The 57,671-nt window shown below is 32.9% G+C and carries 48 protein-coding genes and 1 tRNA gene (2 of these 49 cut by a window edge); 20 read left to right on the top strand and 29 right to left on the bottom strand.

Annotation, left to right across the window (positions count from 1 at the left end; all coding sequences use genetic code 11):
* The 7 genes from O5639_RS04725 to O5639_RS04755 all read right to left on the bottom strand — a co-directional run.
* Positions 1–581 carry the 5' portion of a hypothetical protein gene (locus O5639_RS04725; protein ID WP_269625323.1) on the bottom strand. It extends 448 nt beyond the left edge of the window, so only the first 581 of its 1,029 coding nucleotides appear in the window; its start codon is at positions 579–581; its stop codon lies beyond the left edge, outside the window.
* Between the two features lie 4 nt (positions 582–585).
* Positions 586–1,104: a hypothetical protein gene (locus O5639_RS04730; RefSeq protein WP_269625324.1), complete on the bottom strand. Its 519-nt coding sequence runs from the start codon at positions 1,102–1,104 to the stop codon at positions 586–588.
* Between the two features lie 283 nt (positions 1,105–1,387).
* Complete coding sequence (locus O5639_RS04735) at positions 1,388–2,026, bottom strand: class I SAM-dependent methyltransferase (RefSeq protein WP_269625325.1); 639 nt, start codon at positions 2,024–2,026, stop codon at positions 1,388–1,390.
* A gap of 218 nt (positions 2,027–2,244) precedes the next feature.
* Positions 2,245–3,135, bottom strand: a complete 891-nt coding sequence (locus tag O5639_RS04740; RefSeq protein WP_269625326.1) for a 3-deoxy-7-phosphoheptulonate synthase — start codon at positions 3,133–3,135, stop codon at positions 2,245–2,247.
* On the bottom strand, positions 3,132–4,178 hold the full coding sequence (locus O5639_RS04745; protein WP_269625327.1) for a Gfo/Idh/MocA family protein: 1,047 nt from the start codon (positions 4,176–4,178) through the stop codon (positions 3,132–3,134). Before O5639_RS04745 ends, O5639_RS04740 begins: the two co-directional genes overlap by 4 nt.
* A 20-nt stretch (positions 4,179–4,198) precedes the next feature.
* On the bottom strand, positions 4,199–5,551 hold the full coding sequence (locus O5639_RS04750) for a glycosyltransferase (RefSeq protein ID WP_269625328.1): 1,353 nt from the start codon (positions 5,549–5,551) through the stop codon (positions 4,199–4,201).
* Between the two features lie 138 nt (positions 5,552–5,689).
* Positions 5,690–6,472, bottom strand: a complete 783-nt coding sequence (locus tag O5639_RS04755; RefSeq protein ID WP_269625329.1) for an acylneuraminate cytidylyltransferase family protein — start codon at positions 6,470–6,472, stop codon at positions 5,690–5,692.
* A 389-nt stretch (positions 6,473–6,861) separates the two neighbouring features.
* Between O5639_RS04755 and O5639_RS04760 the strand changes: the two genes are divergently transcribed.
* The 3 genes from O5639_RS04760 (at position 6,862) to O5639_RS04770 (ending at position 10,638) form a co-directional block, all read left to right on the top strand.
* Positions 6,862–7,704, top strand: a complete 843-nt coding sequence (locus tag O5639_RS04760; RefSeq protein WP_269625330.1) for a shikimate dehydrogenase family protein — start codon at positions 6,862–6,864, stop codon at positions 7,702–7,704.
* A gap of 923 nt (positions 7,705–8,627) precedes the next feature.
* Positions 8,628–10,376: a carbamoyltransferase C-terminal domain-containing protein gene (locus O5639_RS04765; RefSeq protein ID WP_269625331.1), complete on the top strand. Its 1,749-nt coding sequence runs from the start codon at positions 8,628–8,630 to the stop codon at positions 10,374–10,376.
* A gap of 100 nt (positions 10,377–10,476) precedes the next feature.
* Complete coding sequence (locus O5639_RS04770) at positions 10,477–10,638, top strand: hypothetical protein (RefSeq protein ID WP_269625332.1); 162 nt, start codon at positions 10,477–10,479, stop codon at positions 10,636–10,638.
* A 214-nt stretch (positions 10,639–10,852) separates the two neighbouring features.
* On the opposite strand, the gene O5639_RS04775 is transcribed toward O5639_RS04770, so the two are convergent.
* Positions 10,853–10,925, bottom strand: a tRNA-Ala gene (locus O5639_RS04775).
* 838 nt (positions 10,926–11,763) lie between these two features.
* Here O5639_RS04775 and O5639_RS04780 point away from each other — a divergent pair.
* Positions 11,764–13,551, top strand: a complete 1,788-nt coding sequence (locus O5639_RS04780) for a tetratricopeptide repeat protein (RefSeq protein WP_269625333.1) — start codon at positions 11,764–11,766, stop codon at positions 13,549–13,551.
* On the opposite strand, the gene O5639_RS04785 is transcribed toward O5639_RS04780, so the two are convergent.
* From O5639_RS04785 to O5639_RS04795, 3 genes are read right to left on the bottom strand one after another with little or no spacing between them, the layout of a single operon-like run.
* On the bottom strand, positions 13,548–14,210 hold the full coding sequence (locus O5639_RS04785) for an HAD family hydrolase (protein ID WP_269625334.1): 663 nt from the start codon (positions 14,208–14,210) through the stop codon (positions 13,548–13,550). The two genes, O5639_RS04780 and O5639_RS04785, sit on opposite strands and share 4 nt — an antisense overlap.
* Positions 14,210–14,944, bottom strand: coding sequence for a 3-deoxy-manno-octulosonate cytidylyltransferase (locus tag O5639_RS04790; RefSeq protein ID WP_269625335.1), 735 nt, complete (start codon positions 14,942–14,944; stop codon positions 14,210–14,212). The genes O5639_RS04785 and O5639_RS04790 overlap by 1 nt, the downstream gene beginning before the upstream one ends.
* A 3-nt stretch (positions 14,945–14,947) precedes the next feature.
* On the bottom strand, positions 14,948–16,564 hold the full coding sequence (locus O5639_RS04795) for an aldolase catalytic domain-containing protein (protein ID WP_269625336.1): 1,617 nt from the start codon (positions 16,562–16,564) through the stop codon (positions 14,948–14,950).
* Between the two features lie 848 nt (positions 16,565–17,412).
* On the opposite strand from O5639_RS04795, the gene O5639_RS04800 reads away from it, so the two are divergent.
* The 5 genes from O5639_RS04800 (at position 17,413) to O5639_RS04820 (ending at position 29,234) form a co-directional block, all read left to right on the top strand.
* Complete coding sequence (locus tag O5639_RS04800) at positions 17,413–19,467, top strand: tetratricopeptide repeat protein (RefSeq protein ID WP_269625337.1); 2,055 nt, start codon at positions 17,413–17,415, stop codon at positions 19,465–19,467.
* Between the two features lie 356 nt (positions 19,468–19,823).
* On the top strand, positions 19,824–21,545 hold the full coding sequence (locus tag O5639_RS04805) for a tetratricopeptide repeat protein (protein ID WP_269625338.1): 1,722 nt from the start codon (positions 19,824–19,826) through the stop codon (positions 21,543–21,545).
* A 304-nt stretch (positions 21,546–21,849) separates the two neighbouring features.
* Positions 21,850–24,864, top strand: coding sequence for a tetratricopeptide repeat protein (locus O5639_RS04810; protein WP_420063669.1), 3,015 nt, complete (start codon positions 21,850–21,852; stop codon positions 24,862–24,864).
* A 694-nt stretch (positions 24,865–25,558) separates the two neighbouring features.
* On the top strand, positions 25,559–28,036 hold the full coding sequence (locus tag O5639_RS04815; RefSeq protein ID WP_269625339.1) for a tetratricopeptide repeat protein: 2,478 nt from the start codon (positions 25,559–25,561) through the stop codon (positions 28,034–28,036).
* Between the two features lie 298 nt (positions 28,037–28,334).
* Positions 28,335–29,234 (top strand): tetratricopeptide repeat protein, encoded by a 900-nt coding sequence (locus O5639_RS04820; RefSeq protein WP_269625340.1) that lies wholly within the window; start codon positions 28,335–28,337, stop codon positions 29,232–29,234.
* Here the strand turns inward: O5639_RS04820 and O5639_RS04825 are convergent.
* Positions 29,204–30,196: a hypothetical protein gene (locus O5639_RS04825; protein ID WP_269625341.1), complete on the bottom strand. Its 993-nt coding sequence runs from the start codon at positions 30,194–30,196 to the stop codon at positions 29,204–29,206. The two genes, O5639_RS04820 and O5639_RS04825, sit on opposite strands and share 31 nt — an antisense overlap.
* A 302-nt stretch (positions 30,197–30,498) precedes the next feature.
* Here O5639_RS04825 and O5639_RS04830 point away from each other — a divergent pair, with 302 nt between their 5' ends.
* Positions 30,499–31,764 (top strand): hypothetical protein, encoded by a 1,266-nt coding sequence (locus tag O5639_RS04830; RefSeq protein ID WP_269625342.1) that lies wholly within the window; start codon positions 30,499–30,501, stop codon positions 31,762–31,764.
* A 197-nt stretch (positions 31,765–31,961) separates the two neighbouring features.
* On the opposite strand, the gene O5639_RS04835 is transcribed toward O5639_RS04830, so the two are convergent.
* Positions 31,962–33,944, bottom strand: a complete 1,983-nt coding sequence (locus O5639_RS04835) for a tetratricopeptide repeat protein (protein WP_269625343.1) — start codon at positions 33,942–33,944, stop codon at positions 31,962–31,964.
* Between the two features lie 967 nt (positions 33,945–34,911).
* The gene (locus O5639_RS04840) at positions 34,912–36,150 is read right to left on the bottom strand and encodes a DegT/DnrJ/EryC1/StrS family aminotransferase (protein WP_269625344.1); all 1,239 of its coding nucleotides are present in this window, start codon (positions 36,148–36,150) and stop codon (positions 34,912–34,914) included.
* Positions 36,151–36,706: 556 nt separating this feature from the next.
* On the opposite strand from O5639_RS04840, the gene O5639_RS04845 reads away from it, so the two are divergent.
* Positions 36,707–38,872: a tetratricopeptide repeat protein gene (locus tag O5639_RS04845; RefSeq protein ID WP_269625345.1), complete on the top strand. Its 2,166-nt coding sequence runs from the start codon at positions 36,707–36,709 to the stop codon at positions 38,870–38,872.
* Positions 38,873–38,891: 19 nt separating this feature from the next.
* Here O5639_RS04845 and rfbB read toward each other — a convergent pair whose 3' ends face one another.
* The 3 genes from rfbB to O5639_RS04860 all read right to left on the bottom strand — a co-directional run bounded on the left by rfbB (position 38,892) and on the right by O5639_RS04860 (position 41,216).
* Positions 38,892–39,926, bottom strand: a complete 1,035-nt coding sequence (rfbB, locus tag O5639_RS04850; RefSeq protein WP_269625346.1) for a dTDP-glucose 4,6-dehydratase — start codon at positions 39,924–39,926, stop codon at positions 38,892–38,894.
* 59 nt (positions 39,927–39,985) lie between these two features.
* Positions 39,986–40,894: a glucose-1-phosphate thymidylyltransferase RfbA gene (rfbA, locus tag O5639_RS04855; protein WP_269625347.1), complete on the bottom strand. Its 909-nt coding sequence runs from the start codon at positions 40,892–40,894 to the stop codon at positions 39,986–39,988.
* Between the two features lie 148 nt (positions 40,895–41,042).
* On the bottom strand, positions 41,043–41,216 hold the full coding sequence (locus O5639_RS04860) for a hypothetical protein (protein WP_269625348.1): 174 nt from the start codon (positions 41,214–41,216) through the stop codon (positions 41,043–41,045).
* Between the two features lie 826 nt (positions 41,217–42,042).
* Here O5639_RS04860 and O5639_RS04865 point away from each other — a divergent pair.
* Entirely contained in the window at positions 42,043–42,276 is a 234-nt protein-coding gene (locus tag O5639_RS04865; protein WP_269625349.1) for a copper-binding protein, read from the top strand.
* A gap of 14 nt (positions 42,277–42,290) precedes the next feature.
* Here the strand turns inward: O5639_RS04865 and lexA are convergent, their stop codons facing one another.
* The 6 genes from lexA to O5639_RS04895 form a co-directional block, all read right to left on the bottom strand.
* Complete coding sequence (gene lexA / locus O5639_RS04870; protein WP_269625350.1) at positions 42,291–42,899, bottom strand: transcriptional repressor LexA; 609 nt, start codon at positions 42,897–42,899, stop codon at positions 42,291–42,293.
* Between the two features lie 65 nt (positions 42,900–42,964).
* Entirely contained in the window at positions 42,965–43,921 is a 957-nt protein-coding gene (gene argF, locus O5639_RS04875) for an ornithine carbamoyltransferase (RefSeq protein WP_269625351.1), read from the bottom strand.
* Positions 43,922–43,975: 54 nt separating this feature from the next.
* Positions 43,976–45,850 (bottom strand): ATP-dependent zinc metalloprotease FtsH, encoded by a 1,875-nt coding sequence (ftsH, locus tag O5639_RS04880; protein ID WP_269625352.1) that lies wholly within the window; start codon positions 45,848–45,850, stop codon positions 43,976–43,978.
* 107 nt (positions 45,851–45,957) lie between these two features.
* Entirely contained in the window at positions 45,958–47,052 is a 1,095-nt protein-coding gene (ribD, locus tag O5639_RS04885) for a bifunctional diaminohydroxyphosphoribosylaminopyrimidine deaminase/5-amino-6-(5-phosphoribosylamino)uracil reductase RibD (RefSeq protein ID WP_269625353.1), read from the bottom strand.
* Between the two features lie 2 nt (positions 47,053–47,054).
* Positions 47,055–47,549: a DUF3122 domain-containing protein gene (locus O5639_RS04890; RefSeq protein WP_269625354.1), complete on the bottom strand. Its 495-nt coding sequence runs from the start codon at positions 47,547–47,549 to the stop codon at positions 47,055–47,057.
* Entirely contained in the window at positions 47,533–47,820 is a 288-nt protein-coding gene (locus tag O5639_RS04895) for a hypothetical protein (RefSeq protein WP_269625355.1), read from the bottom strand. The genes O5639_RS04890 and O5639_RS04895 overlap by 17 nt, the downstream gene beginning before the upstream one ends.
* A gap of 98 nt (positions 47,821–47,918) precedes the next feature.
* Here O5639_RS04895 and cbiE point away from each other — a divergent pair, with 98 nt between their 5' ends.
* Positions 47,919–49,205: a precorrin-6y C5,15-methyltransferase (decarboxylating) subunit CbiE gene (cbiE, locus tag O5639_RS04900; protein ID WP_269625356.1), complete on the top strand. Its 1,287-nt coding sequence runs from the start codon at positions 47,919–47,921 to the stop codon at positions 49,203–49,205.
* Positions 49,206–49,208: 3 nt separating this feature from the next.
* Here the strand turns inward: cbiE and O5639_RS04905 are convergent, their stop codons facing one another.
* Positions 49,209–50,117 (bottom strand): NAD(+) kinase, encoded by a 909-nt coding sequence (locus O5639_RS04905; RefSeq protein ID WP_269625357.1) that lies wholly within the window; start codon positions 50,115–50,117, stop codon positions 49,209–49,211.
* A 95-nt stretch (positions 50,118–50,212) separates the two neighbouring features.
* On the bottom strand, positions 50,213–51,220 hold the full coding sequence (pheS, locus tag O5639_RS04910; RefSeq protein ID WP_269625358.1) for a phenylalanine--tRNA ligase subunit alpha: 1,008 nt from the start codon (positions 51,218–51,220) through the stop codon (positions 50,213–50,215).
* A 68-nt stretch (positions 51,221–51,288) separates the two neighbouring features.
* Here pheS and surE point away from each other — a divergent pair, with 68 nt between their 5' ends.
* Entirely contained in the window at positions 51,289–52,077 is a 789-nt protein-coding gene (surE, locus tag O5639_RS04915) for a 5'/3'-nucleotidase SurE (RefSeq protein ID WP_269625359.1), read from the top strand.
* Positions 52,078–52,079: 2 nt separating this feature from the next.
* Here surE and O5639_RS04920 read toward each other — a convergent pair whose 3' ends face one another.
* Positions 52,080–52,637: a DUF3611 family protein gene (locus O5639_RS04920; RefSeq protein ID WP_269625360.1), complete on the bottom strand. Its 558-nt coding sequence runs from the start codon at positions 52,635–52,637 to the stop codon at positions 52,080–52,082.
* 27 nt (positions 52,638–52,664) lie between these two features.
* Between O5639_RS04920 and O5639_RS04925 the strand changes: the two genes are divergently transcribed.
* The 6 genes from O5639_RS04925 to O5639_RS04950 all read left to right on the top strand — a co-directional run bounded on the left by O5639_RS04925 (position 52,665) and on the right by O5639_RS04950 (position 56,520).
* Positions 52,665–53,627, top strand: coding sequence for a bifunctional riboflavin kinase/FAD synthetase (locus O5639_RS04925; RefSeq protein ID WP_269625361.1), 963 nt, complete (start codon positions 52,665–52,667; stop codon positions 53,625–53,627).
* 147 nt (positions 53,628–53,774) lie between these two features.
* Positions 53,775–54,821 (top strand): thiamine phosphate synthase, encoded by a 1,047-nt coding sequence (locus tag O5639_RS04930; protein WP_269625362.1) that lies wholly within the window; start codon positions 53,775–53,777, stop codon positions 54,819–54,821.
* Positions 54,818–55,036, top strand: a complete 219-nt coding sequence (gene thiS / locus O5639_RS04935) for a sulfur carrier protein ThiS (protein WP_269625363.1) — start codon at positions 54,818–54,820, stop codon at positions 55,034–55,036. The genes O5639_RS04930 and thiS overlap by 4 nt, the downstream gene beginning before the upstream one ends.
* A 19-nt stretch (positions 55,037–55,055) precedes the next feature.
* Entirely contained in the window at positions 55,056–56,021 is a 966-nt protein-coding gene (locus tag O5639_RS04940; protein WP_269625364.1) for a DUF1517 domain-containing protein, read from the top strand.
* A 128-nt stretch (positions 56,022–56,149) separates the two neighbouring features.
* Positions 56,150–56,317 (top strand): hypothetical protein, encoded by a 168-nt coding sequence (locus O5639_RS04945; protein WP_269625365.1) that lies wholly within the window; start codon positions 56,150–56,152, stop codon positions 56,315–56,317.
* A 65-nt stretch (positions 56,318–56,382) separates the two neighbouring features.
* On the top strand, positions 56,383–56,520 hold the full coding sequence (locus tag O5639_RS04950; RefSeq protein WP_269625366.1) for a hypothetical protein: 138 nt from the start codon (positions 56,383–56,385) through the stop codon (positions 56,518–56,520).
* Here the strand turns inward: O5639_RS04950 and larB are convergent.
* The 3 genes in view from larB to trmD are tightly spaced (at most 2 nt apart) and all read right to left on the bottom strand, a layout consistent with a single transcriptional unit that may run on beyond the window.
* Positions 56,517–57,164: a nickel pincer cofactor biosynthesis protein LarB gene (gene larB, locus O5639_RS04955; protein ID WP_269625367.1), complete on the bottom strand. Its 648-nt coding sequence runs from the start codon at positions 57,162–57,164 to the stop codon at positions 56,517–56,519. The two genes, O5639_RS04950 and larB, sit on opposite strands and share 4 nt — an antisense overlap.
* A gap of 2 nt (positions 57,165–57,166) precedes the next feature.
* Entirely contained in the window at positions 57,167–57,622 is a 456-nt protein-coding gene (locus tag O5639_RS04960; protein WP_269625368.1) for a TIGR03792 family protein, read from the bottom strand.
* Positions 57,609–57,671: the final stretch of a tRNA (guanosine(37)-N1)-methyltransferase TrmD gene (gene trmD, locus O5639_RS04965; RefSeq protein ID WP_269625369.1), read on the bottom strand. Its footprint extends 1,164 nt past the window's final position; only the last 63 of its 1,227 coding nucleotides appear in the window; its start codon lies beyond the right edge, outside the window; it ends in the stop codon at positions 57,609–57,611. Before trmD ends, O5639_RS04960 begins: the two co-directional genes overlap by 14 nt.

The raw sequence follows: 57,671 nt of genomic DNA on the forward strand, positions 1-57,671 counted from the left end.
CTATTAATTTTATCATCTTTTAAATTCAAATTAAAATCTATAATAATTTCCTCTATATTCTTATGATTAAATCCAGCATATTTACTGCCCGGTATTAATATACTTTCTAGATCAGCCTTTAGTACTTTGTCATTGAATTTATTTATTATTTCTTTAACTTGATTTTCTGCTAATAATACGTCTTCTACTAATTCTAAACCTATGCTATTTAATATAGAATTAACTTCTCTTCTAGATTTCCCTTTAATTTCTTCACTTATATTATCTCTAGAAAGATTAATCAATCTTGAAATTAAATATTCAGACTTAAAGTGATATTTTTTATTTAATATAGCCTCACAACTTGGATGAGTAGAGACTAATTCTTCATAAAGAATCGAGTTATCATAACCAGAAATCCAATTATTAAAGAAGCTTAAAGAACAAGATTCACATAGCATTGGTTGAGAATCTTTTATAAGTTCTTTCTCTGTACATTCCTTATATTTAGAAAGTATAAAAGAATATGAATTATATTGATATTTATCCTCATAGATGCTTTTTAGATTTCTAGATTTACAAAAAGGACAATTCAAATTCATTTAGTTAATGTCTCACCTCCAAGCAACCTTTCATTTGCCGCTTGGCTACGGCTGATAGAACAGGCATAAGATCTTCCATATCACCAAATGATAATAGCTGCGAACGGTCTACAGCCGAATTAGAGGGCTCAGGATAAAGTTCAAGCATTAGTCCATCGGTATTTGTTGCTATGAATGCTTTATCGAGTGCTGGGACCGCTTGCAAATCAAAAAGAAATCTAGAGCTTGGTCTGTAAGCATGAGGAGCTATAATTCCTATTTCACAAAGAATTAGTTGTGAATAGCCTTCAAGAAGAATATATTCAGTTGCTCCAATTAAATCACGTATGGAGGTTCCAAACCCCCACTTAAATAATATTGATTTGCCACTTCTTGCAAAGTGCAATAAGAAGGGAACGTTTGGCATATTTCTTGTTCCAATTTGTAAAATATCTCTATTATTTTTCATCTCATCTAATTGATCTTCATGAACAATTTCACTTACTGCTAACAACTTGGTTTTCTCTTTGCCATTACTAACCATTCACTTAACCTAGTACGAGTTTTAAAATATTGATCGCTCCTAGAAGTAAACGTAATTAGCTTATATACACCTTTTCTTAATATATCAATATTACATTTCTTTGTATAAAGCGCACATTTATGATCATAACTTTGTAAAACTTAGCTCTAATCCAAGCTATACCAATCCTTTACAAGATAGTCTCGGCTGACTTCTAATCAGTGGGGTGTAAATTCGAATCTTGCAGGTAGCATTCCAGAAAACTTTCATATCAAGCAATTAGAGATACCAAAAAAATACTCTTTTATTCACTAATTTTTTTCATCAGAATCATTAAATTATTCCTATTTCTTACAGTTTTTTTTACTGTATCCACTTGCTTTTGAAAACCATAAGATTCAAAGTATTTCGTTAAAAATTCTGAAGAGAAATACCAAAGATGAGAAGGTTCACTAAACCTTGAGTGATCGAGAGGTAGCTCATTAAAGTCACTTATATCTGGAACTTCGATATAAACATATCCACCAATAGCAAGTGAATTGCTTATATCTAATAAAAATTCTTGAAGATCTTCTACGTGCTCAAGAACTTGACAACAAGTTATTAATTCAAAAACTTTATTCTTAAAAGGTTTCCCTTTGAAATAATCATTCTTAATTTCTGCTCTAGTTCTTCTTGATGCAAGATCAGCAAAGTTTGGAGTAGGTTCTACTCCAAACAATGAAGCGTTTTTGTATATCTCCCCTAAAGTATGCAGGAGAACGCCGCCTCCAGAACCAATATCAAGTATGTTATTTGGTTCCCATTCTTCTTTTAATTTTTCTCTTATCCAATTAGTTTTGTGATAGTTTTCACTATGTTTAGAATCATAATTTATTATGCGGTCAAAATATTCATCAGGCGTCTCTTTTCTAAAATCTTCTGAACGATAATTTTCATACATATACTTAATTTGCTTTTTATTAAGTCTTGGAACTGAAAAATAGATTTTGCAATCATTGCAAACACACCATTTTCGCTCAATACTATTAAGTTCAGGAACTAGAAAATTATTATTATTTATTGGAACAAAAATTTGTCAGTTGTTTTAAAATTATTGCAATAGGGACATTGATTATTTATCATATAAGTATATAATTTATTTCTTATTTAATTTAATATTCAAGTTCCTACTTTTGTCTTACAAACCTCACCAATTAATTTTAAATCTTTCATTAAATCATGAAATTCTAAATAATTTATAGCTTGCAAAGGATCAACGGCGGCATTTGGTGGATCCGGATGAACTTCAAGCATTAATCCATTAGATCCAACAGCAACACAAGCTTTTGCTAACTGGCTTACCCAAGGCCTCCAAAAACAAGCATGTGATGGATCTGTGATAATTGGTAGGTGTGTAAATTCTTGAGCTGCTGGAACAACTTGTAGATCTAATAAAAATCTTGAAGATGAGCGATGCGTGTGTGGTGCAACAATACCTCTTTCACAAAGAATTATTCTTTTGTTGCCCTCAATTAACAAATATTCAGCGGCACCAAGCCAATCTCTTAATGAACAACCAAATCCACGTTTAAGCATTATTGGCTTTTGAGTTTTTGCACAAGCAGTTAATAATGGGTAATTTTGCATATTCCTAGTACCTATTTGAAGTATATCTGCAACTTCCGAAATCAAAGGAATAAATTTTTCTTCCATTACCTCTGTTATTACTGGGATTTTAGCAAATGATTTAGCTTTATCTAACCATTCGATTCCTTTCTCTCTTGATTCATTATATTTTGTGGATCTATATGGAAAGGTTAAAGGCTTAAATGCACCTCCTCTCAAAAATGAGGCACCACTATTTTTTACATTTATTGCTATATCCTTTATCAATTTCTCAGACTCAACCATATTTGGTCCAGCAAAAACTGGGCAAAAACCTCTACCAAATTGCACTCCTGCGATTAAGAATGATGAAAAATGATCATGGTTTTTTTTAGAAGCTAATGGAAATTTTGATTGAATATCTGATAAGGATATATCCTTCCCAGGAGTTGAATTATCAATCATTTCCCTAACCTAGATGATGAAATATTCTTCTCTAAATTTATCCAGCTATTGGTCTCAGCGCTTTTGTATAACGAGTGGACTGATCGCACCGTTTCAATAACAGATGATGCAGGAATAATAGGCGCTCGATCTAATTGAATTGACTTTATGAAATCGTAGATAACTTCTTTATGAGATGTTCCATAACCTGAATCAACATTAATAGAGGCTTTTGATAAAAGAGTTTCTGTTGATTTGTCTAAACCTCGTAAATTAAAATCATTTATTTTGTTCAAAGCAATACCTCCAACTTTAATAAATCCATATGTACCAGAAATAAATATAGAGGCTTCTTTGTCAACTGGGCGAATTGCGGTGGAAGCCTCAATAGTTCCAACAGAACCAGATCTAAATTTAACTAAAGCCATCATTGTATCTTCAGCTTCTAGTTTATTTATTTGATTAGAAGCAGAGGCTACAACTGAATAGAATGGGCCATTAATCCACTGCATTGCATCTAAGTGATGTATCGCTTGTTGATTAATAACTCCTCCATCCATTTTCCAGGTTCCATGCCAATCATCATCATAGTAATTTTGAAACCGGCACCAATGAAGTTTAATAGAGCAGATTTTTACATCACCTAGGTGGTTATTATCAACAAGTCTTTTAACAATTTTGATCGCAGGGTTCAATCGATTTTGAAAAATCACTCCATATTTAAGAGATGCTTTTTCAGCAAGACTTATAAGTTCGCTTAGCTCATACTCAGTCATTGTAGCCGGCTTTTCAGTTAATACATTAATGCCATTACTTAGGAGTCTTTTTGTAATTTCATAATGCGATCCTGATGGGGTTGCTATAATTGCAAAGTCAACTTTATTAGCAATAATCTCATTAATTGATAGAAGTTTCTTGCAATTATAAGTTATTTTTAAAGAATCCATCTTTCCTATATTTGAGTCAAAAAGATATAGTGAATGGTCGTCTTTTAATAAACTCGGGATAAAGTTTTTTTCATAATGCTTATATACCCTACCAAGACCAATAATACCAATTTTCATTGTTTATAAATTACATATAATTATTCTATACTATCTTTAACTATATCAATTAGCTCATTAAGTTCTCTATCATTCCTGCAAACGAGAGTAGAGTTTCTCTTGGTGATTGAGTGAGTACTAATATTCCCCTTAAAAATAGTATGATCACGAACATGCATAGGCTTTGTAATTGTAAAATAGCCAATCAACGACGTTACTATTTCTCCATGTCTTTGACCTAAAGGTATTACCCAAGAAGTGCCCCCAAGCATACTTAAATTTTCATTTTCTCCAAACCAAGTTGCTCTAGACTCTTTCCAACTGGCAAAAATTGTGTCTAATGATTGATCAATCATTGTTTTAACAATTGCATCAATAATTCCACTTTCCCTAAATGGATATATTATTTCAGCGACTGCTATAGAGTCACAAAAATCTCCTTCTAACTCGATACTTTTCAAAGTGAATGACAAAACATCTTCTAAAGATGCCTTAGGATCTGATAGCTCTTTTGGTCTTATTATTATATTTATATTTAATCTATTGGCTAGTTCTCTATGACTGATATTATCAGTTGATAATATTATTTTATTTATTAACTTACATTCCTTCAAAATAGAAATAGTTTTTTCTAATAGTTTAAGATTCAGACTATTAAGATTTTCGCATCTTACTGGGACGATACAATAACATGAGTGTTTCACATAGTTAACAATATTTTTTGTTTTTAATCGAGGAATGTTATCTAAGATTCTTACTATATTTTGTGCACGCTCTGGATTTAATTGGTGATGTATACCATGCCAATGATAAACACTTGCTTCTGCCACATAAGCAATTTTATAGCCACTTTGTATTACTTTTTCACCCCACAGCCTATCCTCAATATTGGTAGAATTAATACAGAAAGGAAATTTCTCCCAAATTTCCTTTCTAAAAGCACTATTTGCATTATGAAAGAACGAGTCTTTAGATTGAAGATAACTATCTAATCCAAAAACTAAAAGTAAATCCCTCTTATCAATATCTTTACTGTTTTTTGTAGGTTCTTGTCTCCCATAGGCACCTGCAACTGATCTATTATCAAGTGGCTCTAAAAGTTTTTGTAGCCAATTCTCATTTGTTGGTACACAATGTGCGCTCAAGCAACTTATAAATTTTCCTTTTGAATATTTTATTCCTAGATTAAGAGCCTTTCCTGGGAAAAACTTGTCAATATTGATAATCTTGACAGGATATTCCTTGCAACGAGCTATTGTCGAATCGTTTGAAGAGTTATCGACTATTATTACTTCAATATTTTTGTAAGACTGACTATAAACAGCTTCTAAACATTTGGTAATCCATTCCTCTTCATTTCTCGTCCTTATAATAATGGAGCATAATTCATTCATATTTTAAAACAAAGGACCATCTATCAATATACTATATTAATAGAAAAAAGCGGATATTATAGTTTATCATTTTACAACAATGAACATCAATAATTATTCAAATATTTTTTAGTAGTTGAGATAATTATTTCGGATAATTCAAATATGATTAAAGAAGTCCTTTTCTCTTGAAATCATATCTGAATTTACAATCATTTTAATCATTTCTAAATCATCATTTGTATCAATATCATATGCTTCTAGTTTGTTTATCAAGTAACCTAAAGCACTTTTATAGTTAAAGGTAGGACCAGAGCATTTCTCTATATCAATTTGTTTTTCAATGTAGTTTTTGATGAAATAATCTGTTTCTGTTATTTTACATGCGGGTGAATTTGCATATGATCTTGGTTGATCCTGACTTCGTTCATTATCATACAATCTAGTACCATTTATATCATATATTTGGGTCTTTATTCTTTTACTTGATTCCGAAAAATAAAGATGATTAAGTGCACTAACTCTTGGCACTTGTATACTCATAACTGAATCAATATTACGATTATTCCTTTTTAAGTTGAGCATATCTTTTATTGAAGTTGATGAAAGTAGTGGATTAGTTGGAGGCTTAAATATAATTACCTCAGGTATTTCTAAATTATTTTTCATGAGTTCAGTTAATGTATGTATTATTACAGATATTGAGGTACTTGTTGAATTGGATAGTTTTTCTGGTCTCAAGAAGGGGACTTTTGCTCCTAATGATACAGAATAATTTGCAATTTCGGGTGAATTTGTACTGACTATTGTAGTTGTACTTTCAATTTGAAGAGATGATTTAATTGAGTAATAAATTAGTGGTTTCCCTTTGATCATTGCCATATTTTTATTTTTTACCCTACTTGAACCGCTCCTAGCTGGAATAATTATTAGTGATTTCATTAAATTTTGCCAGATGTTTACGACTAGATTAATTTTAATATTAGATTGTGACTACGTTAAAAAAAGTGTTATTCAAAAAAACAAAACAAAAACACATATATTTTTAACTCAAAATGAATCAATTTACTCTAAAAGATGATATTCATAACAATCTTTAAAGTAGCTAAAGTTAATCTTGTCTACAAGAATATATCAATAGATTTCTTTCATTAAGTCTTAAACAAACTTCAGAAGCTATTTATTTTTATTTTTTTAAAATCACTTTACCTATATTTGATACTATAAATATGAATTCTCTTGGCTCAGTAGATTATAATAAATTAAAATGAATTTGAAAGAAATGAATCAGATAGAGAGATTTTTCAAAAGAATAAGACTAGGTGACAATAATGTCTAAAAAATATGCCGCGATTATCGGATTAAATCCGAGCGAAGGGGCGAGATCTCCAAAGCTATGGAATCAAGTATATAGAGAAATAAATGCTGATATAGAAATGATATGTGTTGATATTAAAGACCCATCATTATTCAACAAAAGCTTAAACAAGTTAAAGGATGATAAAGATTTCTTAGGTGGATGCATTGCCTTTCCTTACAAAGAAAAAACTGCTGAATATCTTGGATTTGCAAATATTGATAAAGTTTCTAGACCAATAGGTTCTGTTAACTGCCTTTATCGCTCAAAAAATGGTGATTTAATAGGGGCAAATACTGACGGAGATGCTGCTCTTTCATCATTCTTATCACTAACATCAAACAATCAACTACAAAAAATACTTATAGCTGGATTAGGAGGAGCAGGAAAAGCAGTAGCAACATATATTTCTCAAGAATTCATTCCAAAAGGAACTAAGGTAATTAGCACCTCCAGGTCAAATCAAAAAAGTTTTTGCCAAAGTATTGATGTTGATTGGATATCTTGGAATACATCAAAATCATTTATCTCTGACTTTGATGCATTTATAAACTGTACAACAATTGGGACTGGAGAACAAAAAAATATCTCACCAATTGATAATAAAGTTGTAATGAATTCAAAGCTAAGATTTGTATTCGATATAATTTATGATCCTTCGCCAACCCTTCTTCTTAAACAATCATCTGCTCAAAACATTAATACGAAAGGAGGTTTGGAAATGAATCTTCTACAGGCTGTTAAGGCATTTAATCTAGTCAATAAATTAAAAACAAACAATGATGATGTTTTAAAGATCATGAAGACTGTAAATTAATCAGTTTCTATTTAAATAAAAATATAATTTAAGAATTTCTTGAAATCTTCCAGGTATGAAGTTCAACATATTTTTTCTAAAAAACCAACAAGTATTAGAATGATTTATGAGCTTCTTTATGTCTAAGAAATAATTAAAAAATCAAGAAAAAATAAATCATGAAAGAAAGTCAAAGCTCGTCCACATATTTAAAAATCCTAAAACAAATTTACCAGGGCTTTAAAGTAGTAGAACTAACTCCATAAATATCACAATTCTTTCTATAGCACATCCATAACTTCTATATATTATTTAGCGCAGAAATTAGAGCAGGATTGATATATCTAAATATATCTAGATATATCGCTCTAGTTAACATTTTATATATACCTTTGCTATCCCTTGAAAATCTTAATGGAGCCAAGCAGACTCGAACCGCTGACCCCCTGCATGCCATGAAGCTCGAAAATTCCTGAATATCCTAGTCATAGACACAAAACCAACCACTGAAAACTACTTACACAATGTAAAGCGCGCATAATTGAGCGCATATCTTATAACCATAGATATAGTACCATTAAATCCCTTATGAACACACTGATATAGATAAATATATCTTTATACTTAAGCCCACAAAAAAGAGCTACCAATAGACAGCCCACATTTAAATCCAACCAAGGTGAGAGGTATGACTCTTCAGTTATTATAGTCGATTTATTCTACTTTAATTAGATCTTTAACAATGGATTTAATTTGATCTAAGTATATTAGAATTTTAAAGATTGGGATGCATAGTATCTTTTCGAATTATGTTAAGAAAAATTCAGTTACTTGGTTCGAAATAAATTGCGAAAGATGTTAAGCTATATTTTCCATATGATTTAATTTAATTAATTTTGAATAATCAGCTTTTAGATTTGATTAAAACATAAAATTCTAGTTTAATGAATATATTAGGGGTTTATGATGGACATAATGCTAATGCTGCATTAGTTTCAAATGGGAATATCATTGCAGCCGTCGAAGAAGAGAGATTTTCGAGAGTTAAAAACCATACTGGGATTCCTATTAATTCAATTAAATATTGCTTGGAAGTTTCTGGAAATAATATAGATGCTGTAGCTTTTGCATTTGAAGATCCTAATCTTTTACATAAAAGAGCTACAAATTCCTATTTTAAAAGCATTCAAAATGGATTTATTGAAAGATTAAATTGCGATAATATATATGGAAAAAAAATTACACCATATGATGTTTTAATGTATCCTTTGCATTATCAAAGTAATAGAAAAAATACAATAATTGATAAACTTTCTTCGCTTGGAATTGATAGTAATATTCCCTTATATTATGTTCCTCACCATCTGGCACATGCTAGTTCTGCCTATTATAAATCACCTTATGATGATTGTTTAATTGTTACTCTAGATGGTAAAGGTGATGATTTATGTGGATTAATAGGTACTGGTTTGCATGGGAAGATAAAACAACAAGAAACAACTAATTATATATATTCAATATGCATTATATATACATTAGTTACTTCAATATGTGGTTTCAAACCTGTAAGGCATGAAGGTAAAATTACAGGTTTAGCAGCTTTAGGAAAACCTGACAAAAGCTTGATCGAAGCATTTAAAAAAATTACATATACAAAAAATGGTAAATGGTATGGAACCTTAGATTATTTAAATAAACTAGGTCCTTATCCGCATGTTATGAGAAATGAAAATTTTGAGCTAATAAGAAAAACTATAGAAGGAGTTTCAAGTACATGGGATACAAAGGATTTAGCAGCAACTGTTCAAAAGTATTTTGAAGATGAGATTACTTCTTATATAGATTTTCATATGAAAGAAAAAAACAAAAAATCACTTGTTTTAGCAGGAGGAGCTTTTGCTAATGTAAAACTTAACCAGGCTATTTACGAACTGAATTCGGTCAAAGAAATACATATCCATCCAGCCATGACTGATTCTGGATTAGGACTTGGAGCAGCATTAATGATGGCTAATAATACTGAAAAGAGAGAAAGCTATTCTATTAATCCATTATCGAATGCATTTTTAGGACCTGATTACTCAGAGTTAAAAATAACAGAGACTCTTTCTAAATATAATGTTAACTATAATCAACCAATTAATATAAATCAAGAAATAGCCACTCAACTTTATAATGGTAAAATTGTGGCAAGATTTAATGGTCGTTTAGAATATGGACCTCGAGCTTTAGGTAATCGATCAATTCTTTTTCAAACTACAGACATTACCGCAAATGATTGGTTAAATAAAAAATTAAAAAGAACTGAATTCATGCCATTCGCACCTGTTACTTTGGAGGAGTTTTTCTATGAATGTTATGAAGATAATTCTAAAGAAATAAATACTTACCAATTTATGACAATCACTGTAAATTGTTCAGAAAAAATGAAGAATCAGAGTCCTGCAGTGGTTCACGTAGATGGAACCGCAAGACCTCAAATAGTAAATAAATCTAATAATCCAGGGCTTTTTTCTATTCTCACTTATTATTATAAATTAAGTGGAATTCCAAGTTTAATTAATACATCCTTTAACCCTCATGAGGAGCCAATAGTATGTAGTCCTGATGATGCATTAAAAGCGTTTATTGATTGCAAGTTGGACTTCCTTCAAATCGGTCCATTTCTTGTTGAAGCTGAGCATAATAAATAAAAACAATTATTGAGAACTAATACCTCCTTTTTTTTTTAGTTGGCATTGTATTTGCACATGCTCCAGAGGGAATTAAATCTACATTGCGTGGAGGTGAAATTTGAAAAGAGCTCATAAACAAGAAATGGATGCAAGAACTTCCAAGGCTGCTGAATTACTTGCTAAAGGTCACAGCGCAACAAACGTTACGTCCCAAGTGGCCGAAATATATGAAATTTCTAGGGTTATTCATCCCAGCATTTTCATCCACGCGAAGGGTTAGCTGAACCTTTCCGCGCATTGCGCGCAAACCCCAAGCTTTTCCATGTTCAGATTTAAGTTGCTTCCTTAATAGTTGACACCACTGTTCCCTCATTGTATTACAGAGATGAAAATGAGCGCATAATAGCTATATCTAGCCATATCAGGAAATATCGTATTATACACGCTCTACCGTAAATTCTCTGAAATCTATTGCTGTTACTGTGAAAACCTAATGGAGCCAAGCGGACTCGAACCGCTGACCCCCTGCATGCCATGCAGGTGCTCTACCAACTGAGCTATGGCCCCAAGTGTGTGAAACAGAAGTAATATCAAGCAGTTTGGAAGATTTAGGAAAATCAGCTGGCTTACTGGATATCACTTGATAGTGGTTAAATAAGCAGTTATGCGCAATGATATGCGCCATAGAGGCCTAGTAACCACAAAGGATCTCGGTGAAAATGGCACAAAAATATGCGCCAAACCATCAAACTCGAAAATGGAGATGGATGGTCAGTTAGTAGCAGAGAAATAAGGGGAAGAAATAAAACCCAAGTGACTTATCGTTCCCAAGATGGTCTTGGAAAGAAACATCCTATCTCAGTAGTCTCCCTCCCCTTATGACTGGAGCAACCGAAACTAAAGGAAGATTATCACCGCAGTTGCAAATCTATAAAGACTTGTTGATGAAAGAAACCTATCTCTTAAAGAAGCTGCAAAGTTTAAGCTTGAACCTCTAGCAAAGAATAACGCTCCAAGCGTTACTAACTGGGAAAACATAATTGAAGCTTTTCTAGATGTCCAAGAGTTTTAGAAAGACCTCAGCGAGGGCATTACGCTTTGGCTAGAGCACAATTGCAGCTCCATAGAAGTATCGAATCTGTGGGAAGTAAAGACGTAAAACCTATTAACATAACTAGCCTTGATAAAGTTACCCAACTATTCCCAGAGAGAAAGAAGTTTTATCCTAGGTAAAAGAGATGGGTAACCAGCAAACGTCTGTACTCTCAGTGGGCCTGGACTAATCACTTCCCCTTTTCATGGAGATGGGCTACTGATGGCGTTGCAGAGGATCAATTCATTTTGAAAGTCAAACTTTAGTAGAAGGTATAATCTTCATTAATAGATCCTTTGCAAAACAAATAATTTGACCGAAGGAAAAAAAAATCAAAAGCAAGCAGGATTTGAAGTAAAAACATTCCCAGTCCCATTTACTTTAGAAGAAATTAAGAAGAATATTTCTCTTAGTACTTCTAAACCTTCTAAAGAAGAAATAATCAATAGAGCATTTAAGTGTCATTTACAAGGAAATATTTCAAAAGCAGCAGAATATTATCAACATTTCATCAATCAGGGCTTCAAGGATTACAGAGTTTTTTCTAATTATGGAATCATATTAAAAGATCTAGGAAAATTAAAAGAAGCAGAATTATCAACTCGCAAAGCTATTGAACTTAAACCTAATTACGCAGAGGCGCATTACAATCTAGGAATCATATTGAAAGATCTAGATAATTTAAAAGAAGCAGAATCATACATTCGTCAAGCAATTGAAATCAAAGCTAACTTCTCAGAAGCGCATTCTAATCTAGGAATCATATTGAAAGATCTTGGCAAACTAAAGGAGGCAGAAATATCTCAACGAAAAGCTATTGAAATCAAACCTAATTTCGCAGAGGCGCATTCTAATCTAGGAATCATATTGAAAGATCTTGGCAAACTAAAGGAGGCAGAAATATCTCAACGAAAAGCTATTGAACTCAAACCAAATTTCGCAGAAGCGTATTCTATTCTAGGAAGCATATTAAAAGATCTTGGCAAACTAAAGGAGGCAGAAATATCTCAACGAAAAGCTATTGAAATCAAACCTAATTTCGCAGAAGCACATTACAATTTAGGGAACACATTTTATGATCTTGGCAAATTACAAGATGCAGAATTATCATACATGAAAGCAATTAAAATTGATCCTAGATATGAGGATGCAAAATACAATCTATCTTTATGTCTTCTAAAATCAAATAATTTTAAAGAGGGGTTAATTAGATATGAATCTAGATGGAAAGTTAAAGATTTAAGCTTTAATATAGGAAATAGGTTAGAAACAAATAAACCAGAATGGAATCTAAATAAGAGAGGAAGAGTATTATTATGGGCAGAGCAAGGAATAGGAGATGAGATTTTATTTTCTTCTTTAATTCCTGAATTGATAAAGTTAGTCGATCAACTAAAAGTTAAAGTTGATAAAAGGTTAATTCCATTATTTAAAAGATCATTTGATAAACGAATTATATATATACATAACGATAATATATTAGAAGAAGAAGATTATGATTATCAAATCGCAATGGGTTCACTTATTAAATATCTTAGAACTGACAAAGAAAGTTTTAAAAAAGGGAAAAAAAAATACCTGAAAGCTGATGAAATAAAAACTAATATCTATAAGGATAAGCTTATACACAATTCAAAATATAAAAGAATTATCGGTATTTCATGGAGGTCATCAAATTCTAAAAGAAATCAATCGATTTCTCTGGAAAAATTGATTTTAGGAATTTACTCACCAAATATATGCTTTTTAAATCTACAATATGGCGATACAAAAGAGGAAATAAATACTATAAAAATAAAATATAATATAAATATTTTTGAATTAAAAGAAGTAGATATTTTTAATAATTTAGACGACCTTGCTTCTCTTGTAAATGCTTGTGATATGGTCGTTTCCATTGAAAATACAACATTTGCATTAGCAGGTGGACTTGGAATAGATAGTAAAATATTACTCAAGCAAAATTGTCTATGGTTCAATGGTCATAATGATAGAAAAAGTTATTGGCTCCCAAATCAAACTTTTTATAGACAGACCTCATTAGGAGAATGGGGAAAAGAATTAAACCAAATAAAGAATGAAATAGAAAATTTCAATTAATCTATAAGTTCATAAACTTTGGATATCATTCTAATAGAGTTATCGATACAATATTGTTCATAAGATCTGAACTCAGTCCAGGCACTTACAAAAATAAAATCCAAGCCATGAGAGACTGAAACTTTATGATCTAACTCAGTATCCCCTAAAAAAAGAGCAGGTAATTTAATATTTCCTCTTGCTAATTCTCTATTTAATATTTCATTTTTTGTATCTGGGCTACCAAAAATACCTCCATTAAATAAATGTATTATTTCCTTTTTTGCAAAAACAGAATGTAATTGATCCTGATCACCACCTGAAACTATCGACCAAGATGAATTCCTAGTCTTATTGCGTAAAGAATGGAGACCAAAAGTTATTTCTGAATCTAATAATCCCTTTTCGGTTTCCTCAGAATATATCTTAAGCATATTTTTTAGATATAATTCCTTATTTTTTTTAGAGTTAATAGGAACAATAGTTGTAAGAAAATAATCAAATTTTGCATATCTAGAAATACCTCCATTTCTCAAGTGATAATCTTCTAAAGAGGTTGATGCCTCGTAACCAAACGGAAAAGATGCAATTCGAAAAGCTCTAGTTTTAATCTTATTTGAGTTAAGAATTACTCCATCACAATCAAAAACAATTGACTTGTATTCTTGAAGTTTTAGCATTAATTTCTTAATCTTAACTCTCTTTCTACTTTCTCTATATCTTCCACTACATCCACGGATAAACTATTATTATGAGCTTTAAACATTTTAACAGGATGGCCTAATTCAAAAAATCTTAAAATCTCAATATCTTCTGATTTTTCTATCTCGCTTTTACCTCCAAATCGCAGGAAGTTCAATAACTCTTTCTTATTATAGCCATAAATGCAAATTTGCTTAAAATATGAATTTATTTTATATTTTATATCTTTAAATCCAGGGACCAAGGATCTTGATATATAAATTAAATCTTCAGCATTATTAATTACTACTTTAGGAATATTTATACTACTAGGGTCTTGATCTTCATATATAAGATTATATGAATTAATAATATGACCTTTATATTTTATTTTACGATCAATACATCTCAAAATATCTTTAGGGCTAACAAGCGGCTCATCGCCTTGAACATTAACAAAAATATCGTAGTTCAATCCAAGACTTGCCTCTGCAACCCTATCAGTTCCGGTAAGGGATGAACTTGAAGTCATTATATATTTATATCCTTTTTGGTTTACTGCATTAGCAATCCTATCGTCATCAGTCGCGATAAATACATTTGAAACACCTACTGCTCTTGAGGCGATTTCTGCGACCCAAATAATCATGGGCTTACCAAGAAGGTCTATTAAAGGCTTTCCGGGTAATCTTGAGGATTTATACCTGGCTGGAATGATAACGCAAGATCTCATTATCTATATTCCATATATACTTATTTTTTCTAATCCAGAATATTGACTAGGAGTAATAGCTATCAGTCGTAAGTTATTTGCTCTCTGTTTAAATTTATCAATCAATTCATTAATTTCTGAATTTCGAATATCTCCCAAACCATAACCTTCAAATCCAGAAAGAAAAGCCTTTTTAGCTTTACCACTAGCAATAAATGAAAGAACGTATGCAAATACCAATTGATTAGGTATTATTCCATAGCTCTTATTAAATTCAAATCCATCCTTTGAAATGCCAATTCCATAGTCCAATACGTTTTTCCGTCTAAGTTTGCGAGACAAAGATTTTGGAAGCATTGATAACGGAGTGATCAATGGCTGAGTTAAGCCTAAATATATATCTAAATCAGCCATTAATCTCATTGGATTGCATGCGATACGATAATCAATCAAACTTTCATCAATTTGAGAACAAGCGTTCAATGCAATAACAACAGGTTTTTGTTTTCTAATAAAATCTTCAAGGGCTTTTCTATGAAGCTCTAAATTCTTACTAGATCCAATAATTAAAACTTCTTTATTATTTAATATTGTAATTGGAGAAAATGTTCCAATAGGTTTTCCATGATAGAAATTTTTCGAGCTTTCTAATTGATCAGAAATAAATTTTGTAGAATCTTCGCATTCTAAATAATTAATTACAGACAAAATATCCTCTTCTTTAAATCTATCATCTGATAAAATAGTTTGAATATAAGTTGGATGAATAGAGCAGTCAGCCGCCATGAAATAATAGGAATTAGTTCCCCATAGATATTTTTCTTTGAGTTTTTTAAAATCATTATTTATCATTTTCAAAAGAGGAATCAAATTTGTTTTATCTTTCTTATATCTTTCCAAGCATAATACTAATTCCTCCGTCTTAGTATTACCAGCGCCTCTACCCATCCCATTAATAGTACTGTCAACCCAAACGATTCCATTTTCAATTGCTTTTAAAGTATTTATCAAAGCAAAGCCTTTATTATCATGAGCATGAAATCCAATTTGACCATCCCAAAACTTTTTTAAAAATCTTACAATATCTACAATATCATCGGGATTTAAGGCACCAAAGCTATCAGCTAAATAAATTATATCAATCTCATTTTCATTAGCTATTATTGCAATTTTCTTAAATTGATTTTCTCTTATTTTAGAAACTTGCATAATATTTACAGCTGTTTTATAACCTTTCTGTTTTAATATTTTAAAAGCAGGAGCTATGATTTCAAAATCATCAAATGTACATGCAATCCTTAATAAATCTACTTTAGAATTTTTTTTATCTAAAGGAACTAACATTTTAAGTATTTCACTATTTAACTGATTAGCTGAAATTAAATCATCAGCATTAATCATAATTGCGACATTAATTCCAGCTGGAATATCAAGATTATTTAAAAAGTCATCATTACAAAATGCATATGCACCCTTAAAGCCCTTGTTTTTTAGTAATCGAAATCCAAGCTCTACATAATTAATTTTAGCAACACTTAAAGCAAGTAGATAATTTTTTACGAACTCATAAGAAAAATTCCAATAGTTATAATAACCCCCATCTCTCAATGTACAGTCGATATTTACAATATTACTCTTCATAAAAAGGTAATAAACAACATTCAGAACAATAATTTATATTCTATCTAATAATGAGAAAACTATAAAGAGATGATTCATCTTCTTAAATATTTAAAGTGTCTAAATATTGCCATACAAACCAAAAAGCTATAGTCTAAGAGAAGATTTTTTATGCACAATAAACATTAGAATTAAGTTCAAAATTGGCTTAATTCAGTCCGTTTACTCTAACTATTTCTCAGAGGATCAAACATAAACTAACTTATACAACTGGGTAAGATTTGAAGAGAAGCATCCACATACCTTCAGAGGAAGGTATCAGTTCTAGGTTTATAAAACTAAAATTTAGCGCATACTAAATTGATGAAAACCACCAACGAAAACATGCGGATGTTCTAAGAGATATGGAAAAGGCTGGAACAAAAGTTATTTGTCTTTCAAAGAAACCTCCCAAAAGCCTTTTGAAAAACTAGGGTAAAAAAAGCTTAAGGAATATATAGATGTATGAGCCTCGACCTTCCAGAAATAAATATTTTTCTGAGAGCATCTTTAGTCGTGACACTTATAACTATCGTCGTCTACGACTTTCCTGCTCTAACCATTAGTTGATTTATTGTTTGTGTTTGCACAGTCATAGCGACCAAGCATCTCTCAAAATTCAACTGGTTTGAAACGGTACTTACATTTATTCTCATCGCTGGCAATCAAAAAAACAGGCGGACATATACCGACATTCGTTTTTTGCAGATGTTTGGTTGGATTGATCATGGTATTTTTATTGATTACGCATGATAAATAAAATGCAAAAAATAAATATTGGCACAAGTTATAATCATAATTAGTAGATCCTCGAAAAAAAAAAGAGGAAAATGAAAGAGGAACAAATCAAAAAGAAAAAAAACTCGGAAATGATGACATTCCCAGTTCCATTTACTTTAGGGGAAATAGAAGAAAATTTTACTATTAACAGCAACACAGCCAATAAATCCTATCAAGAGCAAATAATTGAACAAGCAAATAATCAGGGCGTAAAGACACAGAGATTAAATACGCTAAAAACGCAGCTGAAACCAACAGATGAAGATTTAAATAAACTATTGCTGGGATATCAAAAAAGACAATTTGATGAAGCCGAGAAATTGGCTATTTCCCTTTCCGAAAGGTTTCCCAAACATCCCTTTTCTTGGAAAGTGCTTGGGGCTTTACTCAAACAGACTGGCAGAATTATTGAGTCATTAGTTCCGATTCAAAAGTCTGTGGAGCTAGCGCCACAAGATGCAGAAGCCCACAGCAACTTGGGTATCACTCTAAAAGAACTGGGTAGACTTGAAGAAGCCGAAGCAAGCTATAAACACGCAATAGCGTTGAATCCTAGCTATGCAGAAGCCCACTTCAACCTGGGTATCACTCTAAAAGAACTGGGTAAATTTGAAGAAGCTGAAGCAATCTATAAACAAGCAATAACGTTGAAGCCTGGCTATGCAGAAGCCCACAGCAACTTGGGTATCACGCTACAAGAACTGGGTAAATTTGAAGAAGCTGAAACAAGCTATAAACAAGCTATAACATTGAAGCCAGACTTTGCAGAAGCCCACAGCAACTTGGGCGTCACACTACAAGAACTGCGTAAATTCGAAGAAGCTGAAGCAAGCTATAAACAAGCGATAGCGTTGAAGCCTGACTTTGCAGAAGCCCACAGCAACTTGGGCGCCACCCTAATAGAACTAGGGAGATTGGAAGAAGCTGAAGCAAGCTATAAGAAAGCGATAGCGTTGAAGCCTGACTTTGCCGATGCCCACAGCAACCTGGGTAACACGCTAAAAGAACTGGGTAGATTTGAAGAAGCTATTTCTAATAACCAAAAAGCTTTTGCCAACCGTACTGGGATCCGTCCAGTTGGCAATGAATCACTTGCTCCAGCTACTACTACTGTTTTTATTGAATTAACTAATAAGTGTAATTTCCATTGTACATTTTGCCCATCGGACTCTCAAAAGCGCCGGCTTGGCTCTATGAAATTAGAGCTTGTCAAACAACTCTATGAAGAAAATGCTGATAAAAAATTTGCTGAATATGTTCATCTTCATTTAATGGGTGAGCCAACCTTACACCCTGAATTGATTGAAATTTTAAAATTTGGATCAATCAAAAAAGTAAAAACTAATCTAACAACGAATATCAGTACCCTTGGGGCTACAAATGTTTCGAAGATATTAGATGCCTTATATGGCACAATAACTGCCAGTCATATGAGTCCAACGGAAGATACATTTCATGTTCGAGGTTCTGTTGCTATCTCATGGGAGCGCTATATCGGTAATCTTCGGTTGTTAGTTCGTGAATACATTAAACGGCTAGCAAAAGGAAATGCAACCAAAAATAATATCGATATACGAGTGATGGTTACCCAGAATACGGCCTCAAATGTGAGTATTATTGGATCTTCAAAAGAGGCTGGTGATATCCTAAAAGAATGGAATGATTTTGTTGCTGAAGTTGAAAATGAGTTAGGTATGGCTCCTTTTGCGCGCAAAGATCATAATGACAATGATTTAGTACGAGGGAATAAGTATTCATCTACCTCTTACTCTTTGCAAAAAGGGATTAAGCTGACCTTCTGGAGAGCATTTACATTTGCCAATACAAGGGTCAGTGATGACTTTAACTTGAAAAAGACACGGCAAGTTTCATACTGCCCTCATCCCTTCACTGATGTTGGGGTACTATGGAACGGAGACGTAACACTATGCTGTCTTGACCATGATGGTCAACTGAAAGTAGGTAATGTTAATGACTCGTCTATAGAAAACGTGATACAGAGTGAGGCATCCCAAAAACTACGTGCTAGCATGCTTGGGGAATATCCCCTTCCATCTATCTGTCAAACGTGCCAAGAAAGACCTATCAAACGTGAAAACACGTAAATTCAATAAAGAAGCTACAACTCTCAGACATACTAAATCAATGGCTTTCAAGGAACTTCTCTGATTCCTTAAGAATAGATTAGTTCAACTAGTCATAGCTTTAAACTGATAGTAAATTGGATTGCTAGAATTTTTCTCACCCGTTTGTAATACGAAGATTCAGCAACTAATCCAACCAGTTAAATGAGTTGTCTTGCACAAGCAGCAACGCCACTTGATTGATTATTCATAGATCCTTTTTGCATGCCTTTGTTCAAGATTCACGTGTGGTTTTGCAACCATCTGCGGAGGCTCAATATTGATCTTTTCAAAGATAAAGCTTCTGTACAAGATATAATCTTAATTAATACTTGTTCATGAGAAAAATAAATGTGATCAAGAGAAGAACAGATCAAAAGCAAGAAGGATCTAAAGGAAAAACATTCCCAGTTCCATTTGCTTTAGAAGCAATTAAAGACAATATTTCTATTACCACTAATACACCCTCAAGTCCATCTAAACCATCCAAAGAACAAATCATTAAACAGGCATTTGAATTTCATTCACAAGGAAATATTTCAGAAGCATCAAAATATTATCAATATTTTATTCAGCAAGGATTCAAAGATTACAGAGTTTTTTCTAATTATGGAGTCATATTGAATGATAATGGGAAATCAGAAGAGGCAGAAAAATTACAACGAGAAGCAATTGAAATCAACCCAAATTTCGCAGAAGCCTATTATAATCTAGGAATCATTTTAAAAGATCTCGGCAATTTAAAAGAAGCAGAATTATCAACTCGTAAAGCGATTCAAATCGACCCGAATTTCGCAGAAGCTTATTATAATCTAGGAAGCATTTTAAAAGATCTCGGCAATTTAAAAGAAGCAGAATTATCAACTCGTAAAGCTATTCAAATCCTTCCTAATTACGCTGAAGCGCATTTAAACTTAGGAATTATATTAAAAGATCTCGGAAGATTAGAAGATGCAGAATTGTCTGCTCGTAAAGCAATTGAATTGGGTCCTGATTTCGCAGAAGCCCATTGCAATTTAGGTAATATATTGATTGCTATGGACAAATCAGACGAAGCAGAAGTATATATGCGCAAAGCAATTAAAATCAAACCTAATTTCGCAGAAGCGTATTCCAGTTTAGGTAATATATTGATTAATATGGATAAATTAATCGATGCAAAATCATCAATAAGAAAAGCGATTAAACTGAATCCTAATTTCGCAGAAGCCCATTGCAGTCTAGGAAAGATATTTGCAGATCTTGGCAAATTACAAGACGCAGAAATATCAACACGTAGAGCAATTGAACTTAATCCTGATTTTGCTCAGGCACATTTCAATTTAGGAAATATTCTGGAAGATTTAGGCAAATCGGAAGATGCAGCTTTAGAAAATAAAAAAGGTATTGATATAGATTTCCTCAATAACATTAATTTGAAATTTAAAGCAACTTGTTTAAGAAACTTTCGCCACTCTCAATCACAATTCAGACAAGACTTATTTGCTCTCAGTGAATTAAACTTTAAAGAAAAAGGATTTTTTGTAGAATTTGGATCATGTGACGGTTTTATTGGTTCTAATTCTTATCTATTAGAAAAATTCTTTAATTGGAATGGAATATTAGCTGAACCTGCGACATTCTGGCATAAGGAATTGAAAAAGAATCGATCTGTAAAAATAGAAACTAAATGTGTATGGAGATCTTCAGGAGAGGATATCTTCTTTAATGAACCTTCAACTTTTAAACAAATGGGTTCAATAGAAAGTTTTTATAACACTAAGAAAGAATACATTGAGGAGACAAAAAGATATATAGTTAAAACAATATCATTATTAGATTTATTAGATATAAATAAGGCCCCAAAGAATATAGATTATTTATCTATTGATACAGAAGGTAGTGAATATGAAATTTTAAAAGCTTTTGATTTTGAAAGATATAGATTTAAAGTGATTACTTGTGAACATAATTTCACTCCTATGCGGGAAAAAATCTATTATCTTTTAACAAAAAAAGGTTATGAAAGAAAATTTACAAATATATCGAGAGTGGATGATTGGTATGTATTAGTTGAATGATTTAATTTGATATTAAAGCTAATTTGCAAATCATTTAAAAACAATTGAAATAAGATAATTTGTAAATTAAAAAAGTTAAAATAAAAAGCTTACACATTTCTATATATAGATGTATCAATTTTAGATTGTTGCAAGAGGGTTCAGCAACTAATCCAACTAGTTAAATGAGTTGCCATGAACAAGCAGCAACGCCACTTGATTGATTATTCATAGATCCTTTTTGCTTACCTTGTTCAAGATTCACGTGTGGTTTTGCAACCATCTGCGGACGATCAATATTGATCCTTTCAAAGATAAAGCTTCAGTGCAAGATATAATCTTAATTAATACTTGTTTATTAAAAAAAAATGTGACCGAGAGAAAAGCAGCTCAGAAGCAAGAAGGATCTAAAGGAAAAACATTCCCAGTTCCATTTACTTTAGAACCAATTAAAGACAATATTTCTATTACCACTACTACACCCGCCAGTCCATCTAAACCATCCAAAGAACAAATCATTAAACAGGCATTTGAATTTCATTCACAAGGAAATATTTCAGAAGCATCAAAAAATTATCAATACTTTATTCAACAAGGATTCAAAGATTACAGAGTTTTTTCTAATTATGGAGTCATATTGAATGATGCTGGCAATTTACAAGAAGCAGAATTGTCATACCGCAAAGCAATTGAACTCAAACCTGATTTCGCAGAGGCGTATTCCAATCTGGGAAATGTATTGAGAGATCTTGGTAATTTAGAAGATGCAGAATTGTCACAACGCAAAGCAATTGAACTAAAAACTGATTTCGCAGAGGCACATTACAATCTGGGAAATGTATTGAGAGACCTTGGCAATTTACAAGATGCAGAATTGTCACAACGCAAAGCAATTGAAATCAAACCTGATTACGCAGAAGCGCATTCCAATCTGGGAAATGTATTAAGAGATCTTGGCAATTTACAAGATGCAGAATTATCACAACGCAAAGCGATTGAAATCAAACCTGATTACGCAGAAGCTTATTCCAATCTGGGAAATGTATTAAGAGATCTTGGCAATTTACAAGGTGCAGAACAATTCACTCGCAAAGCAATTGAAATCAAACCTGATTTCGCCAATGCTTATTTAAATCTAGGAAGCATCTCGAAAGATCTTGGCAATTTAAAAGATGCAGAATTGTCATACCGCAAAGCAATTGAAATTAAAACTGATTTCGCAGAGGCGCATTCCAATCTCGGAAATGTATTGAGAGATCTTGGCAATTTAAAAGATGCAGAACAATTCACTCGCAAGGCAATTGAAATCAAACCTGATTACGCAGAAGCGCATTCCAATCTGGGAAATGTATTAAGAGATCTTGGCAATTTAAAAGATGCAGAACAATTCACTCGCAAAGCAATTGAAATCAAACCTGATTTCGCCAATGCTTATTTAAATCTAGGAAGCATCTCGAAAGATCTTGGCAATTTACAAGATGCAGAATTGTCATACCGCAAAGCAATTGAAATTAAAACTGATTTCGCAGAGGCGCATTACAATCTGGGAAATGTATTGAGAGATCTTGGCTATTTAAAAGATGCAGAATTGTCATACCGCAAAGCAATTGAAATCAAACCTGATTTCGCTAATGCTTATTTAAATCTAGGAAGCATATTGAAAGATCTTGGCTATTTACAAGATGCAGAACAACTCACTCGCAAAGCAATTGAAATCAAACCTGATTTCGCAGAGGCGTATTCCAATCTGGGAAATGTATTAAGAGATCTAGGTAAATCAAATGAAGCAGTTAAATTACAACGAGAAGCGATTCAACTTAAACCGGATTTTGCGGAGGCATTTTCCAACCTGGGATCAGTATTACTAGATCTTGGTAAATTAAATGAAGCAGAATTATCAACACTCAAAGCTATTCAACTTAAACCGGATTTTGCAGAGGCATATTACAATCTTGGACTTATATTGAAAGATCTTAGCAATTTTGATAATGCTATAACTCACTTCAAAGAAGCGCTGAAATTGAACAATAAATTATCAATGGCGAAAGCCAGTCTAATCGAAACCAAAGGCATTATTTGTGATTGGAGTGATCAAGATATACAAACTAATTGGATAAAGAATCTAGGCATTGAAGGATCTTCTGTATCACCGTATGCTTTACTTTATTTCGAAGATAATCCTTTAAATCATCTAGAAAGATCAAAAAAATTTTTTAAAGAAAAGTATCCTCGACCAACCAAACATATTAAATCTTCGCAAAAAAATATAATTCATATTGGTTATTTCTCTGCTGATTTTCGTACTCATCCTGTAATGCAACTAATTGCTCCTATTCTTGAGCTACATGATAAATCTAGGTTTAAGATATATTTATACTCTTTTGTTCCAAAAGAAGATGAATATACTGAAAGGGCAAGAAAGTCTGGATGCATATTTAGAGACATAAGCAAGTTAAATAATATCGAAGCTGTATCTTTGGCAAGGGAGGATCAAATTGATATTGCTATAGATCTGATGGGGTATACCAAACATAATAGATTTTCTATATTTTCTTCAAGAGTCGCTCCTATTCAAATAAACTATTTGGGGCATCCTGCTTCTCTTGGATCTGATGTTGTTGATTACCTTATCGCAGATAAGATAATAATTCCAGATGATGATGAAAAATTCTATTCAGAGAAGATACTAAGAATGCCCAATTGTTGGCTATGCAACGATGATAAAATAAAAAAAGAAGATGAATCCATTTCTCGAAAAGATTTCAAGCTGCCTGAGAAAGGATTTATATTCACCTGCTTTAATAATAATATCAAAATTACAAAAAAAGAGTTTGATATTTGGATGAGATTACTAAAAGGAATAAAAGGAAGTGTACTTTGGTTGAAAAAGCCAAATAAATTTGCAATTGATAATTTGTATAGAGAAGCAGAGAAAAGAAGTGTAGATCCAAAACGATTAATCTTCGCAACTAAAGTTCCATTTGATTTGCATTTAGCAAGACTTTCTCTTGGAGATCTCGGACTTGATACTTTTAACTTTAATGGTCATAAAACAACTTCTGATGCGTTATGTGCAGGGTTGCCAACCTTAACTAAATCAGGGGAACACTTTGCAGCAAGAGTTTCATCTAGTCTATTAACTTCTATAGGCTTGCCAGAACTAATTACATATGATGAAAATCATTATGAAGAAACAGCCTTAAGGCTAGCTAGTAATCATAATGAGCTTTTCAAATTAAAATCTAAACTACAAAGACTAAAAAACAAATCCTCACTTTTTAATGCAAAATTATATACTAAAGATCTTGAAAATATTTATTTAAATCTGCTTCAAAAATAATTTTAGCCTGCACAAATCATAGTGTTAAATTAGTTAATTTGATACTTAAAAATTGACAGAATAAGTAACGCTGATAAGAATGGAATCATTCACATCGATATATTTTGAAAATGAAAAATTGCAGAAAGAATATATACTTATAGAAAGTACTTTTGATCATAAAAATATAGCACCAAAAGATATGTGTATTTTCTCTTGGTCATTATTTAATTAAACTAATCCTTTACTAACTAGATGAGAATATTAGTTTTTGACTTAATTCCGCTAAGATTAGTAGATTTTTTTACTCAATTTTTTTTTATACTATCAGCAGCAAATTCAGTCAGTGAAATTATTTGTCTTACGCAGGCAGCAACGCCACTTAATTAGTTATTCAGTAGTCCTTTTGCATAGTCTTTTCAAAATTTACGAGTAGCTTTGCCACCATTTGCGGCTGCTCAATATTGATCTTTTTCAAGTCCTGAACGATCAAGTCCATTACTTTTTTTAGATCATCGAGCCCCTCCTAACGTTGGTTAGCGACAACTTGTAGTTGTCAGCAATTTTCTTACTGCCTCATCCAAAAAAGCTGTAAGGACTGATTCCTCTTTTCTTGGGATCTAAATCACAGATTCATAGGACGGATCGCAACCATCATTAAAAAAACAAAACATTGAGAATAAAAATATTTGCTCTTAGTAAAGTTAAAATCCAAATGAAAGATATAATCCTTATTAATAGTTTCTTTTTAATGCAAATAAATGTGACTGAGAGAAAATCAGATCAAAAACAAGAAGGATCTGAAGGGAAAATATTCCCAGTTCCATTTGCTTTAGAGGGAATAAAAGAAAATATTACTATTACGACGAATACTTTTTCTAAACTTTCTAAAGAAGAAATAATTGAACAAGCGCTGCAGAAAGGAGTTGCAGCACATAAAGAAGGCAAACTTCAAGAAGCGGAGAGAATTTATCGGGCTATCTTGCAATCTCAGCCCTTTAACCCTCGTGCCAATCATAATCTTGGCGTGTTGGCAGTCTCCGAGAATAAATCTGATGCAGCATTACCATTGTTCAAAATTGCATTAGAAGCTAATCCCAAAATAGAACAGTTTTGGCTTAGCTATATCGATACACTTATCAAAGAGAATCAGGATGAAGTCGCAAAGCAAGTTATTGAACAAGCAAAGAAAGAAGGCGTCGCTGAAGAGAAATTAAATTCTTTAAAAAATCAGCTTAAACCAACAGATACAGATTTAAAGCAACTATTACTGTTCTATCAAAATGGACAATTTGATAAAGCAGAAAAGTTGGCGATATCCCTTGTCGAGCGATTTCCCAATCATCCATTTTCGTGGAAAGTACTAGGCGCTTTACTTAAACAGACTGGGAGAATTATTGAGTCATTAGTTCCTACGCAAAAATCTGCTGAATTGGCGCCAAAAGATGCCGATGCACACAGCAACTTGGGTGTCACGTTACAAGAGCTGGGAAGATGGGAAGAAGCTGAAGCAAGCTATAGACAAGCAATAGCATTGAAGCCTGACTTCCCCGTAGCCATAAGCAATTTGGGTGTCACTTTAAAAGAGTTAGGCAGATTGGAAGAAGCTGAAATAACCTTTAAGCATGCATTAGCGTTAAACCCTAACTTTGTCGACGCCCAAGGCAACTTAGGAAATACGCTAAAAGAATTGGGGAGATTCGAAGAAGCTGAAGCAAGCTATAGACAAGCAATAGCATTGAAGCCTGACTTTGCTACCGCCCACTTCAACTTGGCGAACACGCTACAAGAACTGGGCAAATGGGAAAAAGCTAAATCAAGCTATAAGCAATCAATAGCGTTAAAGCCTGACTATGCTACCGCCCACTTCAACTTAGCGAACACGCTAAAAAACCTGGGTAACCTGGAAGAAGCTGAAGCAAGCTATAGACAAGCAATAGCATTGAAGCCTGACTTTGCTACCGCCCACTTCAACTTGGCGAACATGCTACAAGAATTGGGCAGATTGGAAGAAGCTGAAGCAAGCTATAACCAAGCAATAGCGTTTAAGCCTGACTATGCCGAAGCCCAAGGCAACTTAGCAATCTTGTTTGAAGACCTAGGCAAATTCGAAGAATCTGTTGCAATGGAACAGCAAGCTTTTACTAACCGTACTGGTATCCGACCAGTAGGAGACGTTGCACTTGCTCCCGCTACTACTGGTATATTTTTCGAAATAACCAATAGGTGTAATTTCCACTGTACATTTTGCCCATCGGACTCTCAAAAGCGCCATCTTGGCTCTATGGAATTAGAACTTGTCAAACAACTCTATGAAGAGAATGCTGAAAAAAAATTTGCTGAATATGTTCATCTCCATTTAATGGGTGAGCCAACCTTACATCCTGACTTAATTAAGATTTTAAGGTTTGGATCATCCAAAAAAGTTAAAACTAATTTAACAACTAATATCAGCACACTTAGCACTAAAAATGTTAGTAAAATATTAGACGAGCTCTATGGTTCCCTATGTGCAAGTCATATGACTCCCACAAAAGAGACATATTATCTTCGAGGTAAAGTTGGTATTTCTTGGGATCAATATATCAATAATCTACGTTCATTAGTTCGTGAATACATGAAACGTTTATCGACAGGTAGTGCAATTAAAAATAATATCGTAATCCGGGTGATGGTGACACAGAATACGTCATCAAATGTAAGTTTGATAAAAACCTCAAAAGAGGCTAGCGCTATCCTGAAAGAATGGAATGATTTTGTCGCTGAAGTTGAGCATCAGCTGGGAATGGCTCAATTTAAGCGCAAGGATCATAATGACAATGATCTGGTACGAGGAAATCAACATCAGTCTACCTTTTACTCCTTGCAGAGAGGGATTCAATTGGAGTTCAGACGAGCTCATACATTTGCCAATACAAGAGCAAATGATGACTTGGAGTTTAAAGCAACAAAGGAAACATACTGTTCGAATCCGTTCAAGGAAGTTGGCGTTCTGTGGAATGGGGACGTAACATTATGCTCTCTTGATCATGATGGTCAATTAAAGGTAGGCAATGTTCGAGACTCGTCGATAGAAACTGTTATCCAGAGTGAGGCGGCACAAAAATTGCGTGCCAGCATGCTGGGGGATGCCCCCCTTCCATCTATCTGTCAAACGTGCCAGGAAAGAGCTTGTAAAACTAATAATCCTTAATTAGAATTTGTACTAAATTATTTACTATTTTAGAGTAGTTATTAGATTTATTTCTAAATAACACAATACCTTATTATGTCATAGTCATAATATGAGCACATCATTGCTATCTTTATGTCCAAAATGTGAAACAAAGATCAGATGCATATGAAAAAATAATTTTCTCAATATTGCATTATTTCAGATATTCTTTAATATTACTTATATCATATTTTTAATTAAAGGTTTTATCCGTCATCCCATATCTTTAAATAGATTTAGCAATGATAATATAATTAATTATTGCCTTAACGAAAGCGTGGAAAAAGCGAGTAAGGAAGAAAAAATCAATATCGACGTATCTGAAGTGAAGCTATTTTCAGTTCCGTTTTCTTTAGTTGAAGTTAAAAAGGATATCTCTATCTCTACCAATAGTTCAATTAAACCTTCAGAAAAAGAATTGATTGATCAAGCATTTAAGTATCATTCAAAAGGTAATATTTCAGAAGCAGCGAAATACTATCAAGATTTTATTAATCAAGGTTTTAAGGACCATAACGTTTTTTCTAACTATGCATCAATCTTAAAAAGTCTTGGGAAGTTCAAAGAAGCTGAAATATCAATCCGCAAAGCAATAGAACTAAAACCTGATTTTGCGAATGCTCACTCAAATCTGGGAAACATATTGAGTGAGCTTGGGAAATTCAAAGAAGCTGAAATATCTCAGCGTAAAGCAATTGGATTAAAACCTGATTTAGTAAACGCTCATTTTAATCTTGGCAATATATTGAGTCAACTTGGAAACTCAAAAGAAGCTCAAATATCAATTCAAAATGCGATTGAACTTAAACCAAACTTCGCCGAGGCGCATTACAATCTTGGCAATATATTGTGCGATCTAGGCAGATTTAAAGAAGCTGAAATGTCCACTCGAAAAGCAATTGAGTTAAAACCAGATATGGCAGAGGCACATTACAATCTTGGAAATATATTGACTGAGTTTGGGAAATTCAAAGAAGCTGAAATATCAATTAGAAAAGCGATTGAACTCAAACCTAACCTGGCGGATGCTTATACCACTTTGGCTGAGATATTTAGGCGACTTGGTAGAAGTAAAGAGGCGATAGATTGCTCAGAAAAAACCTTAGAGATTAGGCCTTGGTCAATTAAAGGTTTATATGGATTAGATCATACATGTGAAATTAAACCTATTTCATAATTAATTGCTCTACAAATCGTTCGAGAAGAAACGTTATCAATTAATTTTAATTGATCAAGTATTTCCTTACGTCTCGAAGAATTTAACTTAACTATATCTAAGAATAGATCTGGCTCAATAGTTTTAATATTTATAATATCTAGTAAATGTGAAAAATAATTTTTTATAAATGAAGGTCTATTAATATGTGCAATTGGAAGACCATCAATAATCACTTGATTATCAGTAGCTTGAAATTTAACTTTATCGTTTATCAACTCCAATCCTTTACAAATAAATTCAATTCCTGTATCTTTCAATTTTATATTAAACGGTAAAGAAAATACCATTGACTCCTCACAAAAAAAACCAAAATCAAAAACCCTTGTTAATGAACTTTGATATCCATAATTATGAGTCAATTCAAATTCTCTAGGATTATAATTTGGAGTACTAAGTCCATTAATTGTTCTAACGAAAGGCAAAGCATTTACTTCATGATTTACTAGCTCAAAAAGAGGGGCTATTGATGCAGTATGGTTAAAGCCAATTTTTCTAAAATTCAAGAATTGTCTTTTAATAATTTCATTCCAGCTTCCCCTATGTCTTTCTTCTATATCATATAAAGTATATTTTTTAATTAACTTCTTTATCTCAGAAGGGAACATATTTAATCCTTTTTCAAATAATTCAGTAGTTTCTTTACCTCCACCTCCCCAAGAAAAATTATCTTGATAATAATTAAAAAATTTTCTATATTCTGCGCTATATCCAATATCTTTCTTTAATCTTATTTTATTATCTTCTAAACAAATACATTCAGTTTTAACCAAAAGTTGAGAAGGGACAACAATTTTAGATTTAATATTTGTATTAGTAGAGAAAATACCTCTACCGATTTCCCCTTCCCTTAAACATACATTTTCAGCAATACCGCCAAGCTTACAAAACTCATACAGCAAGAGATCCCATTTCTCATCCATTTAGAAAAGAATATGCATAATACATAAAATACCACTACAAGAAAATTTTATAAATTAATTCTTGATTTTATTCCTTTCTGAAGTTGTCAAGAGGCTGAAATCACAAATAATTCATATTTACATGTCCTGAACAGCCTAAAAATCACTTTAGAAAGAATGCGAAGGAATTTCTTAATCATTTTTTATACAATAAAAGAATGTTAGCGAGGTCCGATCTTAACCTTGACTACTGGTAATAAATACTTGCTAATAAAAACGACTAATGTTAATTTAAATTATATAAAAAGTATCATTTTTAAATATTGAAAAAATTTGATCATCCTTGGAAGAATAATTTCATAGAAAGAAGTAACAATATTACTATTCCCTACGATGGTTGGAATTATTCTATAAATTTTGATAGTAAATATTTTTCTACTATTGACAATAAAAGACGAAAAAAATCCTATCAATATCAGTCCGAACCTAAAGATTTAAATCTTGAATTATTAGAGCTAGAAAATAAGAATAAAGCTACTAGTTTATGCCTAGAGTCAGTAAATCACTCTCAAATAGCAATAATTGGATGCGGACCTGTAGGGATGGCTGCTAGTTTATGGCTCAAAAAGGCTTACCCTAAAAAAGAAATTACTATTTATGAAACGAGAGTTGATTTGAAATCTAATAAGATTAAACCTTTCTCCAGAAGGTGGCTAACTTATGTAAAATTAGATTTATTAGAACCTATTTTAAATCTTGAAGATGTATCACTTATAAAAAGAATTGGTTTGTATAATTGTATAGGAATTGATATAAGAAATTTGGAATATGCTTTATTAAGAGCAATAAATAAGCAAGAGATTAGTATTTGTCAGATGAATAACAAAATTCCAAAACCAGAGATTCTTCTAGATGCATCTGGTGGACGATTTATGCAATACAATCAATCAAAGATAATTGGGAAAAAAAGTTTGAATATAATATCACCAAAGAATAAAAATAATTTTGGTCAAATAGAATGCTCTTCAAATATTTTGAATCAATTCGAAATAGTTGACTTTGGAAATATAATCAAACCATTTTACAATGGATACCCATTACAAGTGCCTTTTCTTAAAATAAATTATTTACCACCAAATCTTAAGGATGAGTTTATATATTTTTCAAATATATTAAATAATGATTATGGTGTTTATTATTGGAATGGTGTGATGAGAGATGATTTAAATCATTCTTTATTATTTTTATCTCTTTTTCAAGATGAATTTCTAGGAATTGATGATCTGATTGATTTTCCAATTAGATTAGATCAAGCATGGGATAATAATTTGTTCAGAGAAAAAGCATCAAGAAGATTATCAATAATATTCGAATGGATCTTAACTAAGTTAGGTAAAGATAGGCTCTGTTATATAGAGCCATTATTTCTATGGCAGCCATTTTTATGCTTGAGGAAAGATAGATATATTTCAGGTGATATTGAATATTTGAATATTGGAGACTCTCACTATATTGGTAATCCTAAAACTGGTAATGGATTAGCCAATCACTTATATGAATTAAAAGATATATTTTCTGGAATGTTTTGATATCATCTAATTACACGAAATTTACAAATCTAATAAATCAAACCACAATATTAACATATCTCCGATAACATAAAAAACAAACTTATAAAATGGATCAATATTTTAAGAAAAAATCCAAATAGATTTATGGGTTCAGATCAATTCTAGATTTGTAAAACCAAAACCTTACCAAATATAATATTTTTATTACTAGTATATTAACTGTTTCTCCTTCCAAATAACATCGTGACATTAATTCTTCTATTCTCATACCCCTCTTTAAATTCATAATTATCCGTTTCATGAAACAAATTAGAATTAAATAAAACAGCTCTATTCTCTTTATATGGAATAACTTTTGTATTTCCTTTGCTTTTCTTTAATTCTTCTTTGATTCTCATTTCATCATTATTATAAGTTTTAAAATCCCATTCTTTTGGCGCTTCAACGTCATAGACGATCAAACCACCAGAACTAGAGTTTAAATTAGCCTCCCTATTGGTAATCCAGAAGTTGACATTAACTGCTGCGAAATCTGCATGAACATTAATACCATGTTGTTTAGAGTGTGCATTTTTTGCACGGCTATCATACTTATAAGCCCAAGCCTGCTCTAATCTATGTTCCTTGAATATTTTAGGGAATTTTGTTCTTAGTTCCTCTGCTATTTGAATAATCAATGGACTAGCCAAACCTTCCATGAGATATGCGCCAATATATCCGCCTTCTTTAATATCAAACCAAATTGTACTTCCAAGTAAGAATTTACGAATACCTTCTAATGCTAATGGACTTAAGAAATTATCAATATACGTCAGTCCAAAATCATGCTCGAAATATTTTTGAGTAATTTCTTTAACATTTAATGAATGACTAACTGCTGATGATTTTAATCTTGGTGAATCTACTTTATATATAATATGATTGTAGCTTTTTTTTATTAGATTATGATATTTATCATTTAAAATTATTAATTTTGTATCATTAGTCCAATTAACTTTTGAGGCAAAATCCACATATAATTTAATAAGATCATTAAACATTTTTGCCTGTATCCCTTGAGAAACGAGATATTGAAATTGCTCAATATCATGATCTATCTTTGCTTTACTAATTCTTCTAAATCTCAAATGAGAAGGTTCTTTATTGTTAACACCTCTAAGGAAGTCAGAACACTGGTTAAAATATTTTATAGCTAAATCGTATTCACCCCGATCAATAAGGGTGAAACTTAAACTATTCAAGGCTTCAGGTTGATCGGGATTCAATCTTAATGCCTCTCTAAGTGAAGCTTCTGCTTCATCAGTTTTACCTAGATATCTCAATAATGTTCCCAGTGTTGAATGCGACTGTATTAAATCTGGTTTAATTTCTATAGCCTTTCGAGTGGATTCTTCGGCCTGCTTATATTTTTCTAAAACTAAATATATAGTTCCTAGATTAGAGAGAGCTTCAGCATAATTTGGATTAATCTCAATTGCTCTTTTAGTAGCTATGAGTGCATTTTCAAACTGATCACGAGCTTGCAATATATTCCCAAGATTGAGATAAGCTTCAACAAAATTAGGTTTAATCTCAATAGCTTGACGCATTACCATTTCTGCCTGATCTAATTTATCAATATCTTTTAATATATTTCCCAGATTAAAATATGCTTCAGCAAAATTTGGTTTAATATCTATAGCTTTGCGCATTAATATTTCTGCTTCTTCTAATTTGCCAAGGGATTTCAATATATTTCCTAGACTTAAATTAGCCTCAGCATAATTAGGCATAATATCTATAACTTTGCGCATTGATTCTTCTGCTTTTTCTAATTTTCCAATAGTTTTCCATAAATTCGAAAGATTAAGATATGTATTTGCATTATCAGGAGATAAATAAATTGATTTTTGATAAAGATCTATCGCTTTATCAAAATCGCCTTCTTGCTGTTTTATCACTCCATAATTAGTAAATACTCTTTCGTCTTGATACCCTTGATCTAGACAAAGTTGATAATATTTCTTAGCTTCTTTAATATTACCTTTTTGATGATAATTTATTGCTTGATTAATAATTTGCTCTTTAGATTTGTTACTTTCGAAATTAGTAGAGATAGAATCCTTTTCATTGATTCCATTTAAAGAAATTGAAGCAGCAAATTTATTTGATTTATTTTTCTTTCTATTCAATTTCTCTTTTCCCTTAAATCCTTCCATTTTATGCCTTCAGAAAATATATTCTTAATCATTACATGATAATTACCTATAAACATGTTTTTGTCTATCAACAAATTATTTGCCGAAAAAATTTGTTATATTTTATCTTTTCTTAATTTAAAAAAGCTAATAGTCAATTTTTAGATAATAGATTTTTAGACGCGGAACTTGCAGCATTTAAGCTATCGGGCTCCTTCTAACGGTGGTTAAGACAAGTTGTATCTGTCAGCAATTTTCTTCCTGCTTCATACAAAAGAGTTGTAAGGGTTGATTATTGCTCTCTTGGGATCTAAATCACAGATTCATAAGACGGATCGTAGCAATCTTAAAAAATCAAAACATTGAGAATAAAAATATTTTCTCTTAGTAAATTTAAAACCCTAATGCAAGATATAATCATTAGTATGAGTTGATTTATTAAAGCAAATAAATGTGACCGAGAGAAAAACAGATCAAAAGCAAGAAGGATCTAAAAGATAGGTCAGAGTTTTGCTGCTAGAGTATCTGACAGTCTTCTTACTTCGATAGGGCTTCCCGAATTAATTACTTATAGTGAAAGTGAATAAGAAGAAAAAGCCTTGTATATAGCTAGCAACCCTAAAGAAATTCTTAGATTGAAATCTAGATTGAAACAACTTAAAGAAACTTCACCACTTTATAATTCAGAATTATTTACAAGAGATCTAGAGAGTAAATTTATAGAATTAATGAAAGAAAGATAATTACTATATTGGAATTTTCTATTCTTTTTTTAGATCTTAAATTAGTTTTTCTAGTACATTAATTTCTTTAAAAATAGATTACTTGTCTCTTGATTCTGTAAAATCATTTAGGAGCCGCAATCTTTTTGTAGTTTTTTTCATCTTCCTGTTAGTTGCTTATATAGTCGTAAGGTTATGCTGTCTTGATTACGGTGATCAACTAAAAGTTAAACCGATTAATATTAATAAGAAAGGCAAAAAATGTATCAATTAGCAAATAAATATTCTGCTTCAAAAACTTTATTAACTATATAATTTAGATTATCTTGACTTTGTCTATTATGAATTCCTAATAATATGCCAGATTTCATTATATTGTCACTAACTTCGAATGATCCGAACTTATCCCAACTAAATTTCTCAGCAACAGGCTGTCTCATAATATTTCCTGAAAAAATTGTCCTGGTTTGAATACCAGCTTTTTCTAGGAATATCTGAATATCCTTTCTTTTCAAAGCTAATTTATTCCTAAAAATCAATGGAAATGCCAACCAACCAGTCTCAACATTATCGTAAGAAAAAGGAATAAAAAAGTTATTTGAAGAAGAGAATTCCTTTCGAAGAAAATTAAAATTGTCAGATCTTTTTTTAAGATTTGCCTTCAACTTATCAAGTTGAACTAAAGCAAATGCTGCAGATATCTCTGAAGGTAAAAAGTTAAAACCAATTTGATCAAATATATATTTGTCATCATAATCAAGTCCATCTATCTTTGAGGCAAATCTTCTTTCATAATCTTCTGTTTCCCCATACATACATGATCTTCTTCCCCAACCTCTTAAAGAAAGGCCTTGATAATAATCATCGGAATTAGAATAAGAAACCATCCCACCAAAACCAGCTCCTGTAATAACATGGGAGGCATAAAAACTAGTTGTTGAGATATCAGACCAATTGTCTAATTTAGTCCGATATGTGTAACCTATAGTATCTGCAGAATCTTCAATAATTTTAAGATTATTCTCTTTAGCAAAATTATATATCTCATTCCAATTTGCTATATTCCCAATTAAATTAGGAACACAAATAGCAGATACATTATCAAGATCAATCTCCTTCAACCTGGATGTATTTATCTGTAGTGTTTCCTCCTCAACATCTACAAAATAAGGTATTAGATTACTTTGCACAATTGGTGCAATCGTAGTAGAGAAAGTCAAAGAAGGTGTTATAACCCTGGACCCTGCCTTCAATTTCAATGACAACAAAGAAATAAGATTTGCAGATGAACCACTATTAACCATTAACCCATAATTCTTATTGAAAATATTAGCAACTTTTTCCTCTAATAATTTAACTTGCTTTCCTACCATTAAAGAAAGTCGATTGTTTTTTAAAACATCTATTACTGCATCGATTTCATCCTGTGAATAATCCGACTCAGCATAAAAAATTTTTTCACTTTTATTGTTAGTTGATAATTTCTTAGATAATTTCTTATTCACATCATTTGATATATTGTAATTACCAAACTAACACTTATTCCTCTAAAAAACACAAATTAAAAAAGATTCGCAACTAAGAGTTCTTTCTTGATTCTATTTGAAGTTATCTTTCTGTGAGTTGTTTAGGCTGATAGTCAACTATGATGTCTGCAAATTAGTACTAATTTCTTGCGAAAAGCATTGGACCGCATTTTAAGTCCACGTATATGTAGTCCTTATTCTCATTACGCAAACAGTTTATGGACAACAGAATTGGATCTAATTAAGTTCTCAAAAACTTCATTCTTAGTATCCTATTATAAAAAAAGTAGACGTCTTTCAACATCACATAGAATCAAAAAGATCAATTGCAAATTTTAGATAATTCATATAAAAAATAATTTAAATATTTGAATCAAAAGACTGTAAATAATAAATACTTTATACAAGAATTTTTGTGGAAGATAGGTTTTAAAAAGATTTAAACCTACCAAAAGAGCCAGCAATAATTACAATCAAGTTATTCAATCCAAGAAAAGAGTATAATCTATAAGATCTTATTCCATTAGAGGTTGGAATGGATGAATTTGCTCAAAGAAAAACTCAGCAGAAAAATAAAGATAAAATAATAGTATACCCTGTGCCTATGAATTTGGATGAAATAAAAAATGACCTCACGATTACAACCAAAATCTCCTCAAAATCGTTAAAGCAAAGAATAATTAATAAAGCATATAAATTACAAGAGAAGGGGCAAGTTTTAGAGGCCGAAAAATATTATCAATACTTCGTAGAGAAAGGATTCTCTGATGCTTCTGTATTTTCAAACTATGCAATTATTTTGAAAACATTAGGAAAATTAGATAAGGCAAAATTATATCTAAGGAAAGCTATTGAAATCAAACATGATTTTGCAAATGCTCATAATAATTTAGGAACAGTATTACATGATCTTAAAGAATTAGAACAAGCAGAATTGGCTTTCCGCAAAGCAATATCAATAAGACCTCGCTTTGCAGATGCACATAATAATTTAGCTAATATTTTAAAAGACGCAGGTAAATTACAAGAAGCTGAATTATCAGCACGTAAAGCTATTGAACTTAAGCCAGATTCTTCAATAGCGCACTCAAGCCTTGCCAGAATTTTAATTCTAATTAATAAATTAGATGAAGCTGAAATGTATCTAAAAAAAGCAATTAAATTAAAACCGAAACCTGATTATTATTATTCATTAGGACAATTATTAGAAAAGTCAGATAAAAAAGAAGATGCCTTATATCAATATAAAAATGCTCAGAATTTGGATCCTAACAACTTATCTTACCAATTAGAAGGTAAACTTAGATTCTCTGCAATACCTTTTAATCAGGAACAAATAAATAAAGAGAGAAAACAATATAAGAAACAAATATCACAAATAGATCAATATATAAATCCAGTTTTCACCGGAAAAATATTTTCAACATCTTCATTTTACTTGGCTTATCATAATGCATCTGATGACTTGGAAATTTTAAAACTATTAGGTAATGTTTTAAGAAATTCAAAAGGATTAATTAATACTAAATTTAATCAAGAAAAAGGAATAATAGAATCTCAAAGAAGAAACTCTATTAGGCTTGGTATTTGCTCTGAGTATTTAAAGAACCATTCAGTTTGTATGTTTTTTGGAAACATTATCAAGCAAATAGCATCTTCAGATGTAGAGGTCATAATATTTCGAACTCCTTATTCCGAAGTAGATTCACTTAGTCAATCGATTGATTCACTTGCATCAGAGGTAATAATGATGCCAGAATCTATACAAGAGGCATCCGATTTAATATTAAATCAATCAATTGATATACTTTTTTATCCTGATATTGGGATGTCTAATTATACATATCTTCTGTCATTATCAAGACTAGCTTTGGTACAATTTACCACCCTTGGGCATCCAATGACGTCTGGATTACCTGAAATTGACTATTTTATTTCTTGTGATAATTATGAAACTAAATATTCTAATGAATTTTATTCTGAAAGATTAATTAAACTAAATAGAATACCTGTGAATTATTCTAAACCGATAAATAAAGGAAATACATTCAATAAATCTAAGTTAAATATATCTGAAAAATCATTCTTAATTGGAATACCTCATGCTCCTTTCAAATTTCATCCAGATTATGATAAAATCCTTGATAAAATTCTAGAAAACATTCCAAATTCTTTTCTTTTCTTTGCAGATGGTCCTAAAAAATTACAGACAGATAAGTTAAAGGAAAGATGGGCAAAAACTACAAAATTAGTTTTGAATCGAACAATATTTTACCCACGAGTCTCATTTGGCGATTTTTTAGAAATAGTAAAAATGTTAGATATAATAATTGATCCATTTTATTTTGGAATGGGTAACACCTTTTATCAGGCAATGGCTTTTAATACTCCTGTAGTAACAATGCCAACAAATCATATGAAATCTAGACATGCATTTGCAGGATACAAGCAAATGGATATCAAAGGTGCACCTATCGCTAATTCACCAGATGAATATATATCAATATGCAAGAAGCTAGCTTTTGATAAATCATATAGAGAAAATATCGAAACCCAAATAAATGAAAAGGCAAATAAATATCTTTTCAATGATGAAACTATTTTTGAAGAATATATTCAGTTCCTAAAGGATTCACTTTCTGCTGCTCAAAATAATACTTTATTGCCAGAGAACTGGAAGCCAAAATCTAATTTTAATTGATCATTATTAAAAAAAATTATCAACAATCAAATTTTTCACACCATTCAATATTTTCTATATACCATTTCACTGTTAATTTCATTGAATCAATAAATTTCATTTTTGGACTCCAATTCAGCTCTTCTCTTATTTTCTTATTATTTATAGCATATCTTCTATCATGACCTAAACGATCTTTCACATAACTCTTGAATCTATTATGAGGAGAGTTTTTACTATTATAGCGATCTAATAATCCACAAATCATTTCTACTATTTCCTCATTACTCCTCTCTTGACCAGCACCAATGCAATAGGATTCTCCAATACTTCCATATAAAGCTATTTTTATTAACGCATCTATATGATCTTCTACATATATCCAGTCACGTATATTTTTACCATCTCCATAAATAGGAATAGGTTTATTATTAATAGCATTTATTATAATTACTGGTATTAATTTTTCAGGGTACTGATAGGGACCAAAGTTATTACATGAGTTAGTTACTATAGAAGGAATTCCATAAGTCTTATTCCAAGATTTAACTAAATGATCACTAGCAGCTTTTGTTGCTGAATATGGGCTACTTGGATTATAAGAACTTTCCTCAAAAAAAAGTTCAGATTGACCAAGTGATCCAAAAACTTCATCAGTGCTCACATGAATAAATCTAAAAATATTCTTTCTAATTGATGGAAGTGTATCCCAATGAAATCTTAAAGCTTCAAGTAAATTAAAAGTACCAATTATATTACTTTCTAAAAATGGCCTGGGTCCAGATATACTTCTATCAACATGACTTTCTGCGGCTAAGTGAAAAACTAGATCAGGATCAGCTAACTTTATAGCCATTTTTGTATCTTCAAAATTAGATAAGTCAATCCTCAATAATTGATATCTATTCAAATCACAATCTTTATTGTTTTTATCTAAATTACTTGCATAGCCTAATTTATCTAAATTAAATAACTTAAGATTGGTTTCATTAATCAACCTACGAACTAATCTTGAACCTATAAATCCTGAGCCACCAGTAATAAGAACTCTTTTTAAAGATTTAAAGGAATGCATAATAAAATATTTTGAATTTTATTTATTTATAGGAGCGTGATTTACAAGACACTAAAACTTTAATTTGATAAAGGATCTTTTATCTTGAATTCTAAAAGCCTTCTTAGATACTCACCGTAGCTACTGTGACTTAGATTATTTGCTAATTTTACTAATTGATTATCATTAATCCACCCTTGTCTCCAAGAGATCTCTTCAGGGCAACCTATTTTTAAGCCTTGGCGATATTCAAGTGTTCGAATATATAATGATGCTTCTTGAAGTGAATCAATGGTACCAGTGTCAAGCCATGCAATTCCCCTTCCCATCATCTTCACATTTAAAAGTTGATCATTCAAATAACTTTTATTTAAATCTGTAATTTCCAATTCACCTCGCGAAGAAAAATTTAGTTTTTTAGCTCTCTCAATAACAGTATTATCATAGAAATACATCCCAGTAACAGCATATTGACTCGAGGGTTTTTTAGGTTTTTCTTCAATCTCAATTACGGAGCCAGAATGATCAAACTTCAAAACACCATAATTTTCAGGATCACTTACAGGATACGCAAAAATCGTACCACCTTTATTCCAAGAATCTGCAGAGCGTAAAATTGAAATCAAATCATTTCCATGAAAAATATTATCCCCTAAGGCAATAGCAACATTATTACTACCAATAAATTCTTCACCTATCAAAACAGCTTGCGCAACTCCTTCTGGCTTTTGCTGTATTGCATATTGAAGATCTATCCCCCATTCTTTCCCGTTATCTAGAAGCTTTCGAAATAGTCCAATATGGTCAGGATCACTAACAATCATGATTTCTTTAATACCACAAAGCATTAAGGTTGCCAAAGGGTAATAAATCATGGGCTTGTCATAGACTGGCATTAATTGCTTACTAATAGATTTAGTAAGTGGAGCTAATCTTTTTCCTTTACCACCTGCAAGTATTATTCCTTTACGCAGAGAAGAATAAGTCAATATAATTACGAATTAAGGTGAGCAATAAATTTTAGAGATCAATAGGATTGCAATTAATCTCGATAAAATGACAATCATACTTGACACCTTAAACTATACTTGATGACAAAATCATCAACAAATCAAATAAAATAAAATTTTTATAACTCTAACTGCAAACATTTTTAAAGGCAGCTGTTCTTTTTTTTTCTATTGCAAGAAGATATTTATTTTCTAGATCATAAGAAAAACTAGTCAAAGCAGCTTCTGAAAAAATCTCGCGTATTTGCCAATTAATTTCGGAATTTGATTTTGTTTTTCTTGAATTCAAAGACTGATTCATTTGGTGATTTAAATTTCTAATCGATTAAAATTTAAATGTTTTTAAATTAGTTGTCTAAAAAAAATTATTCATAACAAAAATTCACTAAAAAAATCGCCCCGATTCTGATAAAGCTAATAACAAATCGATGGATTATCAACGTAAAAAGATCCATTTCGACACTTAGTTGTACATATTGATACTTTTCCACATTTTCCTATTTTCCTCATATTGCAAAATGTTTTGTCCGAGAATATTGACAAGAACTTTTCAATGTATCAAGAGATACAAAAACCCTGAGACCAGTTGCAGCAGTGGAGATTTCGCTAACCCTGTTTTTTTTTGTAATTTATCCACTTATTCAATTGACATGAGCCCTGTTGAGATTTTTTTTAAATCATGAATATTGTGGAAAAGTGGAAAACTACCTCGTAAACACTTCGAAATCCTTCTCTTTTTTGTTCATCCTCAAAAAGAAAAACAATTAATCCCGTTATGTTTTTTAGCTAGAAAGATAAAAGAATTCATAACGTAGAACAGCCTTGTACTATACAATATAGCCTTTCTAGCTCGAGCAAGCGTGCTCCTCTTGCTAGTCTTTAGTTAATAACTCTAATTACCTTTCAAGATCATCAATTCTCATAAAGCCTAATATTTTTAAAGTATGAATTCCTAGAAAATTTAATAACTTTCTTCAAATCTTTATTTTTTAATAAAAAAAATGATAAAGCGCTAATTTCAATTATGTATTTTGAGAGTAAGTTTTTATATAAGCCGATTAAAAATTAATTAATTTATTTTGCTGACTTTGAAACCACTAAAAGAAAACTAGAGTCATAGTATTTCTATGCATAATCCTTTCTCAATTTATTGGAATAAAAATTGGACATTTCAAATAGTACATATGGAAGGAGGAATTTATATAGAAGCAAAAGGACTGGGAGTTCAAATAAGAAAACCTTTCTTGGCAACTGAAAACCCATTGACTGCAGCAGATTATTTAGTGCATGGAGAAGATAGAAATAGACAGTATTTGTTCAACTCTTGGAAATCAAATAAAAACATTCATGATTTTAATTAGTTGTCTAAATAGATTCAAGTCTTCCTCCAAACAGCTGCTAACTTCCCCTGAATATGAACTTGATCAGCAGCAATTTCTATAGGTTCATAAGCTGGATTAGCAGCTTCTAAACGAACTAAAGCTCCATCACGAAAAAAATGTTTTAACGTAGTTCCCAAGCCTGGTACCATTGCGCTAACAATAGTACCGTTTCTCAAAAGAGAAGGTTCACTTACTGGTTCCATTAAAACCATATCTCCGTCTGCAATAAAAGAATCAATCATTGAATCTCCATTCACTGTTAAAGCAAAAAGTCCTTTCAATTGAAGAACAGAATTCAACTCCAGAGTTTCCTGCACATCATCAAAAGTTTCAATTAAACCTCCTGCAGCTATTGCCCCTAAAACAGGTACACCTGAAATGGTCTCCTCTATTAATTGAAGCGTCCTGGCCTGGCCTTCTTGCCATTTTATCCAACCTTTTTGTTGCAGATGTCTGAGTCGGCTTTGGATTGGTGCTGGAGATCTAAGTCCCATAGCTTGCATCATCTGCCTTATTGAAGGGCTGTGATGATGATCTCCAATAAAATCTACAAGCCAGTCATAGAGTTCTTGCTGGGCAGCAGTTAGGGCTTCTTCTGGCATTCGAATACTTTAAGTACATATGTCCTTCAATACATATGTACCTAAAATGTCTCAACATGGCAACCCTAAAGGCCTCCAAGCTGGACGGCTAGCAAGGCTTGCTGAACATGAAGCCTGTTCTCAGCTTGATCAAAGACATTACTGCTTTGACTCTCTAAAGCCTCTTCTGTGATTTCTTCTCCTCTATGAGCAGGTAAACAATGCAAAATAATTACTTCCTCATCTGCAAGCCCTATTAATTTTTGATCAACTTTGTACTTTTTAAAAATTTCTTTCCTCTTTAAATGTTCCTCCTCTTGCCCCATAGAAGCCCAAACATCTGTATAAATAACTTGAGCTCCTTTGACTGCATTTGAAGGATCATTACAAATAGATAATTTCGAACCAAATTCCGAGAGTGATTTCGCCTTTTCTAATATTTGAGGATCTGCCTCAAAACCTTTTGGAGAACAAATTTTCACATTAACTCCCAACATCGCTCCGCATATCATCAATGAGTTAGCAACATTATTGCCATCTCCGATGTAAGTAAGATTTATTCCTTTTAGCTTCCCAAACTTCTCCTGAATTGTTAAATAATCAGCCAGTGCCTGACAAGGGTGTTCGAGATCAGTTAAAGCATTAATGACGGGAATTGTGGACCACTCTGCATATTCTTCTAGTTCTTGCTGAGAAAAAGTTCTAATTGCAAGTACATCACAATATCGACTCAAAACTCTTGCCGTGTCTTTAATAGGTTCACCCCTTCCGAGTTGCGTGATTTGAGGATTTAAATCAACAGTTTGACCTCCCAGTCTTGTCATTGCAACTTGAAAACTCACTCTTGTCCTGGTAGAGGCTTTTTTGAATATCAATCCAAGAACTCTATTCCCTAGATCAATTCTTCTATAACCCATTTTTAGCTGTTTAGCTAATTCAAATAAAGACAAGATCTGATCACTATTTAAATCAGAAGAGGAAAGAAAATTGTTTTTACTAAAAGAAGTTAATTTAGAAGCTAAGCCTGAATATGCTGAAGCCATAAATAAGCCTCAAATATCCTTTATCGGAGATAAAGGATATAAAAGTCAAGTTTTTTAATTTAAAACTTTTTCAGGCATGACACTACTCGAAAGCATTTCTTTTAGCTCATCTCCCTCTATTACTTCCTTTTCAAGGATCTTCTGAGAAATATCTTCTAATAATGAAAGATTATTCTTAAGAATGTTTAAGGCACTTTCATGTGCATCATCTACCAAACTTCTAACTTCTTTATCGATAGCCTGAGCAGTAGCATCACTTAGTTCTCTTCTAGGGTTGTTGTTACCACCTAGAAATTGACCTCCACCCTGCTTGTCATATGCCAGAGGTCCCAAAATATCACTCATACCATATGTGCCTACCATCTGCTCTGCTAAATCAGTAGCTCTTTGGAGATCATTCGATGCCCCGGTAGTAATTTTTCCAAAAATTATTTCTTCTGCAGATCTACCACCAAGAAGGGTAGCTATTTGACCTTGTAAATCTTCTTTTGAATTTAGGAATCTTTCCTCAGTAGGTAATTGGAGTGTATATCCCAAGGCACTCATACCCCTTGGTACAATTGATATTTTTGCAACTTTGCTACCTCCAGGCATAAGGTGACCAACAATTGCGTGACCAACCTCATGATAGGCAACAATCTTTTTCTCATCGTCTTGCAAAACTCTGCTCTTTTTCTCTAGCCCAGCAACTACTCTTTCAATTGCTTCGTTAAGGTCCTTTTGTTCGACTGATGTTCTTTTGCCACGGGCAGCCAAAAGAGCTGCTTCGTTTACCATATTGGCTAGGTCAGCTCCAGCAAACCCACTAGTTGCTTGGGCAATTCGTTCTAAATCAATCTCATTAGAAAGCTTCACTTTCTTTGTATAAATTTCCAAAATTGTTTTTCTGCCAGATAAGTCGGGTCTATCAACAAGTACCTGTCTATCAAATCTTCCTGGACGTAATAGGGCTGCATCTAAGACTTCAGGTTGGTTAGTAGCTGCAAGAACGATTACTGGTTTATCGGTTGAAGAGAAACCATCCATTTCTGTAAGGAGCTGATTGAGAGTTTGCTCTCTCTCATCATTTCCACCAACAACTCCCATTGAACCTGATCTACTTTTTCCTATCGCATCAAGTTCATCAATAAAAATTATACAAGGTGCTTTTTTCTTGGCTTGTTCAAATAAATCCCTAACCCTTGCTGCACCTGCACCTACAAATAATTCTACAAACTCAGAGCCAGAAATGATGAAGAAAGGTACTTCCGCCTCACCTGCAACTGCTTTAGATAGAAGAGTTTTACCAGTTCCAGGAGGACCAACAAGTAAAACACCCTTAGGAATTCTTGCACCAATATCTGTATATCTTTGAGGCCTTTTGAGGAAATCAACTATTTCAGTTAATTCGTCTTTTGCTTCATCAACGCCTGCAACATCTTCGAAAGTAACTTTTGATTCATCATCAGGGACATAAACCTTAGCTTTACTTTTAGTGAAACTGAGAGCTCCTTGAGCTCCTCCACCTCCCATGCTTCTGCGAGCAAAAAACTGCAAGACAAGAATAAATATTAGAGGTGGTACAACCCAGCTGAGAATAGTAGTAAATATGTTGGGTTTCTTAGGAGGTGCAGCTGCGAACTCGACGCCTTTCTTCTCTAGCCTTTGAGGTAACTCCATATCAAAAATAGGAGTTGTTGCAAGAACTGATGGAGCCCCTTCTTCTGCTTGAGATAGTTCGTATCTAATCTGATCTTGAGTTATGTATGCACGCTTAACTTCTCCATCATCTACTTGATTAATAAATAGTGAATAAGGAACTCTTGGTACTTGTGTATTTTGACTTGGGAAAAAGCTACTAAAGAGGAGAAGCGCTCCAAAACCTATGAGAACTAAATTAATTATCCCAAAACGTCTATTTGGTTGATTTTCGTCCTGTCGTATTGGCATTAGCAAAAACTTTATTTATCACCTAAGTTAATCAATTTTTATCCCATATCGACTTGTTAAACTGGAGGGAGATCCGAACGAATATGTAATGCTAAAAAATTAACCCCCTAAAAGAGTAGTCTCAAACAAAGATCTTCTCCTTTTCGATCTAAAAAAGAATGTTGCAATTTGTAGGTGGAACTTATTGATTCAAATCCAAAGCTGTTCAAAGGGCTCATTGCAGACTTTCCTCCTAAGAGTTTTGGTGCTACAAAAACTACTAATTCCTGAACACAATTTGCTTTAATTGCACTTGTAGCTAATTGGGGACCGCATTCCCAAAGAATTTTATTGCAGCCTTTTTTCGCAAGTGCTGAGAGCAATTCGGATGGATCATTCTTATTTAATCTCAATTTCTCTATTCCCTCTGGTAAATCAGAAAAAAAAGCTTCATTCCCTTCTGGCCCATAAGCAATTATTGTTCGAGCAATTTTTGTATCCCAAAGTTTTGCAGCTTTAGGTAAATTCAATGACCTTGAGAAGATGACCCTTAAAGGTTCGACATTTGATTTTCCTCTTGAAGTCAAAAGAGGATTATCGACCCGAACTGTTTCTCCTCCAACTATTACTGCATCACACTTAGATCTAATTTGGTGAACAGAAGTTCTCGCAGGAATATCTGTAATCCACTTACTACAACCGTTTGGCAAGCCAATTCTTCCATCTAAGCTCATTGCCCATTTAAGAACTCCCCAAGGACGCCCATGACGAACTCGAAAACTAAATTCACGATTAATTGATTCACATTCTTGACTCAAAACCCCCACGATAACTTCAATTCCAGAATCTTTTAATATTGAAATTCCATTACCTGAAACTCTTGGATCAGGATCAATCATCCCAATAACAACTCTTTTCAAACCTGCTTTTATTATTGCTTCTGTACATGGGGGTGTTAAGCCCTGATGGCAACAGGGTTCTAAAGTTACAACGATTGTTCCATCAACAGACTTCTTTCCTGCTTGAGTAAGTGCTTCTATTTCAGCATGAGGGTTCCCTGCACCTGAATGAAATCCCTCTCCAACAAGTCTTCCTCTCGAATCCGTCACAATTGCTCCCACAAGAGGATTTGGGCTTGTTCTACCTTCAGCCAATAAAGCCAGTTGGATTGCACGTCTCATCCATGGCACCCATTTTTTTTGATCCTCATGCAAATTAACCATTTTTATTCAGCCAATGATCTCCATTCACTTACTAAGTATGGCGGGATTGGTAAATCATTTATCAAGCCAGGTAATCTAATTCTCAAGGGTCTATTTTTATCCAATTCAGCAATCAAAGTTGTTAGGTCAAATTCTGCAGCAGAATCATTCAGAGTTTCAAGTTTGATTTTACTGTTTTTGGTTATGTCTTTTAGATCCCAAGTCTTTCTTCCAGAATTAACTATTAAGCTTGTTGGATGATCAATCCTTAGTGAGCCTGGATAGCCAACAATTCGTAAAATTAAATTCTTCGACTCTTTGGAACTTGGATAGACAATAATTTGCCAAGTTTGGTAATCCAAGTCTTTTAGGCTCTCTAAACTTCTTTTAATCTGTTTTTCTTGTTCATTTAAAGTGAATTTTGAATCTGCAAAACTTTTATTTACGCTAATGAAAAAACAACAAAAAATCAAAAGACAAGAAATTATTAGACGAAATAAATCACGAAATCCTTCCATCAGTAATATTAAAATCTTCTGATTCAAGTAGTGCATCTAATGCTATTGCTGAGCGTACAAGTGACTGATATTTCTTAATGATACGTTGATTACGTTCAACTGTTTTGGAAGGATCAAATTTTTCTGAATGATTAAAAGGGTTTTCAAAGACTTGAACTCCATCATCCATTAATTCTAAATCATTTTGTTGCTTAATCAGAGCTATCAAAATTTGATGCAGTCTGGATCTTCTGGTTAAGTGTTCCTCCTCTTGATTTCTTTTAAGATTCACAAAACTTTCAAACTAACTATTGAAGTTTTAGTTGATTTTCATGGAAAAAATAGTAAAGCTATAAAAAAGATATTTTTTTACGTCAATTTATTTAAACCATGCTTAAGGAGTCAAAGCAGATACACGTAATAGGAATTGATACTTCAAGTGTTGAAAGTTTTTTTGAATCTAAAAAAAAACAAATTTTTACAGCCGAAAGAATCACTGGTCCAAAAAGAATTTTAGATTCATTCAAAACCTGGTTAAAGCATAAAAATATAAAAAATCATAAGTTTGAATTCATTGCAACTGACAAACTAAATGACTTCATAGACTCATTAAGAAAGGAAGAGAAAAAAACAATTGTGTTTTCTGGCGGTGATCCTCTTTGGTTTGGAATTGGTAGATTATTAATTCAAAACTTTCCTTTATCAAAACTTTATTTTGAGCCTGCCGCTACATCTTTTCAACTGGCTTTTTCCAGACTTGGAAAACCTTGGCAAGATACAAAATGGATCAGTCTTCATGGAAGAGACTCTCTTCTATTTGAAAAAGCAATTAAAAAGCTTCCTTCTTCGCTTGTTGTTTTAACTGATTCAAATAGAGGGGGTGCGAAAGAGGTTTATCAATTACTTCATTCAATCGGGCTTGAGAGGAAATATGAATTTTGGACTTTTGAAAGACTTGGATATAAAAATGAAAGAATCGTAAAAATTAATTCATTTGAGGATTTTCCAACGGATATTGATCCATTGCATCTTGTTATTCTTTTTGAAAAAGTAGAGCCGCCAATAAAATCAAAAGATTTACCCTTATTTGGAATTGAGGATTCGGTTTTTCTTCAAAATTCAGACTGCCCTGGTTTAATGACAAAAAGAGAAATTAGAGTTCAACTTCTTGCAGAGCTTAATCTCCCAAAGCAAGGAGTGATATGGGACATAGGTAGTGGCGTTGGGAGTATAGGTTTGGAAGCATTAAGGATATCTCCAAATCTAAAATTAGTATCTATTGACAAAAGAGTTGGAAGTAAAAATATAATTGAAGAAAACTCAAGAAGAACTGGTGTTACTCCATCTTTGATAATTGAAGATGACGCATTAAATATATTCAAACAAAATAAAATAGCACCTAATCTTTTACACCCACACAGAGTTATTATAGGAGGTGGTGGGTCAAACTCACATTTAATTGTTGAAGAAGTATTGAAGCTAATTAACAGTCCCTGTATATTAGTAATACCATTGATTTCATTAAAATCTATACCTAGGCTAGAGTCAATTTTAAAACCAAAAGTTCACAAGTTATCTATTAGTCAACATCAATCATATAGAGGTGTAAGTATTGGAGAAGATATAAGATTATCTCCTCTAAATCCTGTATTTATTTTGAAAGGTGAAATTCAATAATTTTTATGTTTTATCAGGTTTCGCAACATGGGGTAGTCCCCAACCCAATTTATTTCTTAGAACTTGAAAGAACTCATGATCAGAAAGTCTAATAAACTTAACTGGATGATCACTTTTTCTAATTAAAACTCTATCCTCAGGCCATACATAACAGCCTGCGCTACCATCTACTACCATCATTAATCTTTCAGGTGTGGCAGGAAAAACAGTGACAGGCTCTTCATTACTAAAGACAAGAGCTCTGGATGCCAATGAATGAGGAGAAACAGGGGTAAGCTGCAAAACCGGACAATCAGGAGTAATTACTGGACCCCCAGCGCTTAGCGAATAAGCAGTTGAGCCAGTAGGAGTAGAGAGGATTACACCATCTGCGGAAATATCGACGGGTGCATGTCGACCAACAGAAATTTCAAAATGACACATACTTGTCATAGGTTCTCTATGTAATGCCATTTCATTAAGGCAAAGAGCTTCCCACCTACATTGATCACCTCTCATAACACTTACTACTAGGCTGGTTCTCTCCTCAATATTCCATTGCCTTGCAACTAAATGTCTGAAAATTTTATCTATGTCTGAAAGATACGCCTCAGCCAAGAACCCTAAATGTCCAGTATTTACAGTGAGTATAGGTATACCCAATGGTGCAGTTTGTCTTGCTGCAGACAAGACAGTTCCATCCCCTCCTAATACAACTGCAAACGAAATTGAAGAATCAAAACCATCTGGGATACACGAGTTGTAACCTTGTGAACTCATGTATTGATCAGGATTAGTAAAACCTAATAAACCGCCTGCGCTACTAACTCTGACAACATCAAAACCAGAATCTTCTAGTTTATTTTGAAAAGTTTTTGCTGTCTTAACAGCAAGCTCTTTCCCGTCATTAACGATCAGTCCTACTCGGGGCACCGATCATACTTCACAAACTATTGATCAATACTAGCAATTAAAAGTCAACTATATTTATTTAATACAATTAGAAGTTAATCAAAAACATTTAACTTTTAAAATTGTTCTAAAAACCTGAGATCACTTGTATATAACTTTCTAATATCATCTACGCCATGACGAACCATACAAAATCTTTCTACTCCCAGTCCAGCAGCAAATCCACTATATTTTTCTGGATCAATCCCTAATTCTTCTAGTACAGCTGGATCTACCATCCCGCAACCCATAACTTCTAACCATTTACCTCTCCATTGAACATCAACTTCTGCTGATGGCTCTGTAAAAGGGAAATAACTAGCTCTGAATCGAATAGGAAGATCTCCAAAAAACGCTTTTAAGAAAGCCATTACTGTTCCTCTTAAATGACTGAAGTCAAGCTTTTCATCAATTGCTAAGACCTCAATCTGGTGGAACACAGGCGAATGAGTAGCATCAACTGCATCTCTTCGATAAACCCGACCAGGAGAGACAATTCTTACTGGAGGTTTTTTGCTTTCAAGGCAACGAATCTGAACAGGCGAAGTATGAGTTCTTAATAGGTATTCTCCTCCCAAATAAAAAGTATCTTGCATATCTCTTGCTGGATGGTCAGGTGGAATATTTAGTGCCTCGAAATTGTAGTAATCATTCTCTATCTCAGGCCCTTCGGAAACTTGGTATCCAAGGCCTAAGAAAAGATCAATTATTTGCTCAGTAGTTGTTATTAAAGGATGCCGATGACCTTGAGAAGTACCTGTTGGAGGCGCTGTAACATCTATAGTTTCTTTTATTAGTATCTGATTTAAAGCCTGAGTTTTTAAAATTTCAAGCTTTTCCTTTATTAATTCTTGCAATTGAGTTTTTAAAACATTCGCTCTTTGACCAATTAAAGGTCTTTCCTCATTCGAAAGAGTCTTCATCCCTCCCAATAGAAGTGAGAGTTTTCCTTTTTTCCCAAGGAAACCCAACCTTAATTTCTCTATTGATTCGGAATTTTCAGCAGAAGCAATTTCTTTTGCAGCCTGGCTTTCTAGAATCTCAAGCTCATTAATGAGCTGTTTTAGGGATAATGTTGAACTCAATGAATTCCAATCTCGAGTACTAGTTTAATCGGCAACCTGACCAAGTTCTAAAAACCAATAGCTAAAAAATGAAACCATTGAGAATTTTAATTAGTAATGATGATGGAGTTTTTGCAGAAGGGATAAGAACACTTGCAATATCTGCTGCGAGCAGAGGACATAAAGTTACCGTTGTTTGTCCAGATCAAGAAAGATCAGCAACAGGTCATGGGTTAACTTTACATTCTCCAATACGCGCTGAGAAAGCAGACGAATTATTTGGGGAAGGTATTAAGGCCTGGGGATGTAGTGGCACCCCCGCTGATTGCGTAAAACTCGCACTTAATGAACTTCTTGATCAAAAGCCGGACTTAATCCTTTCAGGAATTAATCATGGGCCTAATCTAGGTACAGATATTTTTTGCTCAGGAACTGTTGCTGCTGCACTTGAGGGGACTTTGGATGGAATCCCATCTATTGCAGTAAGTATTGCATGTTTTCAATGGAAAAATTTTAATTTTGCTGGAAAACTAGCCTTAGATATTGCAGAGAAAGCAATTCAACAAAGTTGGCCAAAGAACTTACTCCTAAATTTAAATATTCCCCCTTGTGAAGAAAAAGAAATGGGGGATTTGGTTTGGACAAGACTTTCAATCAGACAATACGAGGAGCAATTCATACGCCGGGTCGATCCAAGAGGGAACACCTATTTCTGGATGGCTGGGGAAGCAGTAAAAGATCTTCAATCAGCTGGAGAAGGACCTAAAGAATGGCCAAGTGATGTATCTCAAATAGCTTTATGCTCTCCATCATTAACGCCAATTCAACCTGATCTTTTTTGGAGAGGAGATTTGAATGATTTGCCAAAATTAATATAAAACTAGTTTTTCCTAAAAATCCTTTGCAATAACCATAAAGAAAAAATCAAACCAAAAACATGAGCAAATAGTACTTGTGTATTGCTTAAAACAGAGAGCATTTCCAGAGATGTAATCGAATAATCTTGCAGCCCTCTCATTCCAGTATTAAAGCCGCTAGCTGTTTGCATTGATGCTTGAACAAACAAAGCACCTGCTAATGATTGATAACCAATTGAAGCGAAAACTAAGCCCAATAAATCTGCAATCAATCCTCTTTTAAGCAAGCGGCTTGTTTCTCCTCTACTTGGTCGAGCCTCACTATCTAGGGCTCGACCTGTCTTTACGATCAACCAACCTTGCCAAAGACTAAATAGCAATAAGATAAAGGATAATGTCGTCAGAGATAAACCTGGTGCAAGACCCAGCCTGCTCTCTGATTCTTTAGCTAAGCTAGCTGCATTATTGAATAAAAGAACACCTACTACTACAACACCTAAAATTGTTTGAATCCAAAAACGAATCCAACCAATTCTTCTCATTCCTAAAGAAAGCAATTTAAAGTCTCGTTGATCTGCCATCACAATGAATAAGGCTATAAATCAAACTTGCCACCAAAGCGCAAAACTTGCACGTTTATCTTGATTCCTCTCTGTGCTCCTGAAAATGCAAAACTACCTACAGCATTGGCTTTAGGTAGTTTTGACGGCCTTCACTTAGGTCATAAAAAAGTAATAAAAGCTATCTTAAAAGAACCAATTGGTGTGCCAACAGTTGTAAGTTTCTGGCCTCATCCCCGCGAGGTTCTCTTTGGGGAATCAAGACTAAGATTAGATTTACCAAATGAAAAAAGATTCCTGCTAGAGCCACTTGGAATAGAACAATTAGTTTTAGTGCCATTTAATAAAACTCTTGCTTCTAAAAGTGCTGAGACATTTGTAGATGAAATCCTAGTAAAAACACTTCACGCCAAACACATAGCAGTGGGAGAGAATTTTAGGTTTGGACGTAATAGAGAAGGTGATGTTTCTACGTTAAAAAACATAGGTTCATCTCTAGGAATAAAAATTTCTATTATTCCTATTCTTGAAGACAATCATGGTCGACTTAGCAGTAGCAGAGTAAGAAAAGCACTCAACGATGGTGATTTAAAACATGCAAAATATCTATTGAAGCGTCCTTACACCTTTCGAGGGACGGTGGAGAAAGGTAGAGGTCTAGGTAAAAAAATTGGATGGCCAACTGCAAATCTGAAGATAGATGGGCGAAAATTTCTTCCATCATTGGGTGTTTATGCCGCCTGGGCTTCCATCGCAAACAAAAAAGAACGTTTCTTAGCAGTCATGAATATGGGCCCTCAGCCAACTATTGATCCAAATTCCTTATCAGCAGTAGAAGTTCACCTTTTGGACAAAGAAATAAACCTATTAGGACAGGAATTAATTATTGAACCTGTGCAGAGAATTAGACTTCAAAAAAAGTTTGAAAACATTGAGGCACTTAGCAAACAAATAAGTTTAGATGCAATTTTGGCAAAAGAGACATTGATAAAATCCTCTAAATCTAAGTAATTGTGGGATAAGCGTTGGATAATCCCCACACAACAAATAAACCTATGCCCCCTAACAAGAAAACGCCCCAAATAAGAACACTCATATTGTTTTCAGAATCATTTTCCACAATTAAATTTAAATACATATCATCTAATAAAGGATGACATGAAATCAATGCCTGTCACCCCTCCATCTGATAATCGTATTGCTCAATTAATTGACGCAAATCTTGATCGCGCTAGAGAAGGCCTTCGAGTTATGGAAGATTGGTGCAGATTTGGTCTAAAAAGGAGTGATTTTTCGATTCAAATCAAAGATTGGAGGCAACAATTAGGAGTAAATCACCACAACATTTATCGAAAAGCAAGGCTTACATCCAACGACCCAGCCATGGGAGTTTCACATCCTTTCCAAAAAGTCAGATCAACCCCAGAAGCTTTATTTATTGCCAACTCATCCAGAGTTCAAGAAGCCCTAAGAGTAATAGAAGAATTTACTCGAATAACAGATCCGAAGCTTTGCGAAATAGCTACCAAAATTAGATACAAAGCTTATGAGATAGAGATAAAAGTTCTTAACGCGACAGAAGGTATAAATAGAAAGAAAACCTTAAAAGGTTGCTCCATATATTTAATAACAACAAATAGGAAAAACCTCGAAAGTATTGTTCTTCAGGCTCTAAAAGCTGGTGTAAAAATAGTTCAATATAGAGAAAAGTTTTTACATGACGATGAAAAGATTTCTCAGGCAAAATGTTTAGCCTCTCTTTGTAAAAAATTTAATTCACTTTTTATAGTCAATGACCGTATAGATATAGCACTTGCTGTTGACGCCGATGGGGTTCATTTAGGACAAGAAGATATTCCAACAAAAATCGCTAGAGAGCTCCTAGGCAATGAAAAGATCATTGGCCGAAGTACACACTGCCTGAAAGACATAAAAAATGCCGAAGAGGAAGGCTGTGATTATATAGGCATAGGACCAATATTCCCCTCTGAAACAAAAAAGAAACTAAATCCAATCGGAATTGACTCCCTTATTAAGGGATTAAGTGAAACACTTCTACCAGCTTTTGCTATTGGGGGAATCAATAGCTCAAATATCAACAAATTAAACCAGATCAATAATCTACGCATAGCTGTTTCAGATGTAATCATTAATTCAAATGATCCTTATTCAAAAACTGGAGAGCTTCTCAAATCACTAACATGAAATTAAAAATTAACGGCGAAATTAAAACCATCGACCATTCTAATGAAGAATTTATTATGGAAGATCTACTTGAGCACTTAGGCTATAAACCTCAATTAGTTGTAGTTGAGTTAAATGGTGAAATTATTAGCCCCACAGTTTGGATAAATACAAAAATAAAAAATGGCGATTGCCTAGAAGTCGTGACAATTGTTGGTGGGGGTTCCTACAGTTAAATAATTCCAATAAAAATAAGTGTTCAAATTTACTTCCCTTAACTGGTCTAAAAGAAAAAGATTTTTTTCTTTTCTTGTGATTTCATCAATAATTTCATCTTTTTTATTTATTAATCCAAACCTTGCGTCAGCTGCCAGTGGAGGACGCATAGGTGGAGGGAGTTTTCAGGCACCTTCTTCACCACGAAGCCAAAATTACGGAGGCTATGGAGGTAATAACTTTCGAGGCTATGGAAGTGGATACAGAGGCGGTGGTATTGGTTTTCCTTTCTTATTACCAATATTTGGCTTTGGTGGTGGAGGAATTTTTGGTTTTTTAATACTTATGTCAATTGTTGGTGTGATTGTTAATTCATTTAAAAACTCTTCAAATTTTTCCAATTCAAGCAATAACTCAATAGTTTCTCAATCAACAAACCCATCAAAAGTTTCTTTAATACAGTTTCAAATTGGCTTACTAGCAAGTGCAAAAGAAATTCAAGTGAAGCTTAGAGAGCTTGCTTCCTCTTCAAATACCTCAACTTCATCTGGTCTTCAAAGAGTTCTTCAAGACACAACACTCGCTTTACTAAGGAAGCCTGAATTATGGGTCTATTCAAATATAGAAACAGGCTCTGTTCCTTTTGCCTCCGCAGAATCAACATTTAATCGAATCTCAATAACTGAAAGAAGCAAATTAAAAGCTGAACTCACATCAAACTATTCCGGTCAAATATCTACATCAACAAATAATGAATCAAATCCTGGTGAATCAGATTCAACAAATGAATACATCGCGGTTACGATTTTAGTCGCGATAAAAAAGGATTTAAGACTAAACAACTCCGCAAATAACGAACAAATCACAGAGTCATTAAGACTCTTAGGATCAATATCATCAAACGACCTAATCGCGTTAGAAGTTATCTGGCAGCCTGACGGAGAAGGAGAGACTTTGAGAGAGGAAGAGCTAATAACTCAGTACCCAAATCTTAAACATTTATAAATTCAGTGTCCTTGGTAACCAAAAACCTAATTTCTTTATATTTTTTTCATCTTATTTACGTAAAGAAGAGTCAAAAAACATACAAATAACAGTTAGCATTCCGTGACAGTTATTTATTCAGAATAGAAGTGTCGGCTTCTTCGCAACCAGAACCTCGTTCAATGAAATGGGAAAGCTCAGGAGAGCTAGCTCAAAGAGATTTATCAGAATTAGTCACTCGTCTGCTCGATGTTGAATCGAGCAACAATAGTGATGAACTAACAAGACTTGGTAGCAAACATAACGAAGTACCTTAAAACTATAAATACCCCCTTGCGCTGCTTGAGTTAATAGCTCAATTTAGGAGAAAGAAGAGATTTTAATGAGGAGAAAAACTATTCAATGGATCAACACACCTGTTATTACTGAAGCAATTTTCCGTTATGAGAAAGGGCTATTACCTAATTCCATGAAATTGTGGTTAGAAGAGGTTTTAGAAATAAATTCAAGCAAAGATTAGGCAAATAAAATTCTAATAGCAGCCATTGCGGCACCATAACCATTATCAATATTCACTACTAATAATCCTGGAGCACAACTTGCTAGCATTCCTTCCATAGCCGTTTTGCCACCACCACTAATCCCATATCCAACTGAAACGGGAAGTCCAATAATGGGCTGAGGAATTAATCCAGCGAGTACCGTAGGCAAAGCTCCCTCCATGCCGGCACATGCAATAACTACTTTTGCTGATTTTATTTCTTCCAGCCGATCTAGAAGCCTGTGAAGTCCAGCGACACCAATATCAATTAACAATTTAGTTTTTATTCCATGCAGATTCAAAGCTATTTCTGCTTCCGAGGCCACTCCTACATCACTTGTTCCTCCAGTCAAAATAATTACTTCTTCCTCGGAAGAAGTACATTCCTTAAACTTCCCCATAGTTAAACAACCAGATATTTCATGAAATTCTGCAGAAGGAAATTCAATTAAAAGTTTTTCTCCTTTTTCTTTTGAAAGTCTTGTCACCAAAGCAGTTTCAGATTCAAGTTGATATTTTTTCAATATTTCAGAAATTTGTTCAATTGTTTTATGCTGCCCCCATATAGCCTCAATTACACCTATTCGACTTCGTCTCTGAAAATCAATAATTGATTGATTCATTTTTACTCTGGATTTAATTCCCCTTCAAAAATCAATGGGAAAGGATTTCCACTGGTTTCTCCTGTTTCCTTTCTGGCAATCTTTTCGAAATTCTGCTGAACAAGATTTATTTCTGTCTGAGAAATGCTTTTCCAAACTGCTCTTGACTCCCAACCAATCAATAAGGTCGCTTCCTCAACATTAGGATCCCAAAAAAGTTGGCGTCCTAAAAAACCATTTTGTTTCAACAACCATGGCTCCCAGCTTCCATGTTCGGCTTTTAACCAAGCATTTTTAAATTTTTTCGGGACATCAAGTTTAAGATGCTCAACAATAGATTCCTTTGGAAAATTCACTTTCAAAAAAGACTCAGCTTGAATATTTTTCACGTTTCCAAAAATAGTAGAAATAGTAATCAAACCAACAAATAAAAACCTAAATATTTTTTCAATAAAATTTTTATTTCTACTTGTTTTCATTTCTTTTCATCAAAACAACTGCATGACAACATATACCTTCCTCTCTCCC

Origin of the sequence: Prochlorococcus marinus str. MIT 1214 (assembly GCF_027359355.1) — a bacterium.
In the GTDB taxonomy this organism is placed as follows: Bacteria; Cyanobacteriota; Cyanobacteriia; order PCC-6307; family Cyanobiaceae; genus Prochlorococcus_B; species Prochlorococcus_B marinus_F.

Bases quoted from the DNA above. Each gene is read 5' to 3' on its own strand.
- O5639_RS04805 (WP_269625338.1), top strand. From the start codon at position 19,824: ATGAGAAAAATAAATGTGATCAAGAGAAGAACAGATCAAAAGCAAGAA.
- larB (WP_269625367.1), bottom strand. From the start codon at position 57,164: ATGAATCAATCAATTATTGATTTTCAGAGACGAAGTCGAATAGGTGTA.
- O5639_RS04730 (WP_269625324.1), bottom strand. From the start codon at position 1,104: ATGGTTAGTAATGGCAAAGAGAAAACCAAGTTGTTAGCAGTAAGTGAA.
- argF (WP_269625351.1), bottom strand. From the start codon at position 43,921: ATGGCTTCAGCATATTCAGGCTTAGCTTCTAAATTAACTTCTTTTAGT.
- O5639_RS04795 (WP_269625336.1), bottom strand. From the start codon at position 16,564: ATGAAGAGTAATATTGTAAATATCGACTGTACATTGAGAGATGGGGGT.
- O5639_RS04735 (WP_269625325.1), bottom strand. From the start codon at position 2,026: ATGTATGAAAATTATCGTTCAGAAGATTTTAGAAAAGAGACGCCTGAT.
- O5639_RS04800 (WP_269625337.1), top strand. From the start codon at position 17,413: ATGAAAGAGGAACAAATCAAAAAGAAAAAAAACTCGGAAATGATGACA.
- O5639_RS04745 (WP_269625327.1), bottom strand. From the start codon at position 4,178: ATGAAAATTGGTATTATTGGTCTTGGTAGGGTATATAAGCATTATGAA.
- cbiE (WP_269625356.1), top strand. From the start codon at position 47,919: ATGCTTAAGGAGTCAAAGCAGATACACGTAATAGGAATTGATACTTCA.
- O5639_RS04765 (WP_269625331.1), top strand. From the start codon at position 8,628: ATGAATATATTAGGGGTTTATGATGGACATAATGCTAATGCTGCATTA.
- O5639_RS04930 (WP_269625362.1), top strand. From the start codon at position 53,775: ATGAAATCAATGCCTGTCACCCCTCCATCTGATAATCGTATTGCTCAA.
- O5639_RS04890 (WP_269625354.1), bottom strand. From the start codon at position 47,549: ATGGAAGGATTTCGTGATTTATTTCGTCTAATAATTTCTTGTCTTTTG.
- O5639_RS04950 (WP_269625366.1), top strand. From the start codon at position 56,383: ATGAGGAGAAAAACTATTCAATGGATCAACACACCTGTTATTACTGAA.
- rfbB (WP_269625346.1), bottom strand. From the start codon at position 39,926: ATGCATTCCTTTAAATCTTTAAAAAGAGTTCTTATTACTGGTGGCTCA.
- O5639_RS04740 (WP_269625326.1), bottom strand. From the start codon at position 3,135: ATGATTGATAATTCAACTCCTGGGAAGGATATATCCTTATCAGATATT.
- O5639_RS04835 (WP_269625343.1), bottom strand. From the start codon at position 33,944: ATGGAAGGATTTAAGGGAAAAGAGAAATTGAATAGAAAGAAAAATAAA.
- O5639_RS04755 (WP_269625329.1), bottom strand. From the start codon at position 6,472: ATGAAATCACTAATAATTATTCCAGCTAGGAGCGGTTCAAGTAGGGTA.
- lexA (WP_269625350.1), bottom strand. From the start codon at position 42,899: ATGCCAGAAGAAGCCCTAACTGCTGCCCAGCAAGAACTCTATGACTGG.
- O5639_RS04760 (WP_269625330.1), top strand. From the start codon at position 6,862: ATGTCTAAAAAATATGCCGCGATTATCGGATTAAATCCGAGCGAAGGG.
- surE (WP_269625359.1), top strand. From the start codon at position 51,289: ATGAAACCATTGAGAATTTTAATTAGTAATGATGATGGAGTTTTTGCA.
- O5639_RS04865 (WP_269625349.1), top strand. From the start codon at position 42,043: ATGCATAATCCTTTCTCAATTTATTGGAATAAAAATTGGACATTTCAA.
- O5639_RS04815 (WP_269625339.1), top strand. From the start codon at position 25,559: ATGAAAGATATAATCCTTATTAATAGTTTCTTTTTAATGCAAATAAAT.
- O5639_RS04790 (WP_269625335.1), bottom strand. From the start codon at position 14,944: ATGAGATCTTGCGTTATCATTCCAGCCAGGTATAAATCCTCAAGATTA.
- ftsH (WP_269625352.1), bottom strand. From the start codon at position 45,850: ATGCCAATACGACAGGACGAAAATCAACCAAATAGACGTTTTGGGATA.
- O5639_RS04750 (WP_269625328.1), bottom strand. From the start codon at position 5,551: ATGAATGAATTATGCTCCATTATTATAAGGACGAGAAATGAAGAGGAA.
- O5639_RS04860 (WP_269625348.1), bottom strand. From the start codon at position 41,216: ATGAATCAGTCTTTGAATTCAAGAAAAACAAAATCAAATTCCGAAATT.
- ribD (WP_269625353.1), bottom strand. From the start codon at position 47,052: ATGGTTAATTTGCATGAGGATCAAAAAAAATGGGTGCCATGGATGAGA.
- O5639_RS04960 (WP_269625368.1), bottom strand. From the start codon at position 57,622: ATGAAAACAAGTAGAAATAAAAATTTTATTGAAAAAATATTTAGGTTT.
- O5639_RS04845 (WP_269625345.1), top strand. From the start codon at position 36,707: ATGGATGAATTTGCTCAAAGAAAAACTCAGCAGAAAAATAAAGATAAA.
- thiS (WP_269625363.1), top strand. From the start codon at position 54,818: ATGAAATTAAAAATTAACGGCGAAATTAAAACCATCGACCATTCTAAT.
- O5639_RS04825 (WP_269625341.1), bottom strand. From the start codon at position 30,196: ATGGATGAGAAATGGGATCTCTTGCTGTATGAGTTTTGTAAGCTTGGC.
- O5639_RS04920 (WP_269625360.1), bottom strand. From the start codon at position 52,637: ATGGCAGATCAACGAGACTTTAAATTGCTTTCTTTAGGAATGAGAAGA.
- O5639_RS04785 (WP_269625334.1), bottom strand. From the start codon at position 14,210: ATGCTAAAACTTCAAGAATACAAGTCAATTGTTTTTGATTGTGATGGA.